Raw genomic sequence first — 57,671 nt, 5'->3', positions numbered from 1 at the left:
AAGTATAGGATTTGCTAAGGCATAAAAATAAAGAATAGGAATCAAACGATGAATAAAGCTCAACTAGTTGAAAAAATGGCGGCGGATGCAGAAATTTCTAAAGCAGCGGCTGCGCGTGCATTAGACGCATTCACAGGTGCTGTTACTAAATCTCTTCAAGATGGGAATGCAGTAGCACTGGTTGGTTTTGGTACATTCTCTGTTAAAGAGCGTGCAGCTCGTACAGGTCGTAACCCACAAACTGGCGCGGAAATTCAAATTTCTGCAGCAAACATTCCTTCATTCAAGCCTGGTAAAGGTTTGAAAGATAGCGTAAACCCATAATAGTTACGCTTTCAAATTAAATAAAAGGGGCTTTTAGCCCCTTTTATTTTGTCTAACTTCTCAGTGCTTTATCACCGCGGCCTATGCCAACGGTTCCACTTCGAACTACCTCGATAAGGTCGGTTTCGTGTCTTAACATATCGAGGAAAGACTCAATTTTGTCTTTTCCAGAGACCATCTGTAGTGTGTAGCTCTGTTTACCCATGTCGATGATCGAACCCTGAAACACATCGCAAACACGCGTTACTGCAGCTCTGCTTTGCTCATCCCTTGCATACACTTTTACTAACAGTAATTCGCGTTCAATGTGTTGCATTTCAGTTAGATCGAGCACTTTTAATACATCGACTAACTTATTTACTTGTTTGGTTATCTGTTCAACCACTCGGTCGTCACCATGAGTAGTAATAGTGATACGAGAAAGCGTTTGGTCATCGGTTGTTCCAACAGTCAATGAATCGATGTTATAGGCCCGTTGTGAAAACAGACCAACAATTCTCGACAATGCACCCGGCTCATTTTCAAGTAAGATAGCTAAGATACGTTTCATTATGCTTTTACTCCCTTTTTAAGCCACATTTCATCAACGCTGCCTAGCTTTATTTGCATAGGGTATACGTGTTCAGATTCATCGACACAAATATCTAAGAAAACCAATCTGTCATTGATGCTGAATGCTCTCTCAAGGGCTTCATCGAGTTGGTCTCGTGTATCGACTTTAATACCAACGTGGCCGTAGGCTTCTGCTAGTTTGACGAAGTCAGGTAATGACTCCATGTAGGAACTAGCATGACGGCCACCGTACAGCATATCTTGCCACTGTCTAACCATTCCCAACGAACGATTGTTGAGTGATACAATCTTCACATTTAAGCCATATTGCAAACAGGTGCTGAGTTCCTGAATGTTCATTTGAATAGAGCCATCGCCTGTTACGCAGATTACTTCGCTTGACGGGAAGGCAACTTTTACGCCCATCGCTGCAGGTAGACCAAAGCCCATGGTGCCAAGACCACCAGAATTAATCCATTGGCGTGGATTTTTAAAAGGGTAGTGCTGTGCGGCGAACATTTGGTGTTGACCTACATCAGAACAAACGTACGCCTCGCCGTTAGTAATATCATAAACCTTGCGGATAACTTCCTGTGGCTTGATTTTTTCGCCTGAGGCGTCAAAGCTTAGGCAATTTTGTTCACGCCATTTGGTGATTTGATACCACCAATCTTCTTGTGCACTTCGGTCGATACGGTCTTTCGACGCGTCAATAGCGCTTTGCAGTTGCTCTAGTACTGTAGCAAGACAACCAACAACAGGAATGTGTGCTTTTACCGTTTTTGAGATTGATGTTGGGTCTACATCAACATGCACAATTGTGGCATCTGGACAGAATTTTTGTACGTTATTGGTAACTCGATCATCAAATCGCGCGCCAAGCGCTAGAATAACATCGGCGTTCGCCATTGCTTTATTTGCTTCTAACGTACCATGCATACCAAGCATGCCGAGAAAATTAGGATGTGTACCACTTAGCCCACCCAAGCCCATTAAGGTATTTGTACATGGCGCGTTAAGCGATTCTACAAGCTGTGTTAGTTGCAAAGAAGTATTCGAAAGAACAATTCCGCCACCAGAATATACAACTAATTTCTTCGCGCCCAATATCGCACTTACGGCCTTTTTAATTTGCTTTGGATGGCCTTTCACATTTGGATTGTAGGTACGCATCTCAATATTTTCAGGCATCTTGAAATCAAAGAATTGTGCTGGGTTGAGTATATCTTTCGGTAATTCAACAACAACGGGCCCAGGACGTCCTGATTTTGCTAAGAAAAACGCCTTCGCAAGTACGGTTGGGATTTCCTCAGCGTGACGACAGTTAAAACTGTGTTTTACGATAGGGCGTGAACAGCCAACAATATCTGTTTCTTGGAACGCGTCGTCCCCAATTAGGTTTGAAGGAACTTGGCCTGAGAGCACAACCATCGGGATTGAGTCCATGTAAGCCGTTGCAATGCCAGTAACGCAATTTGTTGCGCCAGGTCCTGATGTCGCAAGAACGACTCCTACTTCGCCTGTGCTACGTGCGAAACCGTCAGCCATGTGTGTTGCTGCTTGCTCATGACGTACTAAGATATGTTCTATCTCAGATTGTTGAAAAAGTGCATCGTAAAGATCTAGCACTGAGCCACCAGGGTAGCCAAAGATGTATTTTACATCGAGTGCTTGAAGCGCTTTTACAACTAATTGAGAGCCATTATATTGCTCGTTCATCCTCATTCCTCAGTTGTGATTGAAGCCAATATATCTGCGATAAAGTGAATACTCCCACCGTCATGCGAGTTTTCATCTGACAAATTCGCTTAACGCCAATTTTTGAGTATCAGTGAGTCAATCCGAGAGAACTTCACGTCCAACAATTGACTGCTATACGCAGAAATACTGATTTTAGTTAAAAAAAAACCCCGCAAATTTGCGGGGTTGTTTAGCCAAATGCTATCTAATACGACCCCGCTGGACTTAAGACTAAGACCAGTACTAGGACGTTGACGATAGCGAATACGTTTTTCATTTTGGCGACAATGTAATCTGTTTCAGTAATGAACTATTTGTATGCTTTTTAGATTTCTATGTCAACCCTGTTATAGATAAGTTGCATATATTTTTTTTGAAAGCAGGCTATTGGGAGGAATAATGCAAAGAACTTGGAGAAGAATTGCTTAAAGGAAAAATTATTCAAAAAATAAAAAGCCAACGCATTGCGTTGGCTTTTTTCAACTAAAACGGTAAATTAAAGGCGTTCAATTACCGCTTGAGTGAAATCGGTTGTACCATGCGTACCACCAAGGTCACGTGTTGTGCGGTCGCCTGATTTAATTACATCTGCAACGGCTGCACGAATCTTCTCTGCAGTTTCTGGCATGCCAAGGTAATCAAGCATTTGGATAGAAGCAAGGATTACTGACGTAGGGTTTGCAAGATTTTTTCCTGCAATGTCAGGTGCACTACCGTGTACAGCTTCAAAAATCGCAGCGCCCTCACCAATGTTAGCGCCAGGAGCCATACCTAAACCACCTACAAGACCTGCACAAAGGTCAGATAGAATGTCGCCGAATAGGTTAGTTGTTACGATGACGTCGAATTCTTCAGGCGTCATGACTAGTTTCATGCAGGTTGCATCAACAATCATTTCAGCTGATTCGATGTCTGGGTAACGTTCTGCGACTTCGCGTGCAACTTTCAAAAATAAACCAGATGTTGACTTAAGAATATTTGCTTTATGCACCGCTGTAACTTTCTTACGACCTTCGCGACGTGCTAGTTCATAAGCAAAAGTAACGATCTTCTCAGCGCCGTCACGAGTGATCTTTGACATAGCTTCAGCTTCAGAACCATCAGCAGAGACCACTTGGCCAAGTCCTGAGTACATACCTTGCGTGTTTTCGCGAACGGTAATGATGTCGATGTCGTTGTAGCGCGCTTTTGTGCCTTCAAAGGATTTCACTGGGCGCACGTTTGCGTATAGGTTGAATTGTTTACGCAGTGTTACGTTGATTGACGTAAAACCTTCGCCAACAGGTGTTGTAAGTGGACCTTTTAACGTGATCTTGTTACGCTCAATTGCTTCTAAAGTTTCCTTTGGAAGAAGCTCGCCCGTTTTTTCTAGCGCTGCTAAGCCAGCATCAACGAATTCATATTCAAAGTCACAACCTGCTGCGTTTAAGATTTCAATCGCTGAGTCAATGATGCTTGGGCCGATACCGTCGCCACGGATCACCGTAATGGTTTGCTTTGCCATATCTAGTTCCTATATCAATAATGCGCCTACGACTACTGCTGACGATAAAAGTATCAGTGTAGCATCTGGTTTGTAGGCTTGGGATTCGCTTGAAAAATTAAGCGCGTTTTATAGCAATTTATTCATGCTTATTCCAGTTTGGAATGCTTAATAGACATAAATGCTATTTATGTTAGTTATTAGTACAATCTATTGAAGAAATGATGAGCAATTAGATTGGGTTATACGGCGCTTGTTCAATGATTTTTTCAACAAAATGTTTAAAATCCGTCACCGAAAGATCAACTAGCTGTTCTTGGATCAATGCTTTTTGCCAAGCAGAGAAAGGGACCTCGGGTTTTAAAAGTCGGTATACGGCGAGCTTAATGAATACCATCGCTTTGGATAAACCGATTAGCTGTTCTTTTGATGAAAGTTCTGACGAAATAAAGGCTTTATGCGCGCCGCTAAAAGAAAAATGTGCTTGTATTGACTCGCACACGGTTTTGTTATCCACCGAGCTAATGCCAAAAATATAGGCATAACTGAGCGGTGTGGTTTTTTGATCGAATTCTACATCTGGTATTTGCCACTTAATATCCTGATAGGTGCATAACAAGTAGTAAACATATGCGGTAAACGGGCCGGCAATTGCTTCAAAATGATAGGTAGTTTGTAACGCAGTGTAGGCTTGAACTGCTTTTAAGGTGATGGCATAGCGACTTAACACTTCAGCCATCAATGGATGTGCGTAGTCTTCTAGGCTTTGTTCGAGCAGTACGCGTTGACACATAAGTGCGGCATTATCGAGCCCCACCATTGTTAAACTGTGCCTTAGCCCACCAGCTTTTTGTTGTTGTTTGTTGTATTGACGTGCGGCTGTCAAAAGCCGTTCGACAAGATTAGGATGGTACGAAAGTGCTTTTTCTATTTGTTGATAACTCACAAAATCATGATGGCCTAGTTCTACAGCAGTCTCAATAACGCTTGGTTTTTCTGCTTCTTCGGAACGGATTTCTTCTACTTGCTTTCGTGCGAACCAAATACCAAAGATAATCGTAGGATCTGCAAGCGGAATACTAGATTGTCTAAAGTTTAAATGCTGCTCTGTGGTTATAGTTTGGAGCTGCTTCTTGTCGTTCACGACGCAAAGTTCGGTATGCGTTTTTGCATGCTTTAAACAAAACGCATTGTAACCCTTAAAGCGAGTGAGTTGGCCTGGAAAAGGGTATTCAAGCTCTGCAACCAGAGCTTTTAATACTGTACGCACTTTCTCACTTGCGGCGCTTAAGTAAAGATCCTTTAATGTGTCTCTTAGGGGAGTGGTTTTTTCGTTCGAACTTTTTGGCGTAATGCGCCTTGCAATCAAATCAGCAACCGCAACGATGAGTGTTTTAAAATCATACAGGTTAATTAGGTCAGGGTAGTTAAGGGCTTTTTGATATTTCGTTAGGCGCATTAAGATATGCGTGATTTCATTCGTAGCGCTGCCGTTTCGTTCAAATAACTTTACGACGAGATGATGCCTAAATTGCCATTGTTTTTTTGTTTGAGATGAAACGGGCTCACTTCTTGCCATTGCGTTGTTTTCATTGGTAACGCATAAATAGTTTGCTAAACAGGCTGAAACTAATTCCGCAGTCACTTTCTCTGAATAACCGAAGTGTGTACACACAGCGAGGACAAGAACTACCTCGTTTACGACCATGTTGGTCGTATAACCATGAGATTTGATGTAAATCTGGAGTTGAGCTTGAAGTGCGACAGGATTTTGTGAGTAGAGCTGTATATAAGCGTCACTTAATTGGGCCAGTAGGGGCGTTATGTGGTGCCATTGATTTTTATTATAGTATAGGCGTAGAAGTTGGTGCGTTCGCTCGATGAGCTTTTGTAAGAAAATAGCGTTTGGATAGGCGCCCATTAATGATCAAAGCCTTTTTGATAGGCAATCATTGCGCTTGGGCCCCATAACGTGAGCTTGCCATTCTCAAACAGTAATCCTGTGCATTCGTCTTGTGTTGTAATACCGTCAGGTTTCACTAACTGCGTTCGATAAAAAACGATCTGCATGACATTATCTTCGCTTTTTTTAACGTAAGTTAAATCAGGGCTACCAAGTGTTTCTAATACTTCATCAAGTACGATGTCACTGTCGACAGACAGTTTTTCAATAAAACGTTTATTGAATGCTTCACGGTCTTGCCAAATCATCGCGCTCGGGTCGTCTTTATAAAAATTGATCACTAACATGACGATGCCCGCATACACAGCTAGTCCAAGAAAAACGTATTGGAGTATCTTTTTAATCATAATTAGTACAAGCCAAAAATTCTTGCATTTACTATACCAAACAAATCATTTTTCATCAGGACTCTGCGACTAACGAAGTCGAAATTCGCAAATCCCTCAAGCTTATACCAAGATCTATATCTGTTCTTAGTGTTAAAAGTGCTTTACTCAGAATAAACTCATCAATTCCCTTTTGTAGTTTTTGCGCTACTTTGCTGTCTAGTGTCTCATCGTTGACAGCACTGTCGACAGAACCATGCTGAGCTAACAAGGCTAAAGCGGTTTGTTTTCCAATACCTTTTACACCTGGAATGTCGTTTGTTTTGTCTCCAACGAGGGCAAAAAAATCAATCAGTTGCTGAGTATTCAGTGAAAATTTCTTTTCTACGTACGCTTCTTCTATAAAACATTGCTGAAAATAGTCATAAATAGACACTGTTTGCGTAAGTAATGGGAGAAAACCTTTATCGGTAGACACAATCGTACTTTCAAGATTTACCCGTGTAACTTTATTTGAAAGCGTTGCAATCACGTCATCCGCTTCGTCGTTTTCTGGGTAATAAACAGCGATCCCGGCAAGCTCAAAACCTGAAGCCACGTCTTGTAAATTTGCCTTTAGTATCTCAGGCATGGGCGCTCTACTGAATTTATACTTTGGATAGTACTGATAGCGCCAGCTATTTCTACCGTCAAATATGGCGATTGCATATTGAAAGCGTTTTAACTTTAAGAGCCTTGCACACGCATTGTGAACGCGAGCTTTGCACGCAATGATAAGCGCTTTGGGATCTTGAGTGTGTTTTTCTTCTACAGCGTAGATGCGCCTAATTAAATTAAGCGCATCGATGATCAGGATATTTGGTTTATGCATTGATTTTATAACAAGGAATATATTTGCTGCCAGGTAACTTCATTCGTCCTTGTTCAACAAATGCTTGAAGTAACTTGTCCATTTCGACCATTAAGGTTTTATCGCCATGCAATTCGTAAGGACCAAATTGCTTGATTGCTCTAAGTCCCTCATCCTTCACATTGCCGGCTACAATGCCAGAAAAAGCGCGTCGAAGATTGGCCGCTAACTGTTGTTTCTCTTGCTCTAAATGGAGATCGAGATTGGCCATATTTTCATGGGTTGGAGCGAATGGCATTTGGAATTCGTGCTCAATTTTAAGCGTCCAGTTGAAGTAATATGCATCACCTTCGTTCTTGCGATATTCTCTTACTTTTGGCATGGCTTCTTTCAGTTTTTGAGCCACTTGAACAGGGTCATCGACAATGATCTCAAATTTGCTTAAAGCTTCTTTGCCAAGCGTCTTTTCAATAAACTTAGCGAGTTCTTCGAAGTACGCTTTTGATTCTTTAGGCCCCGTAAGAATAACGGGAAGCTTTTGTTTCGCATTTTCAGGGTGCAACATAATGCCAAGCAAATAAAGCAATTCTTCTGCCGTACCTGCACCACCTGGGAAAATAATAATGCCATGCGCAACTCGTATAAAAGCCTCGAGCCGTTTTTCAATATCAGGAAGTATCACAAGCTCATTAACAATAGGGTTCGGTGGCTCAGCCGCAATAATACTGGGTTCAGTTAAACCTAGATAGCGATTGTCCGTGATACGTTGCTTAGCGTGGCCAATGGTTGCACCTTTCATCGGACCTTTCATTGCACCAGGCCCACACCCTGTACAAATATTTAGACCGCGTAATCCAAGCTGATAGCCAACTTCTTTCGTGTATTTGTATTCAATCTCGTTGATGGAATGACCGCCCCAACATACGATCATGTTCGGGTCTGTGTTGACACGCAGCGCATTGGCATTTCGCAACATGTCAAAGACCATGTGTGTAATCTCTTTTGCTTCGTTAATGTCTTGCGCGTATTTTTGGCAAATGAAAAGCATATCTCGAATCACAGAGAAAATATGCTCGTGGATACCTGTAATAATACTTCCATCCACGAAGGCTGTTTCTGGTGGGTTTGTTAATTCGATTTTTAGGCCGCGCTCGCGGGTGATGAGTTTAATATCAAAATCTTGATATTTATTATAAATTTCAGAACTCGAGTCGGTATGGCTCCCGACATTTAACACGGCGAGAGCACAATTTCTGAATAGTCTATAACGCTCACTGGTTGAAGATTGCTGTAATAAATCCACTTCCAACTGAGAAAGTAAATTCAATACTCCGGTTGGATTTAGCTGAACATGCATAGACACTCTCCTTTTTATTGGCGGAGACAAACCCTATCACGACCACTGTTTTTCGCTTCATAAAGCGCATCATCGGCTCTATCGAACGCAGTCAAAGGGGTATCTCCTTCTTTCAACTGAGTCGCACCCAGTGAAATGGTAATTTCTACTTCTTTGTCCTTAAACTTAAACGGGATACTCTTTATGGTCTTACGAATCTTTTCTAACGGGCCATTTGCCTCTTCCAACGGCATACCTGGCATTAATAGTACAAACTCCTCACCACCATATCGAGCAATAAAATCCGACTTCCTTATAGACATTTTTAGTGCTCTTGCAATGACTTGTAAAGTTTTATCGCCCGCGCTGTGGCCATATTTGTCATTTATCGACTTAAAATGGTCGACATCTATAACGACCAAAGTGACATCAGATTTAGTCGTTGAGTAGTTATGAAATTCTTGATTGTACTTGTCGTCAAATGCTGCGCGGTTAGGCAATTTGGTCAATCCGTCTAACAGGCTTCTAAATCGTTGTTCAGTCAATCTTTTCTTGTAATTATTGACTTTAGATTCCAGCTGATTAACGCGTTCGTTGATAAATTCGAAACTTGCGATCAGAGCCGACTTCTCTAGTTGCTCCAATCGTTCGCGTTCAACCAAATCTTTGCTTAGCGATTTGAGTTCACCATCAACTAACGCCTTTAACTCGACGATTGAGGTTGCTGACTGAGTGGCGTTAGAGAGATTTTTAATTTTTGATTCTATTTGAGAATTCAGTGTTTGTAGCGCTGAATTGACACTTTTAGATTGCTCACTTGTTTGAACAATCGACTGATTTAATTCTTCAAGTGTTTGATTTAACGAAATCAAAAAGCCTTGTGCCGTTTGTCGTTCACGCGCAATGCTCTTAACGACAATGCGAATAATTGCAACAGATGCGTCGAGTAATTTATCCGCAGAGTCAGTCAGCGCAATGCCATTTTTTACGGCTTTGACTTCGTCGGAAACGTCTTCATCAAACATCAGTTCATTTGACAAAGCCAATAAATCACGTGCGAGCTCAGCATACTGCTCAGTATCACTCGATGAACCATCTGAGCCGGCAGCCTTCAATTTGGCTTGTAGAGCTTGATGATATAGGTCGACCAATTTTTCCATTAATGGGATGAAGTCGCGTAGCGCTTTTACGTTACCGATTTCGTGGTCCAACAGGTGGCGTAAATTTCGGCGCGAATCGTCAGGAAGGCCTTTGGTTTTTTGCAGTTGTTTGCCCGCACTAAGGATACTATTGACGAGATCTCGTTCTGAGGTGACGAAGGACGCTTCTTGTTGTTTCAACAAACCAGAAATTTGATCAATCATTGGCATTAGATGTTCAAAGTCGACACCTTTTGTTAAGGCGCTTCGGAATTTAGCCAATTGGTTATCTAAAGAAACGTCTAGTCCTTTACAACCGACCGACAGACGCATAGCGAATTGGGTTAATGTTTCAACTTGTGCTTTTCGTGCTTCTTCTAAGGATTTTCGCGCTTGAATTGCTTGAGTTAACTTTTTTTCTAAGTTTGCTTGCGTGTTCGACACCAACATTAACCACTACATGTTTCTCTGGACTACGGTCAAGTTTACAACAAATTGCGCATCGAGGTAGCAAAAATTAAAGGCGCTTTGATAGGAAACAAAGTTTTTAGCCAGCGAATAGTCCTAAAAATGCCGTGGTTGGGCGAAAAAATACAAAAGCGTATAGAATTTTTGGTATGTTAGAAAAAAACAATCTAAGCAAAAACCATGAAATCGATTAAATATTCAGCACTTGCAATAGCTACGGCTTTTAGCTCGCTCTCTTTCGCGGATGTGAACTACTCGCTTTCAATTACTAATCCAACTCATCATTTAGCCGATGTTATCGTTGCACTACCAAAAGCCAACATGGCGCATGTTGACGTTCACTTACCTGATTGGCGCACAGGTCGTTATGAAGTTTTAGACCTTGCAAATGGCGTACGTTTCTTTAGTGCGAAGAACAAAAAAGGTGCAGAGCTTTCTTGGTCCAAAATTGACAAAAATACATGGCGCGTTTATTTGGATGAGCCAACGGAGATTAAACTGTCCTACCAAGTCTATGGCAATGAATTAGGCTTCCGAGCACGTCACATCGACGACAGTCATGCATTTATCGATGCTTCGGGCTTTTTCATGTTTAGTGAGTCTTTTAGGCAGGAACCCGTCTCTGTTCAGTTAAACGTACCCAAAACATGGCGTTCGGTGTCAGGCATGGAATCCCCGAACAATCATAAGTTTGTTGCCGATAATTACGACATCTTAATCGACTCACCAATTGAAACAGGCATTAATAAGTTACACAAATTCGATGTTGATGGTAAAAAGTATGAACTAGTGATTTGGGGCGAAGGTAATTATGACGAATCGCTCATGCTGGACGACCTTAAAAAGCTCGTAAAAACAGGCAATTTGATTTGGGATGAATACCCGTTTGAACGTTATGTTTTCATGGTGCACGCAACAAGTGGGGCAGGTGGTGCGACTGAGCATTTAAATTCCACAATCATCCAACGTCCCCGATACAAATTTGCTAAGCGTGAAGATTATTTAGGCTTTATTTCAACTGCAGCACATGAATTCATTCATACATGGAACGTTAAAAATTACCGTCCAGATGGATTGGTACCTTACGATTACGTAAATCCTAATTATTCTGACTTACTCTGGATTTCGGAAGGTTCAACCAGTTATTTTGAAGACTATTTACTTCTAAATGCCGGAATTTCAACAAGTAAAGAATTTTTGAAAGGTCTGACTAAATCCGTTAATCGTCATCTTAAAACGCCGGGTAGGGAAGTGCAGTCTGTTGCGGCAACCAGTCTTGATAAATGGATCAATCAAGGTGGCGATCACGGCAAAAACTTTACGACAAATATTTATTCTGAAGGTTCGCTTGTTTCGATGGCGCTCGATATTAAATTGCTAGACGATAGTGATGGTAAAGTGAGCTATCGAGATGTCCATAAAGCGCTCTACAATCAATTTAAATTGCCGAAAAGTTTTAATTCGGGCAATGTTAAAGACATTTTGAAACAAGTCAGTGGCAACGATTACTCGCTTTGGTGGCAACAAAATGTGGATAAGCCCGCTATATTAGATTTTGATGGATTGTTTAATAAAGTCGGCTTGGTTTACGACTACCCAGAGGATGCCAAGTCGATAGCTGGATTGGATGGTAGTGCAAAATTAGAGGGCCAACTATTAACGCTGACTCACGTTGCAAGAAATAGTTTAGCGTGGCAAGCGGGGCTGACCAGCGAGGACAAAATTGTCGCATTTAATAAAAAACACGTGCGTGAAAGCTTAAAAGCGTCGTTGGAAGTGTTTAAACCAGGCGATAAAGTGGTAGTCGACTTTATCCGTCGTGATGAATTAATGACGACCACACTGACGCTTTCAGAAGATTTCGACAAAGAAAAAGTAATTACAGCGGTTGAACATCCAACAGAACGCCAAGCGATGCTATTCAAAGCGTGGATGGGTATCAATCATCCGAGCGTAAAGTAATAAATGACAGAGTGCCATCAGCCTTTTTGTTTTTTACATCGAACAAGAAGGCTGAATAGGTTTCTGCAGTTTAAGTCCCATCTTTTTGAAACTCGTTTTAATAAGCCTACTTAATTCTAGTTCAGATGACGCAATGCCATTGCAAGGTATCAAAAACCTAGGATGTTGCTATGAAAATACTTATCACAGGTTCAGCAGGCAGAGTTGGACGTGCGATCTACATTAATCTAATGAATTCGCACAATGTCATTGGTATCGATCGAGTGCCATGTTCTACGACGGACATTGTTGGGGATGTTCAAAATATAGAACTTATAGGGGGGCATTAGAAGGCATTGACGTTATCGTTCATACAGCAGCACTACACGCGCCCCATGTTGGTTTAGTGTGTGACGACGAATTTAATCGAATTAATGTTGAGGCAACAGAGCAATTGGCTCTTCAAGGGGTCAAATACCGTGTTAAGCATTTTGTTTTTACAAGTACAACGGCCTTGTATGGATACGCATCTACCCCACTGAGTCACGCGGGTTGGATTAACGAACAGGTTACGCCGCAACCAAAAACAATTTATCACAGAAGTAAGATTTTGGCGGAGACGAAACTCCAAAAGATATCAGATGTTTTTAATCTACCGGTAACGGTATTGCAAATGTCGCGCTGTTTCCCTGAACCTGCAGACGAAATGGCAGTATATCGCATGACACGGGGTATAGATGTTAGGGATGTTGCTAGTGCACATAGACAGGCAATAGACAAACGTTTGGCCGGCTTTCGGCGGTATATAATCTCGGGTAAAACGCCATTTGTTCAGGCAGACAGCTGTAATTTACTAAACCACGCCGCGACGACAATTGAAGATAAGGCACCTAAACTTGCTAATGTATTCCAGCAACGAGGGTGGCCACTACCGACAAGTCTTGACCGAGTGTACGATTCAACATTAGCGCAACGAGAATTAGGCTGGATCCCTAGGCATGGTTTCGAAAGTGTCATAGAAATGTGGGACAACGAAATACCAGAAGTTCTGCCGCCTTCTATCAATCATATCGACTAGATAGTAGGCAACCAAAACAGGCTAACTTGATGACTGACTAGATAGACCTTTCCACCGATTTACAAATTCGAATTAGCTTTCTTCTTTCTTAACCTGTTCAATACCGACAGCACCAAGAAGGTATTTTCATAGATGGGCTCATTCGTCCCGTGCTTTACTTTATAAAAGAAGTAGTTTTCAAACGCTTTTTAGCCACATGTACCCATTTACCCATCGGTGTCCAGTTGGTATTCCTTGGAGGATTTTGTGGCAGGACTACAAAGGCGGCCACTTTATCCCTCATATCAGCTAAGCAAATTACATTGAACGTAGGGCGTGTATGCATTTCGTCTTGGCGTTCAAGACTTAAAATATTCTCAACGATAGCGGTCGTCATCGACTCAATCTTAAATCCCGTTTTTGGCGCTCCAACTGCAACGGGCGTTTGTTCTAGCGGAGGAATAGCTACGCAAACACCCGTGGCGAATATAGTGCTGAAAACGTCTGCTCAGAAAAACATTAGAATACTGGAAAGTTCTATGGTTTGGAGCGACGGGGATGCGTTAAAAGGCAAAGAATTTGAACACAAAGTTCGATGATGTAAATCCATTCCCAAACATCTTTGAAATTGGTTTTGTCGCGTGCGCGTCCATTGGAACAAATTAAATGATTAACTACGTAGGTAAAGATGTTGTTTTCAAAAGTGGGGAGGATAAAAAAGACTCAAAAGTCACGTTTTTTGAAGGAAGATCCTGGTGTAGTAGCTAAAAGACAAATTTACACAAGTCAGGGAAATTAGGCCGATGATTCTAGCCTAATTTAAACGTAGCGCTACTGCCACTATATAACCATTCGCTTATGCGAGGTGTTTATAAGAGTCAGCAACGCTAATCGTAACAGCGTATAATCTCGCAGGATTAAAGTACGCGCTTACGGAACTCGTTTGTACGAGTGTCGATTTCGATTGAATCACCGATTTCAACGAATGCAGGTACATGCATCTCGTAGCCTGTGTTAAGACGAGCTGGTTTAGTAACTTTACCTGACGTGTCACCACGTGCTGCTGGTTCTGCGTACTCAACTTTACGAACAACAATTGTAGGCAGCTCAACAGAGATTGCTTTTTCGTTGTAGAAAGTTACTTCACATTTATCTTCCATACCGTCAACGATGTACATAACTGCATCGCCTAGGTTCTCTTTTTCTACGTCGTATTGGTTGTATTCTTCATCCATAAATACGTACATAGGATCAGCAAAATAAGAGTATGTACATTCTTTACGATCAAGAATGATAGTGTCTACTTTCTCATCCGCTTTAAGAACTGTCTCAGTACCACTGTTATTTAATAGACCTTTCAACTTCATTTTAACAACCGCAGCGTTACGGCCAGATTTGTTAAATTCAGTTTTCAATACGATCATTGGCTCGTTATTAAAGCTAATAACGTTACCTGCACGAAGTTCTTGTGCTGTTTTCATCTAAGTATTCCTCAACGTTGAATGTCGCGAATTATACTTTGCTATTTAAAAATTTCACTAGTTGTGTGACTAAATCTTCACAATTAATTCTTTTTTCTTGCCAATCTTGGCTCCATTGAAGCCAATTCGGGATTTGTTCGAACAGACAAGATGCGGTATCAAGCTGAAGATCATCTCGATTAAACGCCACATGAAATGACTTTACGCATGATGGAACCTGAGCTAAGTCCAAAAATGCAGTTAATTTGTCGAGATGTGCATCTTCATCCTGTTTGTAGATGTGCCATACGAAAGGCTTACCAGCAAGTTGAGCGCGCACAAATGAATCTTCACCACGTACAAAGTTTATATCACAGCTCCATAGAAGCTCGTCATAGTGTTCTTGAGTCGAGAAAGGTACGGTGTACAAACGTATATTTTTGTATTTATAACAAGAAGTTTCTTTTGTAAAAAGAGGCAGCAAACTGTTTAAGGAACGACCCGTTGGGACAATTAAACTAACGGGACGCGAAACCTTAGATAGAGCCTCAAGCGTCGCATGCCAACTTTGTGTTTCATAGGTAAACACGCTCAAGCGCAATTCATTAGAACTCGGTGTTGGAATCCCCTGACGTTGCCAATAAGTTGATGGCTCAAACGCGCTCAATCTGGACTGGTAGTTTTTCTCAACGATTACACCACCGGTTTTCGGTGTAAAGCCGGGAAAGAAAAAGTATTTTGGGACTGTATTGGCGCCAGAACTCATACCATGACAGGATTCGACCCACGATTCAGCGCTTAAGTATTCAAGGTTTAGCCAAATTTTAGTTTCTCGTGGCATACTTTCAACGTAAGAGCTTGGCAAGTCACACGCGAATGCTTCTATGACGTACGTTGCAGGGACAACATTAGGAGGAAATTTGTTTGGCCAATACTCAATTGAAACGCCTTGTGTTTGGTAACTGGTGACGTTATCCAATTCTGGAAGCATTGCGCCGAAACTACTAAAGTCATTTACCCAAAGGCGAACAGCCCCTAGTTCGCGAGCCGCTATTTCCTTAGCCAAACGCCAAGTTACGCCAATGTCGCCAAAATTATCGATGACATCACAGAATATATCCCAAGTGTACTTCATAAATCGGTCCAACAAGATTAATCAACGAATTGTATCAAGGAAAGGAGGTGGCTCCAATCTACGAGCATTGAAGATAACTTATGGGTTCGATTTGCCGGGAGATGAAGGCAAGTAATCCAAGCTCACCTTCACTTTAAGTTCGTATTATTTGTGGCGCTCTTTCAATACGAGCGCAACTTCTTCTAGTGAACATCCTGAGCGGATTAAAAGCACACTTAGGTGATAGAGTAAGTCCGCCGATTCATTTAGCAATTCATCTTTGTCATTTTTCATCGCAGCTAAGGCTACTTCGACGCCTTCCTCTCCGACTTTTTGACAGGAACGGCTTATATCTTTAGAAAAAAGAGACGCTGTGTAGCTGCTCGTTGGATCGCTTTCTTTGCGTTCATTTATGATCGTTTGCAATTGACCGATAAACGAAAGCAATGGCGCAGCCTCGCCAAAGCAACTTTGTGTGCCTAAATGACAGGTTGGCCCCTTTGGTTTTGCAAGGACCAGTATCGAATCTTTGTCACAATCCGTATGTACGGAAACTACTTCTACAAAGTTGTCTGATGTTTCTCCTTTCGTCCATAATCGGTTTTTGCTCCGAGAAAAAAAGGTCACTAAGCCTTTTTGAAGTGTCATCTCCAGAGCCGCTCTGTCCATAAATCCTTGCATTAATATAACGCCGTTCACATTGTTTTGGACGATAGCCGGGATCAACTCACTTTTTTGAAAATTGACTTCATTAATTGTTTGTTGTGTTATCTGCATAATCTTGCTGCCACATCATTTGCATCTAGAGCCGCCTTTAACTCTTGAATGTCTATTATATTTTTGTGAAAAACGCTCGCGGCTAATGCACCATCAACATTAGCTTGTTTAAATACGTCAATAAAATCGGTTATTTTGCCGGCTCCACCAGATGCAATAAGGGGAATATGGCATTGTTGTCTAATTATAGAAAGTTGTTCTATATCGTAACCATTACGTACACCATCTTGATTCATGCAATTAAGCACAATCTCGCCGGCGCCTAAGTCCTGAACACGTTTTACCCAGTCTTGTGTCAGGTAGCGAGTACGACTTGACGCGTTCGGATCGCCAGTTAATTGATAAACTTGATAGGTTCCTGATTGCACGTCAAAAAAACTGTCGATACCCACAACCACACACTGTTTACCAAACTCATCGTGTAATTCTTTAATCAGTTCTGGTCGTGCGATAGCTGGGCTATTGATTGATATTTTATCAGCACCTTGTTCTAGCACTTTTGCAGCGTCTGCAACTGACTTGATACCTCCAGCGACACAAAATGGAATATCGATGTGTTTGGCAATTTCAGTAACCCAATTGACGTCTAGCAATCGTTTTTCGACACTGGCGCTAATTTCATAAAACACGAGTTCGTCTGCACCTGCATCTGAATAGGCCTTGGCTAAAGTGAGAATGTCACCGACGATTTCGTGACCTTTAAACTTAACCCCTTTAACAACTTGACCGTCTTTTACATCCAAACATGGAATTATGCGTTTTGATAGCATGCAACGGCCTCCCTAACTGTAAAAGCCCCATCTAACAGCGATTTACCTAAGATAATACCACCAACGCCAATTTTGATTAGCTTTTGAATGTCTTCAATTGAACTAACGCCGCCAGAAGCTTGCACTTTTAGACCTGGATTGTGACTGACAAGCGCCTGATAGAGTTCGAATGAAGGTCCGCTCATCGTTCCGTCTTTACTGATGTCGGTGCACAGAAAATCAACGACGCCAAGACTGACGTAAAAATCGACGAGTTCAAATAAGTCGTGCTCCGAGTCCGCAAGCCAGCCATGCGTCGCGGGAACCCATTTATCATTAGAAAGATTGACATCTAGTGCGATAACAAAACGTTCTGCGCCGAATTGTTCAATCCAACTTGCCACTTCATCTCTTTTATCAACAGCCATGGACCCAATCACAACCTGACTTGCGCCTGCTTTTAGCCACTCTTTTACATCTTCATAGCGACGAATACCGCCACCGACTTGAAAAGGTACATCAAGCGCTTGCGTTGCATTTTGAATATGCTGCCATTGTTTTTGTTCAGGGTCTCTAGCGCCTTCGAGGTCGACTAAATGTAATTTTTTTGCTCCTTCTTGCTGATACTGCAAAAGCCTCGCTGACAATTCAAAAGGATAAAACTGGGCGGTGTCGTATTTACCTTGATATAGGCGTACGATTTTATTTTGTAATACATCTAAAGCAGGGATAATCATCGTTTTATTGTCCGTTCCAAGATAAAAAGTTATTGAGTAGCTGTGTTCCAACTTTTGCACTTCGCTCAGGGTGAAATTGCATTCCCGCAAAATTATCTTTCGCCACAATTGCAGAAAAGGCACTGCCATATTCACCTTGAGCAATAGTCGCTGCATTGCATTCGTGAGCAAAGCTATGTACGAAGTAAACTTGGTTTTGCGGTTCAACATTTTTCATCAGCGCATGGTTTTGTATTTGCGCTAAATTATTCCAGCCCATGTGGGGGGTAGTAAGACCTTTTGTATCCAATAGCTTGATTTGACCTGGAATGATCCCTAAACAAGTTACATTGCCTTCTTCAGTAGACTCACAAAGTAATTGCATGCCAAGACAAATGCCGAGTAAGGGTTTTTGGTACTCTTTTATTGCTTCATTCCAACCTGTTTCTATTAAACGTTTCATTGCAACTTGGGCGTGTCCAACGCCAGGAAGTATGGCGCGGTCATAGAGGTCTAATTCTTCAGGACTTGAAATTACATCAGGATTTACTCCAAGACGGTTAAAAGCAAATCGTACAGAATTTATGTTGGCACAGCCCGTGTTGATTATGGCTATCATAAACACCCCTTGGAGCTTGCTGTCTGCTGAGATTTATCCGCCGCTATCGCCATTCTCAAGGCGCGTGAAAATGCCTTGAACAAACCTTCTACTTGGTGGTGGCAGTTGCCTTCGGACACTGACAATATCAACGATATTTCGGCATTGTCTGCTAATGATTTAAAGAAATGTTCGACCATTTGCACGTCTAAATCTCCCGCTTTTTCTCGTGAGAAATTAGCATTCAAAACAAAGGAAGCCCGACCAGACAAATCCAATTGGCACTCGGCTTTGCATTCATCCATTGGCAGAGAAAAGCCATAGCGTGCAATTTGCGCTTTCGTACCTAATGCTTCTTTGAGTGCTTTACCAAGTGCGATACCAACATCTTCCACAAGGTGGTGTTCGTCAATGTGCAAGTCACCGGATGCCTTTACGTCCAATAAAATGTTCGCGTGTGTTCTTATCTGATCAAGCATATGATCGAAAAAGCCAAGACCTGTTTCAACGGAGCCTGATTTCGTGCGGTCGAGGTTTACTTTGACAGCGATTTGAGTTTCTTTAGTGTTACGTGTGATTAAACTTTCTCTGTTTAATGTCGTCAACTGAGTAACTATTGCGGGCCAACTATTTTCAGTATAGAGAATTCCCTCAATACATAAGTTTTCAGCCAATTGAATGTCCGTTTGTCTGTCACCGATAACATAAGAACGAGCTAGGTCGACTTTACCAGACCGCATTAGGTCAGTGAGCAATGCGGTTTTCGGTTTTCTACAGTTACAATTATCTTCGCTAAAGTGGGGACATATTAATACTTCATCAAACTGGATACCTTGACTCTCAAAAATTTGCATCATCATATTGTGAGGGGCGTCAAACGTGTCTTTTGGAAAACTGGCTGTTCCAAGCCCATCTTGATTTGATACCATGACCAAACGGTAACCTGCTGTTTGTAAAGCTAGCAGGGCAGGGATGACATTTGGTAATAATGCCAGTTTTTCAAGTTTGTCGACTTGTTTATCTACAATTGGCTCTTCAATTAAGGTGCCGTCACGGTCGATAAAAAGATAAGGTGAGCCCATTACTTTGTTCCTTTTGCTGCGATGCTATCAAGCCACAATTTGACGTTATCTAATTCACTTTCACTGCCGATTGAAATGCGCAACCAATCGGATTCACCATAGAGTGTGAAAGGCCTCATGATCAATCCTGCCGTCTTTGCAGCTTCATATGCCGTGACATCAGCGAGTTTTAGCGTGACAAAATTTCCATGACCTTCAAGTACAGTTAAAATCGCGTTTGAGTTGTTTAACCATCCAACTAGTTTAGCTTTGGCACTGTTTAGGATGGTCACTTGTCGTTTCATTTGCGTGATTGAATCTGGCGATAAGACTCTCGCTGCTAGTGAGGCGACAACCGTCGACACTGGATAAGGCGCAATTACTTTTCGAATCGGTGCTAAGGTTTTTGCTTGAGCAAGTGTAAACCCAGTACGAAGCCCTGCCATCGCAAAGGCTTTAGAGAGTGTCCGCAATATAACTAGGTTACTGAAATCATTGATGAGTTGGCACGAAGTTAACGCATCCGAAAATTCAATATATGCTTCATCGACAACAACAATTGCCGTATCGGCGAGTGCGGTGGCTATTTCAGCAATTTTGGCTGGTAGAATCGTTCCGCCGGTTGGATTGTTAGGGTTGCAGATAAAAACAAGCTTGCTTTGTGCAGATCGAGCAGCGATTTCAGGAGCAGATAACGATTGTAAATCGGATTGAGACAATTCATTGATAGCAATGTTGTGCGTATCTGCAGTCACTTTATACATGCCGTAGGTCGGCGTAAAAATCGTGATGCTGTCTCGTTTGGGCTCGCAAAAAGTACGAACCAACAACTCAATCCCTTCATCGGCGCCACGCGTCATGAGTACTTGGTCGCATGCGAGTCCTGCGTAAGCTGCATAGGCGTTAATAACCGCTAAAGGCTGCGGATCTGGGTAGCGATTTAAATCATCAAAAGTCAATGTAAAAGACTGCGCATAAGGGCTTTCATTGGCATTCAACCATGTAGAACCAACTATCTTCTCGCTTTTGGCTGAGCTATACGCTTTTAAATTTTCAATGTTTTCTGGTAACGAAATAGCAGTCATGACTGTTGTACTCCAAGGCGAATAGTGACGGCGTTTGCATGAGCATCCAGCCCTTCAGCCTCAGCTAGAGGCAAAATTGCACGGCTTAATTTTTGCAACCCATTTTGAGTAATTTGTTGAACCGTGTAAGTGCGATAAAAGTCTAATAAGTTGAGGCTCGAATACACTTTACTGTAGCCATAGGTTGGTAATACGTGATTTGTACCAGAGGCATAATCACCAGCTGATTCAGGTGTAAAGTCTCCAACGAACACCGAACCTGCATTCTTAACTTGGTCTAGATACTCGTCCGCGCACCGTATTTGCAGTATTACGTGTTCTGGACCATATTCTGCGCTTATTGAAAACGCTTGCTCGAGTGATTCGGTTAAGATAAAACAGCTGTTCTCAAGCGCGGCTCTCGCGATGTTAGCCCTAGAGAGCGTTTTAAGTTGTTGTTCAATTTCTACTTTTGTCTCTTGGATCACCGATTTTGAGGTGCAAAGCAAAATGACCTGAGAATCTTCTCCATGCTCTGCTTGTGACAACAAATCTGCGGCAATAAAGGCTGGATTCGCACCATCATCCGCTATCACCAACACCTCTGAAGGACCCGCTGGCATATCAATCGCAAAACCTGGCAATTGTTGTGAAAGTAACTGTTTTGCCATTGTTACGTAGCTATTGCCTGGGCCAAAAACTTTATTAACCTTTGGGATAGTCTTTGTACCAAGCGCCATTGCCGCGATTGCACCGGCTCCACCAGCTTCAACAATGGTACTAATGCCGCAGAGTTTCGCCGCATAAAGAATTGCTGGATGAATTGAGTCATCGCCTTTTACTGGAGTGGCCAAGACTATTGTTTTTACGCCCGCTAGTTGCGCGCACACACCTTGCATTAATACGGAGCTTGGCAAAGGTGCGCTGCCGCCTGGGACATAAAGACCAACAGATTCAATCGCTTGAAATTTCAACATGCAGTCAACACCTGGCTGCGTCTGTACGTTGATATCTTTCGGTTTCTGACATTCGTGAAATGTCCTGATATTTTGATAAGCTCGCTCGATAGCCTCTTTTAACTCTGTACTCAGCGTTGACGCACTTTGCTCGATTTCAGATTGTGAAACCAATAGTCTTGGCGATTTACGATTATCAAAGTTCTTCGCCATTTCCAGGAGAGCCTCGTCGCCTTGATCTTTTACAGACTCTATAATCGATGTAGTAATGGCCATCACTTTCTCGCTTACTGCAATCGCAGGACGGCAAAGGGCTGATTTTTGCATCGATTCGCTAACCTCATTCCAAACGATCATGCATTTACTCCATCATTTTTTCGATTGGCATAACCAAGATCGAGCTCGCACCCAACGCTTTTAACTCTTCCATGGTTTCCCAAAAGAGCGTTTCACTGCTGACCATGTGAAGCGCAACAAGCTCATCGCTGCCGGCAAGTGCCAGTAATGTTGGTTGTCCAGTTCCAGGTAACAAAGCGCAGATTTCGTCCAACTTTGCTTTTGGTGCGTGTAACATAATGTATTTGCTTTCTTTAGCTTGGCGAACGCCTTTCAAACGCGGCAATAGTTTATTGATAAGTGCCGCTTTATCGGGGCAACTCATCGTCGGATTCTTAATAAGACAAGCGTTTGATTCGAGGATGGTATCACCTTGCATCAGGCCATTTGCCTCAAGCGTTGCACCAGTTGAAACCAAATCGCAAATTGCATCCGCGAGGCCTGCACGTGGAGCAACTTCTACCGAACCCGTCAGTACAACTACTTGTGCGTTGATGTTTTCCGCTTTTAGGTAGTTTTTTAAGATTTGAGGGTAGGTTGTTGCAATACGCTTATTCTGAAACCAAGACTTTGACTGAGGACCTAATTCTTGTGGCCATGCGAGTGCTAATCGACAATAACCGAAATCGAGTGAGCTTAGTTTCTCAACGTCTGCAGGTTGCCCACCTTTCAAACGCTCCGCTTGCGCTTCAACGAGTACGTTTTCGCCAACAATACCAAGATCACAAACACCATCCATAACAAGACCGGGTATATCGTCGTCCCGTACACGAAGAACGTCGATAGGCATGTTTGTTGAGTGTGCAATTAAACGTTCTTCGCGAAGATTCAGCTTTACGCCCAATTGCTTAAGGAGTGATTGGCAATCCTTTGAAAGACGGCCTGATTTTTGAATTGCTATTCTAAGTCGATTTGTAGAGCTCATTTTACTTTCCTATAGTCTAAAACTAAAAACCCCAAGGTGGACCTCGGGGCGAAAGTAATTCAGAGTGCTTGTGTCGCCGGAGGTCCCTTTTTAGGAATAACCTACCAGCGAAATACCTGACGGGTTATTCCGATGTGTGATGGCGATGATGGAAAACAGTTGTCAGGATATTTAACATTTTTTCGAACCTTGTTTTGTTTTGGTTGTTCGTTGAATACCTTTATAGATAAACATACCAAGTTTAACTTTGGCAAGTGAAATTTTTAGTAATTTAAGAATAAATTATAACTGCCGATAATATACTAAATAGGTATTAGTTTTTAATGTGCCTACCTCATGTTACTGTTTAATGCCTATGTTTGGAAATGAGCGGCATTTTTGGAGGAAAGTATGGATGCATTTATTCCCTATATGGGAAAAATAGTTCGATTAGATGTTCATCACCAACAAGCATTTAGTATTGCGGGTGTCGTTGGGAATCGGGTCGAAGCTATAAAAAAAGACGCGAAAAGATGCTATCTGAGTTAAAAAAGCAAGAAAAAGAATCAGAACTTCATCGTGAGAATGCGAAAGAAGAAGATGAAAATGATCATCTTGATGTATGGGTTTAGTGCGTTTTTTAAGGTCAATAATTACAGGATGTTACTTTAAAGAGAACGCACTTTCACCTTGAATGTGTATTTCGCACTCTATACAATTTGTGCAATTCACGTAATTCTAGGTTTGCCCCCATCAAGCAGTTATTCTCGGACAACGGGCCTATTGCTCGTCATTTTCAAGGTTACCAACCACGACAACCTCAAATTGATATGGCCGTTCATGTTGAGAGTGCCATTGCTGAACGTGCAACGTGTGTCGTGGAAGCAGAGACAGGCACGGGGAAAACCTTCGCTTACTTGGCTCCTGCGCTCAAAAGCAACAAAAAAATCATTATTTCAACAGGTTCTAAAGCATTACAAGAACAGTTGTTCCATCGTGATTTACCAGAGCTTGTTAAAGCGCTCAATGTAGGACGAAAAGTTGCATTGCTCAAAGGTCGAGCCAACTATTTGTGTTTATATCGCCTCAGTCAACATGTAAGTCACGTACCAACTGATGACCCAGATGTTATGCACCAACTTGCCATGGTGGCAAAATTTGCAACCGAGACCAACAACGGGGATTTAGCAGACTGTGTCGGCATTGAGGAAGACGCGAAAGTTTTGCCATACGTTAATTCCACCGCAGATAACTGTTTAGGTAAAGAGTGTCCGGATTTCCAAGAATGCTATATTCGAAAAGCTCGTTTACGTGCGATGGACGCAGACCTTGTCGTCATTAACCACCATCTCTTTTTTGCGGATATGGCCGTGAAAGACAGTGGTTTTGCAGAGCTTATGCCAACAGCGGATAGTTATATTTTTGATGAAGCTCACCAGCTACCTGAAATTGCGTGTGACTATTTCGGCGAATCGTTTAGTACTAAGCAATTACAAGAACTTATTACTGATATTCGCGTCGTTTATCGAGCTGATATTCCTGACATGCTTCAACTGGGAAAAACACTCAATAAATTAGAAACGGCGGTAGCAGATTTTCGTCTTGTGTTCCCACTTGAAGGTGCGAAAGGAGACTGGCGCAATGTACTGAAAGAAAAGTACATTTGTGATGCGATTCACCGTGTAATTTCTGATTTAGCCTTCTTGTATCAAGTGCTTAAAACCTGTTTAGACCGTAGTGATAAAATCGAACCGTTGTTTGAACGTACACTTTCCTTAAAAGGTAAGCTAGAGCGTGTATTTGATATTAACGAAACGGGCTACAGCTATTGGTATGAAGTTGGGCGTAGAGCGGTTCAAATTCATATTACGCCCCTGAATGTCGCGACTAAGTTTGCTGAATTAGTCGAAAAAACCCAAGCGGGATTTATATTCACGTCAGCAACGTTATCTGTGAATGGCGAATTGAACCATTTTTCGGATAGTTTAGGCCTCAAACCGAAATATCAACTTTTGCTTGAAAGCCCGTTTGATTACAAAACACAAGCGCTTCTCTGTCTACCGCGCTATTTGCCTGAAATTAATGATGATCTTATGCCCCATGCTATTGTAAAAATGGCAAAGGAAGTCATAGCTGCATCGAAAGGGCGTTGCTTTATGTTGTTCACGAGCTATCGAATGATGCATTTGGTATATGAAGGCTTAAGCGAGCGCATTCCTTACCCCGTTTTCATGCAAGGTCAATCATCAAAGCGTATTATTCTCGAACAATTTGTTCGTCATGGAAACGCGGTGTTACTCGGTACAGCCTCTTTTTGGGAGGGCGTAGACGTTCGTGGTGATGCGCTGAGTTGTGTCATTATCGATAAAATTCCTTTTACTTCGCCAGATGACCCGTTACTTCAAGCTAGAATGCAAGATTGTGAAAAGCAGGGTAAAGATCCATTTGCTTCTATCCAAATACCACAGGCAGTGATTGCTCTAAAGCAGGGGGTTGGTCGACTTATCCGAGACAGAAATGATACAGGCGTCCTTATCTTGTGCGATAATAGGTTGGTAACAAGACCTTACGGTCAAGTATTCTTAAAAAGTCTGCCAAACATGACTCGAACACGGGACATTACGGCTGCAATTAAATTTCTAGAGAACATCAATTAATATGAGTATGAACCTACTTGCACTCGATGCATCGACAGAGGCGCTTTCGGTCGCTTTACAGTTCAACGGCAATGTCTTTTCATTTTTTGAAATTTGCCCTCAACAACATAGCCAGAAAATTCTACCGACTGTAGATAGCCTTCTAAAAGAAGCAGGTTGCTCACTTAAGGACCTCGACGGTATTGTTTTTGGTCGAGGCCCAGGGAGTTTTACTGGTGTTCGAATTGGTGTTTCGATTGCGCAAGGTTTAGCGTTTGCGTCGAACTTAACGTTAGTGGGCGTGTCGACGTTACAAGCTATGGCTCAGCAAGCTATCGAGCAAAACAAGGTAACAGAGGTTATTGCTGGTATTGATGCCAGAATGGATGAAATTTATTTTTGTGAATATCGTAAGGACAAAAATGGAATCGCCATCGAAGCGTATGACGAAAGTGTGATACGTCCTGAGCTGATGAACACCCTGCAACAAAATTCGCTAGCAGTCGGTACTGCTTGGCAGACTTATCCAAATGTCTTAGATGACAAAAATGTCTCTATTTCTAAAACGATATTGTATCCAGACGCGCGCTTTATGTTGCCAATCGGGATAGCCGCATTTGAGCAAGGTCTAGCGGTAGCCCCGGCTGACGCACAACCGCATTATGTGCGTGACACGGTTACTTGGAAAAAGTTGCCAGGTCGAGAATAATATTTATACTAATATAAGGCGCTTAAGCGTTTTATTTTCATGAGAATTTAGATGCAACTTTCAGTCGTTTCTGGTCAACACACCTATCAGTTGAAACCACTGCCTAAAGTGGACAGGAAAGTTGCGTCACCTGATTCTCAGACTTCTCAATTAGATAGTTATGTCCGTTCAAATGAAAAAGCCATTGCGATGCTCGATAAAGGTGGTTTTGATGGTGAAAAGCAGGCTATCTATGACCAACCCAGTTTCAAAAATGGTGTCGCTATCTCTGCATATAAATCTATCGCCAATGAAGATAGAAGAAACGAGATTAAACAGCTAATAGGCGTCAGCGTTTACGCGTGATATGTAAAGCGCCGAAACAAAGAAAAGAAGAGTAACAAGAATGTGGCGACGCAATTGCGCCGCCCAACGTTTTTTACTGTTTAATATACCCGATCAACTTATCTGCGATAGCTGTGTTGTTTTGCGAACCAACAAAGTCCATCGCTGAATTGCCGTGAGCAAACACTTGAACGTCAACAGCGGTATGACCGCCTGTAGTCCAGCCAGTAAAACTAGCGGTATTAATGACATTCTTGATAGCTTTGTTTAGCGCTTTGTCGCTTTCTTTTTTAGCGGCTTCAAGAGCTGATAAGTCTTCTTTGCTCAGTGAAATGTCTGAATACGTCGTCCAAGTTTTCGCAATATCATCTGTTTTTAATAACGCTTCAGTGATAGTTACCGCTGAGCCTTTTACGCCACGTACAACATCCGTAAGCCATTTATATTCACCGTTTGCGCCGAGTGTTAAGCCCCCAGTCGAATGATCGGCTGTAATAACGAGTAGCGTATCTGGGTTATTATCTACATAGCGCTTAGCAACGGTGATGGCGTTAGCAAAATCATGCATCTCATGCATCGCACAAGCAACGTCGTTAGCGTGTCCACACCAATCAATCTGTGAGCCTTCAATCATAATGAAAAAGCCTTTCTCGTTTTGTTTGTCGAGTAGAGAAAGCGCTTTACTCGTCATTTTTTCAAGACGATTTGGATTGGCATCTATCGCTGAAGGAAACGCTACTTCCGCAAATAAACCTAATGCAGGTAATGAGTTAATGTCGTTTAGCTTATTAAAATCATCTGCATAGACGTAACCCGCTTCTTTGAACTCATTAACAATGTTGCGGTCTTGGCGGATAAAATACTTAGTACCACCGCCCAACATCAAGTCAACGGCCAACTTTCCATCAATTTTGATGTCGATGTAGTCATTCGCGATTTCATCATAATTACGACGACTTTCGTTATGTGCTGCAAAACTGGCAGGTGTTGCATGGTTGATTTGTGATGTTGCTACTAATGCTGTTGTTTTGCCCAAGTGTTTCGCAATTTCCAACATTGTTGTTAAATCATGTTTTTGCGTATCAACTGCAATTGCACCGTTGTAGCTTTTCGTGCCTGTTGCAAGCGCAGTAGCACCTGCTGCACTGTCCGTTACGTAAGTATGATCATCTGGATAGGTGTGCGCCATACCCTTTAGCATAGAATCAAAAACAGTAGGATCAACCACTTTCGTTTCAGGGTTGTCCATGTAATAACGGTACGCGGTCGTGTAAGCAGGGCCCATACCGTCACCGATCATGTAGATGATGTTTTTCGGTGCCGCGATTGTTACAAATGGCAGCAAAAGCGCTGTACATAAGGTTGTTTTAATTTTCATGATTAAATCCCAAAGAGTATCCCGTGTAGATGAAACTGTGCGATGATAAATAAAGAGCTCTTAGTTTACACTTATAATTATGAAAATAGAGACAAAGCGACAAATTTTTCCGTTTAAACAAGATGGTATTGCAGGCATCGAGTGGGGCAATCTTGAAGCAGGTGCTGAAACGATTTTGTTCCTTCACGGTTGGTTAGACAATCTAAATAGTTATTTCCCCTTATTAAGTTGTGAGCAATTTGACTCCAAGCTACGCTGTATCGCGATAGATTTCCCTGGGCACGGCCTTTCCGATTGGCGTTCGCACGATGCACAATATTACTTCGTGGACTATGTCGCGGATATCGTCAATTTTCTGGATAACAGAAATATTGAGCGTTGCCATTTTGTCGGACACTCGATGGGCGCATTAGTCGCAAACGTAGTTGCGAGTTGTTTTCCTCAGAAAGTCATTTCATTAAGTTTAATCGATGGCATGGGGATCCTTTTTTCAAATGAAAATACCGCTAAATCACAACTAACCCGTTCAATCGAACAGCGCCAAACGATAAAAAGAAGAAAGCCGAAACGGTTTAAGTCAAAAGAAGACATCATACAAGCACGTAAATTAGTGAGCGATTTGAGTGAATCACAAATCCGAATTTTAATGGAACGATCTATTACTGAGACGGATGGTGGATGGACGCTAACTTCTGATCCGAAGTTAAAAATTGCCTCGCCATTTCGCTATTCTAAGCAACAAGCCCTATCTTTATTAAGTGGTATAGTAGCCCCAACACTTGTTGTGTTTGGTTCTAAGGGGCTTAAAGACATGAAACAACAAGAAGAAGTGTTTAGGGCGTGCTACAAAACAATTAACACTGTGTTTATAGAAGGTGGACATCATTGCCATATGGAATCACCTAGCCTAACTTTTAAGCACATTTCGGCGCATATTAATGCAAATAACCGAAGTGAATTGTAACTTAGCCGTAAATGTGGGAATATCTCGCGATTAGAGTAAATGCTCGATTGTGTAACTGCCTTAGATAGATTAAGGTTTATTCAACATAAAAATAACGAGAACAGGAGCTAAGAGTGGAAAAAATCTGGCTAAAGCGCTACCCAGAAGGTATGCCTGAGACTATCGATCCAGAGCATTACAACTCGCTGCTTGAATTATTCGAAAAGAGTTTTGCAGAATTTGCTGATTTACCAGCTTATACCAACATGGATAAAACGCTTACATACCGTGAGCTAGACAAAGAAACTAAAGCGGTTGCAAGCTACGTTCAAAATGAATTAAAACTTGGCAAAGGCGATAAAGTCGCTGTGATGATGCCTAATTTGCTACAGACACCAGTCACTATTTTAGGTGTGTTACGTGCAGGATGTACGGTGGTAAACGTGAACCCGCTTTACACGGTTCGCGAACTAGAACATCAACTTAATGACTCAGAGTCTAAAGCCATTTTTATTCTCGCGAATTTTGCTGATACATTACAAAAGGCGCTACCTAAAACCGCGGTAAAGCATATCATTGTGACTCAAATTGGCGATATGTTGGGCGGAATTAAAAAGCACCTTGTTAACTTCGTCGTAAAACGAATCAAAAAAATGGTGCCGGACTATTCGCTTCCTACTGCCATTCCATTTGCTAGAGTAGTGAACTTCGATGGTTCGAAGTACAAAAAGCCTGAAGTAACATTAAAAGATTTAGCGTTTTTGCAGTACACAGGTGGTACAACGGGTGTCTCTAAGGGCGCGATGTTAACACACGGCAACATGGTCGCGAATTTAGAACAAGTATCAGGTTGTTTAGACAAAGTGCTTGATAACGGAAAGGAAATCGTCATTACAGCACTTCCGCTCTATCATATTTTCGCACTTACGGCGAACTGCTTAACCTTCATGAAGTATGGTGGTCACAACATTTTGATCACTAACCCACGTGATATGCCTGGTTTCGTGAAGGAACTACGGAAATATCCTTTCACGGCGATCACTGGGGTAAACACACTGTTCAATGGACTTTTAAACACCCCAGGATTTGCAGAGCTTGATTTCTCAACGTTGAAGATGTCGTTAGGCGGTGGTATGGCCGTACAGCGACCAGTTGCAGAAAAATGGCAGAACACAACTAAGACAAAATTGATGGAAGGTTACGGTCTGACAGAATGCGCGCCACTAGTAACAATCTGTCCTTACGACTTAGATGGTTACAACGGGTCAATTGGTCTACCCGCCCCAAGTACCGAACTTAAAATCGTGCTTGATAACGGTGAAGAAGCGCCAAAAGGCGAGTCGGGCGAACTTTGGGTTAAAGGGCCACAAGTGATGGCGGGATATTACAACCGTCCAGATGCTACGGCAGATTGTCTTCGTGATGGTTGGTTTGCAACAGGGGATATCGCGACTTACGACGATGAAGGGTTTTTCTACATCGTTGACCGTAAAAAAGACATGATCATTGTGTCTGGATTTAACGTGTTCCCAAATGAAATTGAAGAAGTCGTCGCGATGCATGATGGTGTGCTTGAAGTCGCTGCTGTTGGTGTGCCTCACGAAGTGAGCGGCGAGCAGGTTAAAGTATTTATAGTAAAAAAAGACCCATCGCTTACAGAAAAAGATATAATAAACCATTGTCGAGCGAACTTAACAAATTATAAGGTACCAAAATTTGTTGAGTTTAAGGATGAATTGCCAAAAACAAACGTTGGTAAAATTCTTCGAAGAGCTTTAAAAGAAAAAGCATAAAAGAGACCGGCGAAAGCCGGTTTCTTTTTGGTTTAATGAGGGACACCCAGTGCAGTATCAATTTATCAACTCTCAAACTGAGCTAGATAGTTTCGTCAGTCAAATTCGTTCTTCCGCTATTATTGCGATAGATACAGAATTTATGCGCCGTAAAACGCTATACCCAGAAATTGCGTTAATCCAAGTGTATGATGGAAACAGTTTGGGCGTAATTGATCCCCTTGCACCGTTAGAGTTCGATGGTTTATTTAGCATATTACAAGATACTTCGGTGATGAAAGTGATTCATTCACCATCTGAGGATATCGAAGTATTTCAAAAGTTTGCCGGTTTTGTCCCCGCACCGTTGTTTGATACACAATTCGCGCTGCTATTACTCGGTCACGGTAACTGTGTAGGCTTTGCAAATATGGTGAAATCGCTTCTAGACTTAGAAATTGATAAAAGTGAAAGCCGTACAAATTGGTTACAACGACCGCTGACTCAAGAACAGTTAGATTATGCAGCAAGCGATGTTTATTACTTGCTTCCTTGTTTTGAACTTCTCAAACCTCAAATTGATGCGCGAAATTGGAATGAAATTGTCGTTGAAGAGAGTGCGTTAGTAGCAAGAAAGCGCTCAGAACGTTTGCCTGATGACGAACTGTTTACTGATATAAAAAACGCTTGGCAACTGAAACCACGAGATTTAGCCGTTTTAAAAGTACTTTCTAAATGGCGTCAAAATAAGGCAGAGTTAAAAAATTTAGCGTTGAGTCATGTGCTTAAAGAACACAATATGGTTGAAATCGCCAAACGTCGACCGACAAGCACAACGTCGCTTCGTAATATTCCAGGCGTCGAACCGATGGAAGTAAATCGTTATGGTAAAGAAATCCTTGCATGTATAGAGCAGGGGAAACAAATCCCTGAATCTGAATGCCCAGAGCGTCTGAAGCGGTTGGTCGATTTTCCAGAATATAAAAAAGCGTTCAAACAAATTAAACACGTATTAGTCGAAGTCGCCCAGAAGCACGACATACCATTTGAAGTCCTTGCTTCTAAAAAGCAAATTAACCAAATCATCAGTTGGAAGTGGAAAAAAACAGATGAGTTGAAAGAGAGGTTGTTGCAGCCAGACCTTTTTCAAGCATGGAGAAAGGATTACATTGGCAGTAAATTAGACGAATGGAAAAGCTAATCTGTTTTATGTGAGAGAGGCTCTCATAGACTAAAATAAACTTCCAAGAACGAGGCCAAAGTGCCTCGTTTTACTACCAATAGTAATCGATAGTTAAATACCAAGCGGCAAAATTCCCTTCATTGATTTTCATATCACGGTCAAACCAAGCGTTTTGATTTAGATATTCTAAGTAAATCCAACCGTCACCATATTTGTATCGAACCCCGGGCGCATAGGCGATGGCCATCTTATCTACGCCTCCTACCGTATCTGATTTAGCTAAAGTTAAATCGATTAGAAACGTCCAGTTATCGTAATGATAGGTTAGTTCAGTGTTATAGCGTTGGTTTTTTATGGACTCGGGTAGGCCTGCGACAGAAGAATAAGCATCCGGAAGGTGGCGGACACCATTGATGTAACTTACTTTAAAATTAAACTTATCAAATGTGTAGTCGTAATAGAGCGTGTACGCGTAATGCTGGCCATCTTTTTCATCGCGCCCAGAGAGGGATTCTTGTAGTTTTCCCTTCTGCACTGAAAAACCAATTTTCTGAGACGACTGAAGAGGCCATTTTACGTCGCCAACCCACGTGTCCAGTTTATGGTAAGTTTTTCTACTGCCCCAATGACGATTGTCATCCGTACTATCAGTCGAGTCTTTTCGCCAATCGTCTCGTGGGTAAAAGGCTGCTGAAACATTGATGCTGTTATACTGACCGACATATTTTATACCGACATCCATTTGGTCGCCAAAAGCCGCTAGAAACATATCACCGGGCCAAAAGTTTCCTGTTTTCCAGCCAAACGGCAACTGACTTTTACCTAATATGAAAGTGTGCTGCTCATTTTTACTGTAACTTATCCAAGCCTTATGAAGAACATAATTGGAACCAGTTGTGTTGTTTTCAGTATCGCTGAATCCACCAGGGCCAATTCTAAATTCAGCTGAGTAGTTCCAAGGAGAGTGCGCTTCATGTTGTTTGTCTAGATAGATAACGAGTGCTTCGTCACCAAAATGAGTGTCGTGTGTTTGTTGGTTGACACTGTAGTTAAACCAAAAGCCGCCGGAAAAGGTTGTTTCACTATGACATGTAAATGACGCAAACGTGCAAAGTAGTAGACAGGAAAAGGACCATCGTAGGGTTAAGTACATGCCATTCATCAGCAATTCAATATTGTTCTGTTAATAACAATAGAATAGATTTCCATTTTTTGAAGGCTTGAATTTGTAAACAATGGGCAGAACAAAAGAAAAAGGCGCTGAATGCGCCTTTGATTATTTGTGTTTATCGTCGTCTGGCAACGTAATGTTTAGTTCTAAAACGGCTAAATCATCTTCTGTTTGCTCAAACTGAACGTTAATAGCATCGCTATCAACGTGGACGTACTTTCTGATGACCTCAAGAATGTCCATTTTTAGTTGAGGTAAGTAATCTGGTGTGCCTCTTTTCGAACGCTCGTGTGCAACGATAATTTGCAAACGTTCTTTTGCTAAAGAAGCCGTGTTTTTCTTTTGTGATCGAAAGTAATCTAATAACGACACATTACCCTCCAAAAATCCGTTTCAATAGGCCTTTTTTCTCAACTGACAAAAATCTAAAATCGATTTGTTCGCCAACTAAGCGACTCACTGTGTCTAGGTATGCTTGGCCAGCATCCGATTCGCTATCGAGAATCACCGGCTGCCCTGAGTTCGAGGCATTCAAAACGGCTTTTGATTCTGGAATAACACCAAGCAGGTCGATTGCCAAAATTTCTTGAACGTCATCTACCGAAAGCATCTCGCCACGTTCTACGCGCTCAGGGTTGTAACGTGTTAAAAGTAAATGTTCTTTTACAGGCTCTAACCCTTCTTCCGCACGTTTTGACTTACTTTGCAAAATACCAAGAATTCGGTCTGAGTCGCGTACAGAAGAAACTTCAGGGTTCGTGGTTACCACTGCTTCGTCCGCAAAGTACAGTGCCATAAGTGCACCAGCCTCAATACCCGCAGGTGAATCACATACAATGAAATCAAATTCTTGTTTTAGTTCATTCAGTACGCGCTCTACACCTTCTTTTGTTAAGGCATCTTTGTCACGCGTTTGTGAAGCTGGCAAAATAAAAAGTTTGTCTACGCGTTTATCTTTAATAAGCGCTTGTTTTAGATTTGCTTCACCGTTAATCACATTAACGAAGTCATAGACAACGCGGCGTTCGCAGCCCATGATTAAGTCAAGATTACGAAGGCCAATATCAAAATCAACGATTGCTGTTTTGTATCCTTTTAACGCAAGACCTGTACCAATGGCCGCGCTTGATGTTGTTTTACCAACACCACCTTTACCTGAAGTAACGACAATTATTTTTGCCATATGATTTATCCTTTGACCAAAGCTTGAATTTCTAAAGATTCATTTTTCTGTTGTATTTGTGCAGGCTTGCCCCAAAACTCACCCTGTAACGAGTCACTTATCCAGTAACTGCCATTGATTGAGACTAATTCTGCCTCAAGTTTTTGACAGAAAATACTGGCTTGTTCGTTACCTTTTGCGCCAGCAATCGCTCTACCACGTAGTGCGCCATAAATGTGTACGTTGCCATCTGCAATGACTTCTGCTCCATGACTTACCGCTCCAAGGACGATTAAATCACGGTCTTTAGCATACACTTGCTGACCTGAACGAACGGTTCCATTTATGATTTGGGCAGGGAGGTAAACGGTTTTTTCTACTACTTCTTGAGCCTGAGTTGTTTGTACAACAGGTTTAGAATCTTGTGAATAATTTAACACTGATAACCCAATTTCTTTAGCGTGGGCGTGTTGGATATCGCTTCCATTGCATACACCAACTGGGTTTAACTTTAAGTTGATGAGTGTTTGGCGGAGCGCCTTAAGATCAATGTCGATTTCTTGTAGATGCGAAAGATTTACAACAATTGGCGCACCTTGAAAAAATTTAGGTGCCTGAGAAATTTTGTTGTCTAATTCATTAGCGAGCTGTTCTGGGTCAAACTTATAAAGATGTAACACAGACAGCGTGAAAAGGTTTCCTTTTAACTCAAAAATTTGTTCTGACATAAGCGCTCAATTACCTTTGCGACTCTTATTCTTGTGTAGTTAAATCTGTATTAGGTACATCTAGCTGAGCCGCAAAACTTTCCAAATACAAGTTGAGTCATGGTATAGTGATGCGCATCGTTAAGCAAGAATTTATGGGCGTTAGAATGCTTTCAGCAGTATACAAGAGCAGTAAAAAGGCAGATACCTATCTGTTTGTCGAAAAACGTGACGATTTTACAAAAGTACCAGAGCCACTTATGGTCACTTTTGGACGTCCTATCTTTGTGATGTTGATTAATCTTGCAACAAAAGAGAAATTGGGTGTCGCAGACATTAATTCTGTGAAGGCCTCTTTAGAAGAAAAAGGTTTTTATCTTCAGATCCCACCACCAGAGCAGAATTTACTTGATGAACACAAAAAACAAAACGGAGTAGTTAGTGATTAAAAAAATTAGTGCGTTACTTGTTTCCATAGCACTGTCCGGCAATGTTTTTGCAAAAACGGAAGAAGAGTTTTCTCAATATGTTGAGCAGCTTAAAGTTGAAGCGACAGAAAAAGGCTATTCACAATCGTTAATTGATACCGCGTTTGCGACCGTAAAATTTAAGAAAAAGGTTATCGCTCAAGACAAGAGCCAACCCGAAGTCGTTGAAACGTTGGAAACGTACTTGCCAAAGCGCGTACCTCAGTGGAAAGTTGACAAAGCTCGCGAACTTTACAAAGAAAACAAGACTCTGCTTGAGAAAATAGCGAAAGAATATGGCGTTCAAGCGCGCTTTATCGTGGCACTTTGGGGGCTTGAAAGTAATTTTGGTCGAGTTCAAGGCAGCTACCCTGTTATCAGTGCATTGGTCACATTGGCATTTGATGGGCGCCGTGAAGAAATGTACAAACGGCAATTGTGGGCGGCGTTGGATATCTTGAAAGATGGACATATCGACATTGAACATTTCAAGGGGTCGTGGGCTGGAGCAATGGGCCAAACCCAATTTATGCCAACGTCGTTTAACTCCTTTGCTGTGGATTACAATAAAGACGGCCGCAAAGACATCTGGACAACAAGAGAGGACGCATTTGCCTCAATTGCAAACTACCTAAGTCAAGTGGGTTGGAATAAAGATTTGACGTGGGGCCGTCAGGTTAAACTGCCTGATAGTTACCAAAAGGAGTGGATTGTTCGTCGAGGTACGAAATCGCGTAAAGAGTGGTTAGAAGCATGGAGCAGTTCTGAGCGCTCTCTTCAGGAGTGGCAGCAGCTAGGCGTTAAACGTGCAGATGGGAGCGATTTGCCTAAGGTTGATTTAAAAGCTGCTTTGGTCATGCCCGACGATGAAAAAGGGCGTATGTACCTCGCTTATGATAACTACAAAGCGCTCATGCATTGGAATCGATCCTATTACTTTGCAACGAGTGTCGGTTATTTGTCGGACCGAATTGGCTACCCGAAGATCTAATTTAAATATAAAAAAGGCAGCGTCCAACTCGCTGCCTTTTTTGGTTGGGCTAATGCAAATGTGAAAATGGAAGATTCGCTACGATTTTCTTAGCAGCTTGTCTTTTAAATCGATGACTTTGCTAACGGAAGCACCGAGCTTCATCAACGATTGAAGTTGTTCAGGAGAAAGTCTTTGTAACTCGGCCGACCATTTAGTTACGGTTTCGAGCAAATCGTGGATAGTTTGCATTTGTCGTTGTGCATAACGCTCTTCCTCCGATTTTGCTTCGTCTAAAATTTGATCGCGTAGCAAACTAAGCGTGGGGTCAATTTCTCGTTTTCTACGCTCTTCAAAAACTTTATTAGCTAAATCCCAGATACTGCCGTTTGGTGCGTAATATTCTTTTCTGTCTCCGGGTATATGATGTACTCGAACCAATTGCCACGACTGCAGTTCTTTGATCCCCATACTGACGTTACCACGAGAAATTTTTAGTGCGTCTGCTATTTCATTCGCTGTTAATGGTTTCTCGTTTATGACCAGCAATCCGACCATTTGTCCAATGGTACGATTGAAGCCCCAACGGCTACCCATTTCCCCGCAGTGGAGGACAAAATTCTCTATTTTAGGTGTCAACATCATTTTGGGTTTTAAAGTTTCAATAAAAACTGAAATTAATATATGGGTTGGGGGGGGAACTTCAACCTTTATTTCTGTCCTTTCTTTGATGTAGATAAAGTTTTTGCTCGATTTCGCATTGAGATAAATGCAATAGTCCTTGTTCACTGCTTTACCAGAGCAAATTGACCTGTCAGAATGCGCTTCTTTTTTGACGGCAAAAAACGAAATAGGGAATCCGATGTTTAAACCTCTCCTCGTTGCAGCAACCATCGCTAGTGTACTTGCGGGTTGTAAGAGTACGACGCAGACAACTCAACCTGTTGTAGAACAAAAAGTAGAAAAAATAACGACAGTATCGTCTCAAGAAACAAAGAAGTTTAATGACCTTCTTGACCGTTTTTTTGTTGAATCAATCGCTCTAACTCCGATCAGTGGTACGTATTTGGGTGAAAGAAGTTATAACGATAAGTTCGATTTACCACTGCCTTTGAGCAAAGAGAAGTTCGATGCACTCTATGATAAGTACGACGCGTTACTTAAAGGTATAGACCGCACTACGCTCGATCTACAAGCGCAAATAAGTTATGACATTATTTTTCGTGACTTTGAATTAAGAAAACAAGGCAAGCAATTTGGTGATGAGTACCTGCCTATCAATCAAATGGATGGCTTACACAATGAATTCGCTGCTTTCGGTTCGGGAGAAAGTGCACAACCATTCGAAACGGTCGAAGACTATGAGGCATTTTTAGCTCGCGCAAAAGGATTCCAACCTTGGTTAGATAGCGTAAAAACAGCGATGACTACGGGGTTGTCGCAAGGTGTTACGTTACCTAAAGTTATCGCAGAAAAACTGGTACCTCAATTTGCAGCACACGTTGTGTACAACGCGGAGGATTCCTTATTTTGGGGTCCTATCAAGCATATGCCAGAATCATTTAGTAAAGAGGACAAGAAGCGCCTAGTAGAAGCTTATCAAACGTTGATTATGGAAAATATAGTTCCTGCCTATCGAGATATGGCGGAATTTTTAGAGGAAGTTTATATACCTCATTGCCGTACAAGTGTTGGATACAGCAGTTTACCAAATGGCCAAAAATGGTATCAGTACGAGATTGAACATCACACGACATTGAGCTTAACGGCAGAAGAAATTCATGAAATTGGATTGAAAGAAGTAAGCCGTATTTTGAGCGAAATGAAAAAAGTAAAAGAAACAGTGAAGTTTAACGGTGATTTGCCCGCATTCTTTAATCATTTACGTGAGAGTGACGAGTTCTATTTTAGTTCACCAGAAGAACTTATTACGGCTTACGATGACGTGAAGAAAAAAATAGATTCTCGCATTTCATTGCTGTTCAACATCGCACCCAAAGCGGATTACGAGGTTAAGCCAGTTGAAGCGTTCAGAGCTGAATCTGCGCCAGGCGCTTCATATCAAGGTCCGTCAGCTGATGGTACTAAACCTGGTGTATTTTACATCAACACGTTTAATCTAAAAGCGCAGCCAAAGTTTATCGTCGAAACCTTGTCTATTCATGAAGCAGCGCCAGGACATCATTTCCAAATTGCGTTGCAACAGGAAATCGACAATTTACCGATGTTTAGAAAGTTTAGTGGTTATACCGCGTTTGCAGAAGGTTGGGCGCTTTATGCTGAAAGTCTTGGCAAAGAACTTGGATTGTTTACGGATCCATATCAGTGGTATGGCCGTTTAGTCGACGAACAGCTCCGTGCGATGCGCTTAGTGGTTGATACCGGTTTACACGCGAAAGGATGGACACGTGAGCAAGCAATCGAGTTTATGTTAACAAATTCCTCAATGGCGAAAACCGATGTTGTCGCAGAAGTTGAACGTTATATCGCTTGGCCTGGACAAGCCCTATCCTATAAGCTAGGTCAGTTTAAAATTCGTGAGTTACGTGATTATGCGGCAAACGAATTGGGCGATAAGTTTGACGTTAAGGAATTTCACACTCAAATTTTAATTGACGGTTCAATGCCAATGAACATCTTAGAAGCTAAGATAAAGCGTTGGGTTGCAGCACAAAAATCGTGATAAAAGCGGGGCATTGCCCCGTTTTTCTTTGAACAAACGCATGTCTATAAATCAAAGTGGCTTAGCCATTTTGCCTACATCGATGGTCAGTCACTAATAGTTTTATAAATGTAATGAATCATCCGTACTTTTTTTAGTAAAATGTTCGATGTATTTACGTTTGAAGGTCACATAATGAATTTCTGGGAATCAAAATCACTTAACGAAATGTCAGATACGGAATGGGAGTCATTATGTGACGGTTGTGGTAAGTGTTGCCTACATTCCTTTATAGACTCAGATTATGAAGACGATGCTGATGGTTTTACGGCCCTTCGCCCCGGTGAAACGTTGGTATTTACCAACATTGCTTGTGAGTACCTTGACGATCAAACCTGTGGTTGTAAAGACTATATAAATCGACTAACCAATGTGCCAACTTGTGTAAAGCTGCATAAAGATAACATCGAACAAGCGTATTTTATGCCTCAGAGTTGTGCATACAGACGAATGCTAGAAGGGAGAGGATTACCGAGTTGGCATCCTCTTAGACATAATGGAAGTCGAGACAAAATGGAACAGTTAGGCATGACGGTCAAAGGAAGAGTGGTTAATGAAACAAAAGCTAACTTTGATCAATTTGAAGACTACGTTGTCGATTGGGCAGAACAAGATTTAGATTAGCTACTTCAACGTCAAATAAAACAATAGACAGTATCGGGTCTTTCACAAAATTAATATAAAAGACCCAAACCCAATATAGTAGGACGCAATTTAATTAAAAAATAGATCTCTTAACCCATCGCAATCTTATCTGAATTAGCACTGCTAAAAATAGGAGTGTATAAAAATCATTTGAACCACCAGAACTTTTGTCTGATTCGACATTCGATTTAGAGAGGCTATGTTTTGATGGATCTAATGGAAAAGCATCATTGCTATCTAGATATCCATCGTTGTCGTCGTCCGTATCTAAATTGTTTCCAATACCATCATTGTCAGTGTCCAACCATTCAGTTTTATCCAACGGGAACTTGTCTTCACTATCAATTACACTGTCGTTGTCATCATCTGTGTCTGTATTGTTACCTATTCCATCATTATCAGTATCGAGCCATTCAGAACTATCAAGTGGAAATAGGTCTAACTTGTCTTCGACACCGTCATTATCGTCGTCGTTGTCAGCATTGTTGCCTAATCCATCATTATCAGTATCGAGCCATTCATTTATATCTAAAGGAAATGCGTCTTCAATATCAGGGTATCCATCATTATCGTCGTCGTTGTCAGCATTGTTGCCTAATCCATCCATGTCAGTATCGAGCCACTCATTTATATCTAAAGGAAATGCGTCTTCACTATCAGGATATCCATCATTGTCATCATCTAAATCTACGTCATTTGGAATACCATCGCCGTCGGTATCTAAATAAGGCGTAATAGTATTACTTCTGAAAGTACGTGCGAATCCATCTGTATCGGTAAAGTCTATTTTTACAGACAAATTTTTTCCAACATCACTATCTTGAATAAGATAACTTGATTGGTTTGCATTAGGGATACTTAATTCACCTAAATACCACTGGTAACGGAGAGTGCCAACAAAATCCGAGTTTAATAAATTCGTAACTGCACTAACCAATAGGTTTGGAGATGCCTGACCTTTTATTTCGACAACAACTTTTGGAGGGGTTGTACCATCGCGAAAGTAATAAAGCTCATTTCCATAAGTTTCATGTTCTCCAGAGAACAGTACCACATCATCCAACACCGCTAATTTGTTGAAAATCGAGCCTGTAAATCCATCTTCCAGAGGTAATTGAAATTGCTTACCTTTTAGCAAATAGGTTAATTGTTTCTTGTATCCTAACTGAGTGGTAATGAAGAGCCTAGATTTAAAAAGATCCAGAGAAGTAGGTGATTTATTTTCTATAGTAGAGAATTTATTGATTTTAAAATCATAAGAGTAAAGGTGCTCTTGGTCGCCAATGTACGCAATGTCTTCAAGTCGCGAATACGATGCAACAATAGAGATAACTTGACTATCAGCAAGAGAATTTATTTTGTTACCGTTGTAATCATAAATATATAGCTTGCAAAAATCTTCGCTATTTGAATGAGATATCAAAAGTAAATTTTTTTCAACTATTGGGTAGGCAGCGCAAAGTCGATAACTTGAGGGAAGACTTAAGAGCTCTCTTAGACTTTGAAGTTTCGCGTTTTCTGCTAGATAAATGTGAAATTCTTGCCCTGATTCGTAGGTGTCGATGAGTATAAATTGATCGTTATAAGCCAGGGCGTTATTGAGGTGATTTGGATATGTAAGTGATAGCAATTCTTGCAAACTGCCTTGTTTGTCTAGAGTAATTAATTTGTTTTCAGAAAAGAAAAATAGTTTTTCAGCAGAAGATGCAGCTTTCCAGATTTTTTTATAATCTTGTGATATTTTTTTAGTCCATTCTGATAAAGGTAGATGCCTTCTTTTGAAATATAATATAGCTTATTCAAGTGTTTTAAAATTTCATCATTTGAATTTGGCTCTAAGAAGTTATCTAGTTGAATTTTAGAAAACTTGAAGTCCTTCAAACTAAAGCTTGCCAAACTTACCGCGTATGAATCTGGAGTTGTCTTATAAAAAAAGTACGCATTGTCATCGATGTATACTGGGCAACCGGAAATGATTCCTCTGAAAATCTCTTTATTTAGGTCGAAAACCAAGCTTGCATTTTCTCCGGAATACTTGTAAATGGCAGAAGAGCTATCTTCTTTGAATAGGTTGTTGTTGCTTGCTATAAAATACGTAACATCGCCATGTAACGAATAACATTTAGGTGCTGTTGCTTCATATGCAATATTAAAATCTTTTACACTAACCAGTTTTTTATGATTATTATCAAACTTAAACCATTCTTTACCTAACTTTCCGTCTGAAACTAGAGCATATAAAGAGTTATCAGCCGAATAAATTTTACTTACGTCATTGGTTCCTGAATTTGAGTATGGCTCAATCTCATAAATTGAGTTATCAAGAAGATTTAAATTGTATACTTTTCTAAAACCATAATTATGCAGCTTGAATCCATATGTGAAGTAAAGAGAGTTGTTGACGAGCTTTATTTCCACATCACTCCATGGAAATAATTTGTTTTCACTTTCTGTTACGCCAAAGCTTGTTAATTTGGAGGAACGTTTTTTAGCAAAGTCATATGCAAAAAGTTCTGGTGCACTTTCCTCATGTTTTGAAAAGTAATAGAAAAAATCATTAGTCAACAATACAGAGGATGGTTGGTAAATTCCATTTGAATAAAATATCAATTCTGAAATTTCAGTATCGTTATTGTATCTATAGATCTTTTTGTCTAATCCATCCAAATTTTGTGTTTCAAATACGATTGAATTTTCATTCGAAGCTAGAATGTTGGCGCTATTTTGAAATGATTTGAGTTCAATTGCTTTTGGCGAATTTAAGGTGTAGCTGTAAATCTTTGAACTGTTGTTAATTGCTGAGCGTGCAGTAAAATATAACGTATCTTGTACTACGAAAAGGCCCGACTGTTTGAAGTAGCCACTTTCTAAAGGCAGTATTTTGCTTGAACCATTTTGCAAATCTACTTCGTGAATAAAATAATAAACTGAATTTTCACCATCGTCTAACCAGGTTGAAATAAAAAGTTTATTACCAATGAATTTAACATCCTCAATTTCTAAGGTTTCAATCCAAGTATTTTCAAAGGTTAGAGAAGTAATTATAACCGCTGATTTTTCAGCTTCATTAAATGCTCTAACAACTATTTTATCATCAGCAATGTTTAAAAAATATAAATTTGAATCATGGGCGTAGAATCGTGAAGGTGTTGTTATAGAAACGTGGGTCTGTGCATCTTTTATAACTTCTATCCGATCGGTACTTTCATTGTAAAGTGAAAGTCCTTGCTCGACATTAACAAAAAGTTCTCCATTGAACTTTATGATATCTGCGTTTGTGCTAGATGCAGTAGCTTTGTTGATTTTATCGACTAGGCTTACAGTATCGGCTAAAGACGATTGCGAGTGAACGAAAAAGAATAATAAAACTTGAGCGATTATAAGATTTAGAGTTTTCAATGTGTATGTCCTTGTACAATTGTTGTACCTATATTAAATCTTAAATCATAGAAAGACAAACAACGAACTGATTTTTTTTGCTCTATTTCATTTTTCAACTTGGTTACAAAATTAGGGCATAACGCGCTGATTTTATATCTAATCTAAATCATCAATTGATGTCATTTTCAACCTTGTCAAAACCACTAGTTTGTCGCGTTTAATTGGATTTGAATTGAGGAAGAGTAAAATGCATTAAGCTGTATAGAGGAGGGCGATGGCCCTACCTCAGATCTAAGTTGAAATGTCCTGCTGTGTAGGTAAGGCGGAGAAAGCGCCTTTTTTTGTAACAGCAAAAGCTCCGCAGCGAACCGCAAACTCAAGCATTTTATTTATCTCGCTTATATTATTAGCCACAAATCCAATGTCAGTTAGCGAAAGTTGCTTATCCAAATAGGTGAGCATACCACCAACAAAAGCATCACCGGCAGCGGTTGTGTCAATGGCGGTAACCTTGGGCGTTAAAACCTCTCCTGAAAGTCCTTTACTTGTATAAAAGCGAACAGGGTTAACGCCGTCAGTAATGATGAGTAATTTTACACCCTTGGAGAGGAGTTGAGATATTGTGTGTTCTGTCCCGAGGTTAATGTGGCTTTTTTCATTCAAGTACTCGAGTTCTTCTTTCGATAACTTCAGGATATCGCTCAGCGTTATCACATGCCATATACGTTCAGTAAGATACCGTGTCGAAACCCATAAATTCTCGCGTAGGTTCAGATCAAAACTGACGACCGCACCATGTTCCTTCGCCTGCGTGAGAGCATGAATGGTTGTTTTATATATGCGTTGTTCCGTTAGACTGTTACTACAAACGTGGAGAATGTCAGCTTCTTTGAACATACGACTTTCGAAATCGGAAGAGTTGAAAAGTAGGTCAGCTGCGGGTGGGCGATAAAAACTGAAGCTCCTCTCGCCTTGTGGGTCAAGTGAAACAAACGCTAACGCCGTTTTTGCATCTTTAGTTATTTTACAATACTGCGTATCTACACCGAAACGCTCAAGCTCATCGAGCAGAAAGCGCCCGAACATATCATCGCCAACCATACCACAAAAAGCACTTTTTACACCTAAGTTCGATGCAGCAACGGCAACATTGGCAGGCGCACCCCCTGCGTATTTCGTAAATGATTCGGGCGTTTTTCCGTCGGACAGAAAATCGATCAATACTTCGCCAAAGCAAACTAAACTCATGAAGTTGATCCTTTTAGTTGATATGCTCTTAAAACTTCGTAACACGCCCCCATGGTATGATAATCTGTTTTACCGGCAGGACTTTTCTCGTCGCTATAAGCGCTATTCTGTTGAGATAAAACACGATACCAAGCACCATGTGTGTGGTCTATCATGAATGCCCAACTATATTCCCAGATTTTATCATACCAATCCCAGTATTTCGGATCGTTAGTTTCTAATGCGAGCAATGCTGCTGCTGCAAAACTTTCTGCTTGGACCCAAAAGTATTTGTCACCATCGCACACTTGATATGTAGGGTCAAAACCATAGACGATACCTTTGTGTTCGTCATCCCAGGCATATTTAAGTGCAGTATCAAACAAGGTTCTAGCCTGGTCGACTAACCATGGCATAGGTTTATGTCTATTTAAGATAAGTAATAGTTTAGACCACTCTGTTTGATGTCCAGGCTGAAAACCCCAGGGACGAAACAGGTGTTTAGGATCTGATTTATTGTAATCCCAGTCTATTTCCCAATCGCGATTATAATGTTCCCAAACCAGTCCGTTCTTAGGCGACGCTTGCTTATTTATCATTCTGTCGGCCAATGAATAGGCTCGCTCTAGGTACTTTTGGTCACTAGTTGCTTCAAACACCATAAGAAGCGCTTCACACATGTGCATGTTGGCATTCTGCCCTCGATAGCTGCCCGCGATACTAAAGTCATCATTGTATTCGTCTAAATAAAGTTGGTACTTAGGTTCGAAGTATTTGTCCTCCAATAGCGTCCAAACCCGCTCGATTGTACATTTTGCAGATGTAACACCAGCTTTCAAAGCTATTGCATTTGCAAGCAGTACAAATGCAAGACCATAACAGTGATTTGTGCCATCGAGTACGGTATTGCCTTCTATTAACCATGCGTAGCCACCCGACGGTTGCTTGTGAACATTTTCCAAAAAAGCGAGGCCATGTATCACAAGTTCTAAGTCTTTTTGCTCGGCTGTATGGAGATAGCGCATTGCGTAATTAAAAACAAAACGCGTACTTGAGACAAGGTGACGTGTATTTTTTTCATATACAGAGCCATCGTCTTTAAAATAGTGAAAAAAACCACCATTTTCATCAACTGCTCGATGACGATAAAACGCATAAATCGAATCGATATGTTGGTTTAAAAATTCTGAACTTCTAAAATTTGGTGACATATAAAAATCCTAGTTTTTATTTAGTAGTACTATAGAACGTTTGAGTGTCATTTGGAACGGTCCAATAAAACATTTGTGATTTTCTTGTAACAATGTGTAGAATCGAAAAATCCCTTGATCTGGAGACAACAAGTGAGTGAGATAAACACCAATCAAACTTATGTTGCGGCGAGTAATGACGAGAATAAAAATTACGCATTACCGTTAGCAGCAATGACAACTCTATTTTTCTTGTGGGGTTTCATAACGGTGCTTAATGACGTTTTGATCCCGCGTTTAAAAGGCGTTTTTGACCTAAGTTATACTGAAGCAATGATGATTCAATTCTGCTTTTTCAGTGCATACTTTGTTATTTCTTTGCCAGCTGGCGCACTCGTTAAAAAATTTGGCTATAAAAATGGTGTGTTAAGCGGTTTGCTCATCGCATCAGCAGGCTGTTTACTCTTTTACCCTGCCGTTGTTGTTCACGAGTTTTGGCTATTTTTGGGCGCGTTATTTGTACTAGCTTCGGGTATTACCATTTTGCAAGTGTCCGCAAATCCATACGTTGCGGCGTTAGGTCCGGCTAAAACAGCGTCTAGTCGACTTAACCTTGCCCAAGCACTTAACTCTTTGGGCACGACTATTGGTCCTTACGTTGGAGCGATGTTGCTGTTTGGTGCAGCAGGCACTCTAGCTGCAGATGCAGGCACGGCTGACAACGTAAAAGTACCCTATTTGATGCTCGCTGCCGCGTTGCTCACTATTGCGGTCGTATTTGCTTTTTTAAAATTACCCACAATTGCCGCACATTCTGAAGAACAGGATTGCGTTGCTAAAGGACATACATTAACGGAAGCGCCGCATTTGATGTTCGGTGTAGCAGCAATCTTTTGCTACGTTGGCGGGGAAGTGGCAATAGGTAGTTTCTTAGTCAATTACTTTGGTCAAGCAAACATCGCCGGGCTAGAAGAGCATGCAGCAGCCAAACTCATTGCCTATTACTGGGGCGGTGCAATGGTTGGTCGTTTTATTGGATCAGCCGCTTTACAAAAAGTGCTTCCATCTAATGCTTTGTTGTTTAACGCTATTTGCATTATTGCACTCCTTATTATCACAATGAATACGAGTGGGAATATTGCGATGTACAGTGTTCTTGCAATCGGTCTATTCAACTCAATTATGTTCCCAACTATATTCTCAATTGCGATTGATGGCTTGGGCTCACTCACCAGTAAAGGCTCTGGTTGGTTATGTTTAGCTATTGTAGGTGGAGCACTTGTGCCGTTACTTCAAGGTGTTATAGCGGATTCGGCCGGTATTCAGCTATCATTTGTTATTCCACTTATTTGTTATGTTTATATAGCTTGGTACGCAAAGAGTTACGTCAAACTGCATTCTGTCTGGCATGAAAAAGTAGGACTTAAATAACTCTCGGCAAATAACGCGTGATTTAAGTTTGAACAGCCAATAACGCTGGATGTTTGAAGACCCTTACAGAATGTAATCATCTCTGCTCAAAAGGTATGGCTCCCCATACCTTTTTTCATTTGTATTCTTTGAATGCACATCTTTGAATGCACATTGTTACTAATTTATTAACTGCAATTCGTCGAATAGGTATTGAATACGTATTCATCCTAGGTATATGATAAATTAAACTGGAACGATCCAACAATAATTAAAGGAACGAGAATGAAACGTTCAGCTGTGCTTTTAACCCTAATTTGTGGGCTAACGAGTGTCTTATTTAGCGTAGCGGTAAAAAGCGCCAATTTGAGCAAAACTAACCTCGACTATGTAGATCCGTTTATTGGAACGGGTGGGGATGGGCATTTGTTTCCTGGCGCCGTTGTACCCTTTGGAATGGTTCAGTTGAGTCCAGACACGGACAATCCGATGCGTGGACAAAGTCCACAACCTGAGATTTACAAACGGTGCGCTGGCTATCATTACGACGATAATACTATTACTGGATTTTCACATACTCATTTTTCAGGAACCGGCCATTCAGATCTTGGGGACCTGTTGATGATCCCAATTACCGGGGAAGTTAAAACGTCAGCTGGAACAAAAGAAGATCCGGACTCCGGTTATCGTTCTCGATTCTCACATGAAAAAGAATCCGCTTCACCTGGCTACTATCAAGTTGAGCTGTTGGATTACAACGTTAATGTTGAACTTACGTCATCCCCTCGTGTAGGAATGCATCGTTACGATTTCAAAGGGCAAAAAGAAGGGCACGTATTGTTCGACTTAACGGCGGCGATCTACAATTTTAAAAATAAAGTATTGTGGAGTGATATTCGCCAGATAGACGCAAATACGTTAGTTGCTTATCGTTCCACAAATGGATGGGCTGAGAATCGTCCAATGTACTTTGCAATTACCTTTTCAAAACCAATTCAAAGTTTAGAATTTATCAATGAAGATAACATGCGTTACCGCTGTATGGGATGTCTCGGCACGAGTAAACATAGCACTATCGAAAACAAGGCTGTGAAAAAAGCATCGGGCAAAGCATTAAAAGCCGTTGCGTCATTTAACGAGTTAGATAAAGAACCTTTACTTGTGAAAGTTGCGCTCTCTGCAGTGAGTCGCAAAAATGCGCTTGAAAATTTGACTGCTGAAATACCACATTGGGACTTTGATAAAGTTCGCGCGGCTGCAGAAACACAGTGGCTGAGTTATTTAAATAAAGTAAATGTAGAGGGATCAAACGTCCAAAAACGTCAGTTTTACACCGCTCTCTATCATGCACTTCAAGCACCAAGTTTATATCAAGATGTTAACGGTCAATATCTCGGAGTTGATGGTGAAATTCACGATGGCAAACACTTTGAGCACTATACTCTGTTCTCTCTTTGGGACACGTATCGAGCACTTCACCCTCTTTTGACGTATGTAGACCCAGATCGCGTGTCTGGCATGATCCAATCTATGCTCGTTCACTACCAGCAAAGTTACGAAAAAATGTTACCTGTGTGGTCATTTCACGGTCATGAAACATGGACAATGATAGGCTACCATGCGGTATCAGTTATTGCAGATGCCTATTTAAAAGGTATTCGTAATTACGATGTGGATTTAGCTGTCGAAGCCATTTTGAATACATCGAACAACCCAGTTTACGACGCCATTCCCGAGTACTTAAATTACGGCTACGTGCCTCGAGACGTATTGCCAGAGTCCGTTTCGATGACGCTGGAATACGCTTATGATGATTTTGCAATTGCAAGAATGTTCGAGGTGATGGGCAAGCAAAAAGAAGCAGAAACTTACTATTCAAGAGCATTCAATTATAGAAACGTTTATGACAAACAAACCGGCTATATGCGTGGGCGAGATAGTAAAGGTGAATGGGAACCAGATTTTAATCCAATGGAAGCAAAATACATGGGGTCGTATACAGAAGGAAACGCCAAACAGTATAGCTTTTACGTTCCTCATGACGTTGCAGGACTCATCGATTTGATTGGAGGCGATACGAAATTTGAAGCGCGTCTAGATGCGCTCTTTGACACCCACCTTTCAGCGGAAATGATCAAGGAACACGAAGATATTGCAGGTTTGATAGGGAACTATGCACACGGTAATGAACCAAGCCATCATATTGCCTATCTCTATAACTACGCAGGGAAACCTTGGCGTACGCAAGAACGTATTCGTCAAATAATGGATACTCTCAATTCAGATAAACCAGATGGTCTCGCAGGGAATGACGACGTTGGACAAATGTCAGCATGGTATATCTTTTCAGCACTCGGATTTTACCCTGTTGCACCGGGTGATTTGAGCTACGCGATCGGCGCGCCACAGATTAACCGCGCAGAACTCAAACTGCCTAACGGTAAAACGTTCAACATGATTGCTCAAGGCCTGAATGACGAGAATAAATACATCCAACAAGTGTCTCTAAATGGGAAGGCGTTGTCTCGTAGCTACATTACACATCAAGACATTATGTCAGGCGGTACATTGCACTTCGTGATGGGTAATACAGCGAACAAAACATGGGGCAGTGAGCAAAAAAGCCGCCCAGTTAGTCTTTCGGAGTATAAGAAATGAAAAATATTATAACGACACTCGGTTTGTTTTTTTCGATTGTTTCGCCTGCTGCTTATTCACAGATTGATACGACCGTTAAAGCTATTTCATTTGCACCAGACGAAGCGTGGCAATCATTCCGTTTGCCGAAAATTACGTTAGTGAACGAGGTAAATGACCACACTACGGTTTGGAGTTTACTCACGCCTGGCACTGTCAGTATCGTTTCGGAAAGAGTGGCAAGATTGCTCTATCTAGATGTAAATGCAGCCCCTTCTTTACCCGTTCTAACTATTGCCTTGAAGGAAATGAAAGGGGTTGCATACAAAGATGGCGATTTTAATTCGGCCAGTATTTTTGTCAGTCGTGAATACCTAGAAAATTTTCAGAATAAAAATGGACAACAAAAAGCATATGATGAACTTATCGGTATTTTATTTCACGAAATTGCGCATGCATATCAATATGATGATAGGAATTACGAAGAAATTGGGCCTATCATTGAAGGCATTGCTGACCTTGTTCGTTTGAAAGCAGGTTACATTTCTCAAAGTGTGCAAAAGGTGGGTGGACACTATGACAGTGGCTATAAGACAACGGCGTTTTATCTGCATTGGTTGGAATCAAACAATAAAGAAGACTATTTAGTAAAGATTAACGAAAGTTTATCACCATACGATGATGTGAAATGGTCATGGCCTTATTTCGCGAAGCGATTTGGAGTTTCGTTGGAAGCCTCATGGAGCGAATATCAAAAACAACTAGCCGAAAAATAACCTATGAGGAGCCTGGCTCCTCTATCGGCTTTAAACGCGAATAAGTTTGCGAAACGTCTACTCAAAACGGGAAGGCCTAACATTTAGGGGGAAGGTCATACCTAAAAAACTTGAAAATGAAAGTTTACCTGTAACGATTAAAGAACACGTTAATTTGGTCGATATCGAAGACACGCTACTGTTTTTTTGATAAAACAAAACTGTCTCCATAAAAAATAAAGGCTTAGGATGTTCAACAGTCTAAAATTTACAACAAAAGTGACGTTAGCCGCATCTCTCTTACTTGTCGTTGTGCTCGGGCTCTTTACGCTCAATAACTTTTTCGCGATGCGCGCACAAACTCAAGAACAGCTCAATTCCGTTCTCAACGAAATTTCCCAATCGGTTTCTCGAAATATTGCCAACTGGCTTAATGCAAAACTTGATATTGTTAAGTCAGTTGCACAAGGGCATGAAGACAGTGATTCGAAACAAGCGGTATTGCGTCGTTTAAAGTCCGCCGACATCGCGGGCAACTTTAAAAACGTTTATATCGGTAAACGTGACGGGACGTTTATCCTCGATGATCAATCTATCGTCTTGCCTCCTGATTACGATGCAACACAACGTCCTTGGTTTAAATTGGCTAAAGATAAACGAGATGTGGCGTTTACCTCACCGTATATTGATGTGACAACGAACGAATTAACGATTACTGCGGTTGTACCGATGCTGGATGGTAGTCAATTTAATGGTGTTGCTGGTGGAGACATCGACATGGCCGTGATTGCCAAGATCGTGAATGAAATCGATTTTCTCGGGTACGGCTACGCCTTTTTGACTGACAAAGATGGTCGAATCCTGAGTCATCCAAACAATAAATTTAATGATAAGCCGGTCTCAGATTTGTTTGGCGAAACGATTGAGCTAAATTCAAATTTCATGGAACACCAAGTTGAAGGTCAAACTAAACTAGTGTCTTTTATCAAGATTAACGGAATTAAAAACGTCGATTGGTACCTAGGCGTCGTGATAAACAAAGAAATCGCCTATGCGTCTGTCGCGTCAACGCGAAATATGGCAGCGATTTATATGTTAATCGGTGTTATCGCGGTTATTGTGATGATGCAGTTATTGCTCAAATACCTCATGGCACCAATGCACCAATTAAATGATACGATAAAAGATATCGCCCAAGGTGAGGGGGACTTAACTAAGCGACTGGAAGTTATGAATGACGATGAATTCGGTGAATTATCGCGTTATTTCAACTTATTTGTTGAGAAAATTCAGCAGTCTATCATCCAAGTAAAAGCATCAACGATAGAACTTGAGCGTTCAGTATCAAGTTTGGTCTCGAAAACGCGGTCTACCCTAGATATTTATGATGACCAAGTCAAACGCACCGACAGTGTCGCGACGGCAATTAATGAACTTTCATCGAGTGCAGTTGAAATCTCCAACAACGCACATCACGCGTCGTCGCTCGCAAGCGATGCTAATAAACTGTCTGTGTTGAGCCAAGAAACCTTGGCTGCAAACATTAGTTCTATTGAGCAACTTTCGCAAAAAATGCAAGAGGCCCAAAAAACGGTAGACAGTTTAGACAAACATACGGCAAGCATCGGACAGGTTCTGGAAGTTATCCGAGGAGTCTCTGAGCAGACGAATCTATTAGCGCTTAATGCTGCTATTGAAGCGGCACGAGCGGGAGAAGCTGGACGTGGTTTTGCGGTTGTTGCTGACGAAGTGCGACAACTTGCTCAGCGTACGCAAGAGTCAACACAGGAAATCCAAAATACCATAGCGCAATTGCAACAGGGGTCGACCGTGACAGTGTCCGTCATGAAGGCGAGCATAGAGGACTCGGCGCGAACCGTATCTCAGGCGAGTGATGCTGGAGAGCGAATGCAGGAAGTCAGTAATTCAATTGACGCGATTGACGGGGTTAACCATGCCGTAGCGAGTGCTACGCAGCAACAAAATAGCGTTATCCAATCATTGGACAGTGACATACATTCAATCAGCGACATGTCTATCCATGGAAAGGAAAATCTACAAAACACGTTAAACGAATGTACGAACATTAAGCGCCAATTTGAGGAGCTTGAAAAAATGGTTCTAAAATTCAAGGTATAAGTATTTCGAGTAAAAAGTGTTCTGAATAAAGAACACTTTTCAAAACTCGATTTTTAATGAAAAAAATTCGTGTTTTCTCGTACTAAGTTTCTTGTAAAAAATAAAAATTATTGATTAAACTCAGCGAAACCAAAGTGGCTCAATTTTTTTAGTTTTTATTCTTGTTAGGAACTAATACATGAAGAGATTTTATAAGCATCCGGTTAAGCCTGAATGGGGCTTCACTTGTGTTGATCTTGATGAGTGTAACGATGAGTTCGAAAGCTTCTTGTTTTCTGACGTCGGTGAAAAGAAATTAAAGGTATCTATTGCTAAAGCTAACTTAGTCGAGCTTGACCAAGGCGAGCTCAACGCCATAGATCCCGCATTGCTTGATAAACTAAAAGGTTTTTCTCGCAAAGAACTGTTTAGTGCAAAAGCACAGGCAGCGAAGAAAGAAGAAAAAGACAACGATGATGACATCGAGTTTGATGACATTGACCTCGGTGACGAAGCAGATTGGCTCGACGAGGAAGAAGAAGTCGAAGATTAATCGTTAAAGGCGGCCTGTGTGCCGCCTTTTTTAATAGCTATTCCTTTCATACAACACCACGCCGATGACTAAAACATTACACCTGTAATAAATCTGTATTAATTACGAAACATGCTTGTCATTTTCCACCAGTAAACTTTGCGCCAATTCAAATAAGCAACTTGCAATAATTAAGGTGTGTGCGATGAAGTGCGTGAAACCCCTGTTATTGGCGACAGCAATAGCAACGACGTTTGCTGCAGGCGCTAATGAACTTAATACTGTTATTGATAAAAGCAGTGCAATTAATGAGTCGGCTTCTAAATCTCAAACAAAGATCGATTCAATTACTGATTCAATGCAGTCTCGTTTAAACAAGTTTAAAACGTTAAACAAAGAAATTGATGGTTTAACAGTCTACAACGCTCAGCTTACCAAGCAAATTAACAACCAAATCGAAGAAATGGCCGCTATCAATGCATCGATGGACCAAGTTTCTGTGATTGAGCGTCAAATTACACCTTTAATGCTTCGAATGATCACAGGTCTTGAGCAATTTGTGGCACTTGATGTGCCTTTCTTACCTAAAGAGCGTGCAGAGCGTTTAGACAGCCTTAAAAAGCTCATGGAACGCGCTGACGTAACGAGCAGTGAAAAATTCCGCCGTGTACTTGAAGCTTACCAAGTCGAAATGGATTACGGTCGTACAATCGAAGCTTACACGTCTTTATTGCCAGTGAATGGTCAAGAGCGTGAAGTTGATTTCTTACGCATCGGTCGTTTAGAACTTCTTTATGTGACGAAAGATGGTTCACATGCAGGAAGCTGGGATGCAGACAAAAAGCAATTCGTTGAGCTTCCTGAGTCTAACATTTCACAAATCAACAAAGGTCTTCGTATCGCACGTAAACAACTTGCACCAGATATGTTGACACTACCAGTTCATGCTGCGGAGTAAGAGGTCACTATGAAACTGATTAAACAATTTTCAAAAGTAGCGATTATCGCAGCATCTGTCGCGATGAGCTCAGCGGCAATGGCTGATGAGCCGATGAACCTAGATGCGTTATTAAAAACGCTTGAACAAGGTCAGGTTGCACAGACAAAAGAAAACAAAGCACGTGAAGCCGAATTCAAAGCAAAAGAATCTGAGCAGCTTAGTATGCTCAAATCACTTGAGCAGAATCGCAATGCGAAACTTCAAGACTCTGAGCGTCTAGAGACTCAATTTGAAGAAAATGAAATCAAATTATCCAACCTTTCAGATACGCTTTCTAAGCGCATGGGTTCTTTGAAAGAACTGTTTGGTGTTCTTCAACAAGTATCTGGTGATAGCAGCAACAAATTCATGACGTCAGTAGTTTCTGCTGAAATTCATGGTCGTAGTGATGAGATGAGCGAGCTTGCGCAGAAGATGGGGTCAACAACGCGTTTAGCGTCAATTGAAGACATCGAAAAAGTATGGTTCGAATTACAACGTGAAATGACAGAGCAAGGTAAAGTTAAGCGCTTTACAGCGGATGTGATTGTTAACGGTGGCGAAAAGCAAGCAAAAGAAGTGGTTCGCGTTGGCGCGTTTAACTTAATCGCAGATGGTAAATACCTTAACTACAACTCAGCGACTGGCACATTATCAGAACTTACCCGTCAACCAGTATCTCGTTATACGGCGACTGCGGGTGAATTGCAAAACGCAACTTCTGGCTTAACGGATTTCGCACTTGATCCAACAGGTGGCTCAATCCTAGGTCTACTAGTTCAAGCGCCTACAACGGAAGAACAAATTCACCAAGGTGATACTGTAGGCTATGTAATCATTGGTGTTGGTCTTGTTGCTCTTCTAATCGCATTAGAACGTTTCTTCGCATTGATGCTAATGGGCATGAAAATCAATCGTCAGCTTAAAGATTCTACAGCACGTGATGACAACCCACTTGGTCGCGTTATGAAAGTTAAAGACCAATACCCAAATGTTGCTTACGACACGTTAGAACTAAAGTTGAGCGAAGCAATTCTTCGTGAAATGCCAAAGATTACGCGTAATCTAACGCTTATTAAGATTATCTCTGTCGTTGCTCCACTACTAGGTCTTCTAGGTACAGTAACCGGTATGATCAATACGTTCCAAGCAATCACATTGTTTGGTACAGGTGACCCGAAACTAATGGCTGGTGGTATTTCACAAGCACTTATTACAACGGTACTTGGTCTTGTAGTCGCAATTCCAACGGTATTCTTGTACACAATTTTGAATACTCGCTCGAAAAACCTATTGCTTATTCTTCAAGAGCAATCGGCGGGCATTATCGCTGAGCGAAGTGAAAAAGGAGCGTAATCGTGGTTTTAGTGATTGAGGCAATCAATGCACTACGCGAGTTCCTAGATACAGGTGGTCAGGTTCTCCTGGCCATCGGTCTGCTTATCTTCGTCATGTGGTTGTTAATTCTAGAACGCTTTATGTATGTGTTTGGTGGTTACCGTACATACAAAAAGCAATTAACGGCTGATTGGTTTAACCGTGCAGAACGCAATAGCTGGAATGCTGAGCAAATACGAGAAGCGATTATCTCGAGAGCCGGTATGCAGTTAAACCAAAATATTTCATATATCAACGTGATGGTTGCTTTGTGTCCACTCCTGGGACTACTTGGCACCGTAACGGGCATGATTGAAGTATTCGACGTTATGGCAATCACAGGTAGTGGTAGTGCACGTTCAATGGCATCAGGTGTGTCAAAGGCAACTATCCCGACAATGGCGGGTATGGTTGGAGCTCTTTCAGGTGTATTCGCGGCTACGTTCTTACAACGTAAAGCGAAACGTGAAGTTGAGCTACTTGAAGATAAATTAGTACTAGATCACTAATCTAGTCAAAGCGAGGATTAAATCATGAGATCACCTCTAGCAAAAGTAATGCAAGAAGAAGAAGCAGAAGAAATTAACATGACGCCAATGTTGGACGTTGTATTCATCATGCTTATTTTCTTCATCGTAACGGCTTCATTTGTTAAAGAAGCGGGTATCGATGTAAACCGCCCAGAAGCCGCAACGGCAGTTAAAAAAGACCGTGCTAACATCTTGGTTGCGATTTCGGACAAAGGCGAAGTATGGATCAACAAACGTCAAATCGACATCCGCGCAGTTCAAGCGAACATTGAACGTTTGAAAGCTGAAAACCCACAGGGTAGCGTTGTTATCCAAGCGGATAAGAAGGCAACGACGGATATTTTGATTAAAGTCATGGATGCGGCTCGTGCGGCTGGCGCTTATGACGTCTCAATCGCCGCTCAAGAGGCATAGAGAGGGAAGACATGCGATACGTTGTTGCGTTAGTTATTGCAGGTCTAGTCACATTCTTCTTGTTTTTGGGAATGCAGGCACTTATCACCGGTGGTGAAGGTGCCATGACAGAACCTGCTAAAGGTAAAGTTTTGGATTTCGTCCGTTTAAAAAGAGAAGAAACGGTTCAAAAGAAAGAACGTAAACCACAGAAGCCACCAGCGCCTAAAGAGCCTCCACCACCAATGGATGCGCCAGCACCACAAAGTGATAACTTGGCGGCGACGGGTAATAATTTCGATTTTTCTGCAAGTGTTGATGCGGATGTAAGTCTAAACGGTGGACTAGCACTTGAATCTAGTGACGGTGAGTACCTTCCAATTGTGAAAGTAGCACCCGTTTACCCAAGACGTGCACTATCACGCGGTATCGAAGGTTACGTTATTGTTGAGTTCATCGTAACCAAACAAGGCACGGTTCGTGACCCTGTTGTAGTAGAAGCAGAACCTGCGGATCTATTTAACCAAGCCGCCATGGATGCAGCATTAAAGTTTAAATACAAGCCACGCGTTGTGAATGGCGAAGCAGTAGAAGTTGCGGGTGTTCAAAACAAAATCTCTTTCCAAATTAATGGTTAGGTGAGTAGTGATGAAAAAGATTGTTAAAGTAAGTATTTATGCAGCAGCCTTTTCGGCCATGCTTGCGGTGCCACCAATGGTGTCACTTATTCCTGGAGTCGATGTAGCGACGGCTCACGCAGAAACAAAGACCAAACGCGTACCTGCCCTTCGCGAAAAGGTATATAGCCAGCTGGCGCGTGCGCAAAAACTTGCGGACGATGGTGATGTGAAAGGTGGGCTGGAAGCGCTTGATTCTGTCAAAGAGCGTATGGGCAGTATGAACGCGTATGAAATTGCCATGATGTACAATTTCTACGGGTTTATCTACTACAACCAAAACCAGCTACCAAAAGCAATTGAAGCGTTTGAACAGGTTATTGCCCAAGAGGCTATTCCTGAAACGTTGGCACTGTCGACTACATTTAGCTTAGCCCAGCTTGCGATGGCGAATGAACAGTACGATAAAGTTATCGATTATCTTAACGATTGGGACAAAATCAACACAAAGCCTAAAGCAGATAATTATTATGTGTTGAAGTCTCAAGCTTATTATCAGATGAAAGATTATAAAAGCGCGCTTGAAAATATCGAGATCGCAATTAATCTGACTGAAGCTAAAAATGAAGTTCCAAATGAGAACTGGTTAGTTTTACAGCGTGCACTTTATTATTCAATGAATCAGCCGGCCAAAGTCGTAACTGTTTTAGAGAAAATGGTAAAGCTGTACAATAAACCAGTATATTGGGTTCAGCTTGGTGGAATGTACGGGGAAGTTGGCGAAGAGAAAAAGCAGCTTGCGATTTTAGAATCGGCAAAGCA

At 41.4% G+C, this 57,671-nt stretch carries 51 protein-coding genes and 1 pseudogene (1 of these 52 cut by a window edge); 24 read left to right on the top strand and 28 right to left on the bottom strand.

Going from position 1 to position 57,671, the window contains the following annotated elements:
• The first annotated feature begins 48 nt into the window (after positions 1–48).
• Positions 49–324 (top strand): HU family DNA-binding protein, encoded by a 276-nt coding sequence (locus NI389_RS20325; RefSeq protein WP_208844752.1) that lies wholly within the window; start codon positions 49–51, stop codon positions 322–324.
• Between the two features lie 52 nt (positions 325–376).
• On the opposite strand, the gene ilvN is transcribed toward NI389_RS20325, so the two are convergent.
• From ilvN to NI389_RS20285, 8 genes are all read right to left on the bottom strand, one after another.
• The gene (gene ilvN / locus NI389_RS20320) at positions 377–874 is read right to left on the bottom strand and encodes an acetolactate synthase small subunit (RefSeq protein ID WP_208844753.1); all 498 of its coding nucleotides are present in this window, start codon (positions 872–874) and stop codon (positions 377–379) included.
• A complete protein-coding gene (locus NI389_RS20315; RefSeq protein WP_308363340.1) occupies positions 874–2,595 on the bottom strand; it encodes an acetolactate synthase 3 large subunit in 1,722 nt (573 codons plus the stop codon). Before NI389_RS20315 ends, ilvN begins: the two co-directional genes overlap by 1 nt.
• A gap of 517 nt (positions 2,596–3,112) precedes the next feature.
• Entirely contained in the window at positions 3,113–4,120 is a 1,008-nt protein-coding gene (locus NI389_RS20310) for an isocitrate dehydrogenase (RefSeq protein ID WP_308363339.1), read from the bottom strand.
• Positions 4,121–4,331: 211 nt separating this feature from the next.
• Positions 4,332–6,020, bottom strand: a complete 1,689-nt coding sequence (locus NI389_RS20305; RefSeq protein WP_308363338.1) for a hypothetical protein — start codon at positions 6,018–6,020, stop codon at positions 4,332–4,334.
• On the bottom strand, positions 6,020–6,409 hold the full coding sequence (locus NI389_RS20300) for a DUF3192 domain-containing protein (protein ID WP_308363337.1): 390 nt from the start codon (positions 6,407–6,409) through the stop codon (positions 6,020–6,022). Before NI389_RS20300 ends, NI389_RS20305 begins: the two co-directional genes overlap by 1 nt.
• A gap of 55 nt (positions 6,410–6,464) precedes the next feature.
• The gene (xni, locus tag NI389_RS20295; protein ID WP_308363336.1) at positions 6,465–7,259 is read right to left on the bottom strand and encodes a flap endonuclease Xni; all 795 of its coding nucleotides are present in this window, start codon (positions 7,257–7,259) and stop codon (positions 6,465–6,467) included.
• A complete protein-coding gene (gene ppnN, locus NI389_RS20290; protein WP_308363335.1) occupies positions 7,252–8,595 on the bottom strand; it encodes a nucleotide 5'-monophosphate nucleosidase PpnN in 1,344 nt (447 codons plus the stop codon). Before ppnN ends, xni begins: the two co-directional genes overlap by 8 nt.
• 14 nt (positions 8,596–8,609) lie before the next feature.
• Positions 8,610–10,157, bottom strand: a complete 1,548-nt coding sequence (locus NI389_RS20285; RefSeq protein ID WP_372588648.1) for a GGDEF domain-containing protein — start codon at positions 10,155–10,157, stop codon at positions 8,610–8,612.
• Between the two features lie 204 nt (positions 10,158–10,361).
• Here NI389_RS20285 and NI389_RS20280 point away from each other — a divergent pair, with 204 nt between their 5' ends.
• Both NI389_RS20280 and NI389_RS20275 read left to right on the top strand, forming a co-directional pair.
• The gene (locus tag NI389_RS20280; RefSeq protein WP_308363333.1) at positions 10,362–12,143 is read left to right on the top strand and encodes a M61 family metallopeptidase; all 1,782 of its coding nucleotides are present in this window, start codon (positions 10,362–10,364) and stop codon (positions 12,141–12,143) included.
• Between the two features lie 170 nt (positions 12,144–12,313).
• Positions 12,314–13,200 (top strand): annotated as a pseudogene (locus NI389_RS20275) (NAD-dependent epimerase/dehydratase family protein).
• Between the two features lie 896 nt (positions 13,201–14,096).
• Here NI389_RS20275 and efp read toward each other — a convergent pair.
• From efp to hisG, 10 genes are all read right to left on the bottom strand, one after another.
• Positions 14,097–14,660 carry an elongation factor P gene (gene efp / locus NI389_RS20270; protein WP_208844762.1) on the bottom strand — a complete coding sequence of 188 codons (564 nt, stop codon included), beginning with the start codon at positions 14,658–14,660 and terminating at the stop codon, positions 14,097–14,099.
• A 31-nt stretch (positions 14,661–14,691) separates the two neighbouring features.
• Positions 14,692–15,774 (bottom strand): elongation factor P maturation arginine rhamnosyltransferase EarP, encoded by a 1,083-nt coding sequence (gene earP, locus NI389_RS20265; protein WP_308363332.1) that lies wholly within the window; start codon positions 15,772–15,774, stop codon positions 14,692–14,694.
• 144 nt (positions 15,775–15,918) lie between these two features.
• Positions 15,919–16,530, bottom strand: coding sequence for a bifunctional phosphoribosyl-AMP cyclohydrolase/phosphoribosyl-ATP diphosphatase HisIE (gene hisIE / locus NI389_RS20260; RefSeq protein WP_308363331.1), 612 nt, complete (start codon positions 16,528–16,530; stop codon positions 15,919–15,921).
• Positions 16,521–17,300, bottom strand: coding sequence for an imidazole glycerol phosphate synthase subunit HisF (gene hisF, locus NI389_RS20255; protein WP_308363330.1), 780 nt, complete (start codon positions 17,298–17,300; stop codon positions 16,521–16,523). The genes hisIE and hisF overlap by 10 nt, the downstream gene beginning before the upstream one ends.
• Positions 17,282–18,016: a 1-(5-phosphoribosyl)-5-[(5-phosphoribosylamino)methylideneamino] imidazole-4-carboxamide isomerase gene (locus NI389_RS20250; protein WP_308363328.1), complete on the bottom strand. Its 735-nt coding sequence runs from the start codon at positions 18,014–18,016 to the stop codon at positions 17,282–17,284. Before NI389_RS20250 ends, hisF begins: the two co-directional genes overlap by 19 nt.
• A gap of 4 nt (positions 18,017–18,020) precedes the next feature.
• Positions 18,021–18,614, bottom strand: a complete 594-nt coding sequence (hisH, locus tag NI389_RS20245) for an imidazole glycerol phosphate synthase subunit HisH (protein WP_308363326.1) — start codon at positions 18,612–18,614, stop codon at positions 18,021–18,023.
• Positions 18,611–19,675 carry a bifunctional histidinol-phosphatase/imidazoleglycerol-phosphate dehydratase HisB gene (gene hisB, locus NI389_RS20240; RefSeq protein WP_308363323.1) on the bottom strand — a complete coding sequence of 355 codons (1,065 nt, stop codon included), beginning with the start codon at positions 19,673–19,675 and terminating at the stop codon, positions 18,611–18,613. The genes hisH and hisB overlap by 4 nt, the downstream gene beginning before the upstream one ends.
• Positions 19,675–20,739 (bottom strand): histidinol-phosphate transaminase, encoded by a 1,065-nt coding sequence (gene hisC, locus NI389_RS20235; RefSeq protein WP_308363321.1) that lies wholly within the window; start codon positions 20,737–20,739, stop codon positions 19,675–19,677. Before hisC ends, hisB begins: the two co-directional genes overlap by 1 nt.
• Positions 20,736–22,031: a histidinol dehydrogenase gene (gene hisD / locus NI389_RS20230; RefSeq protein WP_308363319.1), complete on the bottom strand. Its 1,296-nt coding sequence runs from the start codon at positions 22,029–22,031 to the stop codon at positions 20,736–20,738. The genes hisC and hisD overlap by 4 nt, the downstream gene beginning before the upstream one ends.
• A gap of 4 nt (positions 22,032–22,035) precedes the next feature.
• Positions 22,036–22,935: an ATP phosphoribosyltransferase gene (gene hisG / locus NI389_RS20225; protein WP_308363318.1), complete on the bottom strand. Its 900-nt coding sequence runs from the start codon at positions 22,933–22,935 to the stop codon at positions 22,036–22,038.
• An 809-nt stretch (positions 22,936–23,744) separates the two neighbouring features.
• Here hisG and NI389_RS20220 point away from each other — a divergent pair.
• From NI389_RS20220 to NI389_RS20210, 3 genes are read left to right on the top strand one after another with little or no spacing between them, the layout of a single operon-like run.
• The gene (locus NI389_RS20220; protein ID WP_308363317.1) at positions 23,745–25,571 is read left to right on the top strand and encodes an ATP-dependent DNA helicase; all 1,827 of its coding nucleotides are present in this window, start codon (positions 23,745–23,747) and stop codon (positions 25,569–25,571) included.
• A gap of 1 nt (position 25,572) precedes the next feature.
• Entirely contained in the window at positions 25,573–26,259 is a 687-nt protein-coding gene (tsaB, locus tag NI389_RS20215) for a tRNA (adenosine(37)-N6)-threonylcarbamoyltransferase complex dimerization subunit type 1 TsaB (protein WP_308363316.1), read from the top strand.
• Positions 26,260–26,310: 51 nt separating this feature from the next.
• Positions 26,311–26,604: a hypothetical protein gene (locus tag NI389_RS20210; protein WP_308363315.1), complete on the top strand. Its 294-nt coding sequence runs from the start codon at positions 26,311–26,313 to the stop codon at positions 26,602–26,604.
• A gap of 73 nt (positions 26,605–26,677) precedes the next feature.
• On the opposite strand, the gene NI389_RS20205 is transcribed toward NI389_RS20210, so the two are convergent.
• Positions 26,678–27,961 carry an alkaline phosphatase gene (locus NI389_RS20205; protein ID WP_308363313.1) on the bottom strand — a complete coding sequence of 428 codons (1,284 nt, stop codon included), beginning with the start codon at positions 27,959–27,961 and terminating at the stop codon, positions 26,678–26,680.
• Positions 27,962–28,040: 79 nt separating this feature from the next.
• Between NI389_RS20205 and NI389_RS20200 the strand changes: the two genes are divergently transcribed.
• From NI389_RS20200 to rnd, 3 genes are all read left to right on the top strand, one after another.
• The gene (locus NI389_RS20200) at positions 28,041–28,925 is read left to right on the top strand and encodes an alpha/beta fold hydrolase (protein WP_308363312.1); all 885 of its coding nucleotides are present in this window, start codon (positions 28,041–28,043) and stop codon (positions 28,923–28,925) included.
• A gap of 113 nt (positions 28,926–29,038) precedes the next feature.
• Positions 29,039–30,697, top strand: coding sequence for a long-chain-fatty-acid--CoA ligase FadD (fadD, locus tag NI389_RS20195; RefSeq protein ID WP_308363310.1), 1,659 nt, complete (start codon positions 29,039–29,041; stop codon positions 30,695–30,697).
• A 49-nt stretch (positions 30,698–30,746) separates the two neighbouring features.
• Positions 30,747–31,877 (top strand): ribonuclease D, encoded by a 1,131-nt coding sequence (gene rnd, locus NI389_RS20190; protein ID WP_308363309.1) that lies wholly within the window; start codon positions 30,747–30,749, stop codon positions 31,875–31,877.
• 73 nt (positions 31,878–31,950) lie between these two features.
• On the opposite strand, the gene NI389_RS20185 is transcribed toward rnd, so the two are convergent.
• From NI389_RS20185 to minC, 4 genes are all read right to left on the bottom strand, one after another.
• Positions 31,951–33,021 (bottom strand): hypothetical protein, encoded by a 1,071-nt coding sequence (locus NI389_RS20185; protein WP_308363308.1) that lies wholly within the window; start codon positions 33,019–33,021, stop codon positions 31,951–31,953.
• Positions 33,022–33,135: 114 nt separating this feature from the next.
• Positions 33,136–33,402: a cell division topological specificity factor MinE gene (gene minE / locus NI389_RS20180; protein ID WP_208844776.1), complete on the bottom strand. Its 267-nt coding sequence runs from the start codon at positions 33,400–33,402 to the stop codon at positions 33,136–33,138.
• A gap of 1 nt (position 33,403) precedes the next feature.
• On the bottom strand, positions 33,404–34,213 hold the full coding sequence (gene minD, locus NI389_RS20175) for a septum site-determining protein MinD (protein ID WP_208844777.1): 810 nt from the start codon (positions 34,211–34,213) through the stop codon (positions 33,404–33,406).
• A 5-nt stretch (positions 34,214–34,218) separates the two neighbouring features.
• Positions 34,219–34,920 carry a septum site-determining protein MinC gene (gene minC / locus NI389_RS20170; protein ID WP_308363306.1) on the bottom strand — a complete coding sequence of 234 codons (702 nt, stop codon included), beginning with the start codon at positions 34,918–34,920 and terminating at the stop codon, positions 34,219–34,221.
• 146 nt (positions 34,921–35,066) lie between these two features.
• Here minC and NI389_RS20165 point away from each other — a divergent pair, with 146 nt between their 5' ends.
• Entirely contained in the window at positions 35,067–35,348 is a 282-nt protein-coding gene (locus NI389_RS20165) for a YcgL domain-containing protein (protein WP_208845410.1), read from the top strand.
• A complete protein-coding gene (locus NI389_RS20160) occupies positions 35,341–36,357 on the top strand; it encodes a lytic murein transglycosylase (protein ID WP_308363305.1) in 1,017 nt (338 codons plus the stop codon). The genes NI389_RS20165 and NI389_RS20160 overlap by 8 nt, the downstream gene beginning before the upstream one ends.
• Before the next feature lie 78 nt (positions 36,358–36,435).
• Here the strand turns inward: NI389_RS20160 and NI389_RS20155 are convergent, their stop codons facing one another.
• Entirely contained in the window at positions 36,436–36,981 is a 546-nt protein-coding gene (locus NI389_RS20155; protein ID WP_208844780.1) for a GbsR/MarR family transcriptional regulator, read from the bottom strand.
• Between the two features lie 217 nt (positions 36,982–37,198).
• Here NI389_RS20155 and NI389_RS20150 point away from each other — a divergent pair, with 217 nt between their 5' ends.
• Positions 37,199–39,019 (top strand): DUF885 domain-containing protein, encoded by a 1,821-nt coding sequence (locus NI389_RS20150; protein ID WP_308363304.1) that lies wholly within the window; start codon positions 37,199–37,201, stop codon positions 39,017–39,019.
• Between the two features lie 174 nt (positions 39,020–39,193).
• Positions 39,194–39,682 (top strand): YcgN family cysteine cluster protein, encoded by a 489-nt coding sequence (locus tag NI389_RS20145; protein WP_308363303.1) that lies wholly within the window; start codon positions 39,194–39,196, stop codon positions 39,680–39,682.
• A 94-nt stretch (positions 39,683–39,776) separates the two neighbouring features.
• Here NI389_RS20145 and NI389_RS20140 read toward each other — a convergent pair whose 3' ends face one another.
• The 4 genes from NI389_RS20140 to NI389_RS20125 form a co-directional block, all read right to left on the bottom strand.
• The gene (locus tag NI389_RS20140; RefSeq protein WP_308363302.1) at positions 39,777–41,342 is read right to left on the bottom strand and encodes a thrombospondin type 3 repeat-containing protein; all 1,566 of its coding nucleotides are present in this window, start codon (positions 41,340–41,342) and stop codon (positions 39,777–39,779) included.
• A gap of 23 nt (positions 41,343–41,365) precedes the next feature.
• Positions 41,366–43,102, bottom strand: coding sequence for a hypothetical protein (locus tag NI389_RS20135; protein ID WP_308363301.1), 1,737 nt, complete (start codon positions 43,100–43,102; stop codon positions 41,366–41,368).
• A 273-nt stretch (positions 43,103–43,375) separates the two neighbouring features.
• Positions 43,376–44,332, bottom strand: coding sequence for a carbohydrate kinase family protein (locus NI389_RS20130; protein WP_308363299.1), 957 nt, complete (start codon positions 44,330–44,332; stop codon positions 43,376–43,378).
• Positions 44,329–45,522 carry an AGE family epimerase/isomerase gene (locus NI389_RS20125; protein WP_308363297.1) on the bottom strand — a complete coding sequence of 398 codons (1,194 nt, stop codon included), beginning with the start codon at positions 45,520–45,522 and terminating at the stop codon, positions 44,329–44,331. The genes NI389_RS20130 and NI389_RS20125 overlap by 4 nt, the downstream gene beginning before the upstream one ends.
• 132 nt (positions 45,523–45,654) lie before the next feature.
• On the opposite strand from NI389_RS20125, the gene NI389_RS20120 reads away from it, so the two are divergent.
• From NI389_RS20120 to NI389_RS20070, 11 genes are all read left to right on the top strand, one after another.
• Positions 45,655–46,932: a sugar MFS transporter gene (locus tag NI389_RS20120; protein ID WP_308363296.1), complete on the top strand. Its 1,278-nt coding sequence runs from the start codon at positions 45,655–45,657 to the stop codon at positions 46,930–46,932.
• A gap of 264 nt (positions 46,933–47,196) precedes the next feature.
• Positions 47,197–49,569: a GH92 family glycosyl hydrolase gene (locus tag NI389_RS20115; protein WP_308363295.1), complete on the top strand. Its 2,373-nt coding sequence runs from the start codon at positions 47,197–47,199 to the stop codon at positions 49,567–49,569.
• The gene (locus NI389_RS20110) at positions 49,566–50,324 is read left to right on the top strand and encodes a basic secretory protein-like protein (protein WP_308363294.1); all 759 of its coding nucleotides are present in this window, start codon (positions 49,566–49,568) and stop codon (positions 50,322–50,324) included. Before NI389_RS20115 ends, NI389_RS20110 begins: the two co-directional genes overlap by 4 nt.
• A gap of 228 nt (positions 50,325–50,552) precedes the next feature.
• Entirely contained in the window at positions 50,553–52,442 is a 1,890-nt protein-coding gene (locus NI389_RS20105; RefSeq protein WP_308363293.1) for a methyl-accepting chemotaxis protein, read from the top strand.
• 178 nt (positions 52,443–52,620) lie between these two features.
• Positions 52,621–52,974: a hypothetical protein gene (locus NI389_RS20100; protein ID WP_308363292.1), complete on the top strand. Its 354-nt coding sequence runs from the start codon at positions 52,621–52,623 to the stop codon at positions 52,972–52,974.
• Positions 52,975–53,158: 184 nt separating this feature from the next.
• Positions 53,159–53,911, top strand: coding sequence for a DUF3450 domain-containing protein (locus NI389_RS20095; RefSeq protein ID WP_308363291.1), 753 nt, complete (start codon positions 53,159–53,161; stop codon positions 53,909–53,911).
• Between the two features lie 9 nt (positions 53,912–53,920).
• Positions 53,921–55,288, top strand: a complete 1,368-nt coding sequence (locus NI389_RS20090; RefSeq protein WP_308363290.1) for a MotA/TolQ/ExbB proton channel family protein — start codon at positions 53,921–53,923, stop codon at positions 55,286–55,288.
• 2 nt (positions 55,289–55,290) lie between these two features.
• Entirely contained in the window at positions 55,291–55,818 is a 528-nt protein-coding gene (locus tag NI389_RS20085) for a MotA/TolQ/ExbB proton channel family protein (RefSeq protein ID WP_208844789.1), read from the top strand.
• Between the two features lie 24 nt (positions 55,819–55,842).
• Positions 55,843–56,253, top strand: coding sequence for an ExbD/TolR family protein (locus NI389_RS20080; RefSeq protein ID WP_208844790.1), 411 nt, complete (start codon positions 55,843–55,845; stop codon positions 56,251–56,253).
• Between the two features lie 11 nt (positions 56,254–56,264).
• On the top strand, positions 56,265–56,870 hold the full coding sequence (locus NI389_RS20075; protein WP_208844791.1) for an energy transducer TonB: 606 nt from the start codon (positions 56,265–56,267) through the stop codon (positions 56,868–56,870).
• A gap of 10 nt (positions 56,871–56,880) precedes the next feature.
• On the top strand, positions 56,881–57,671 hold the 5' portion of the coding sequence (locus tag NI389_RS20070) for a tetratricopeptide repeat protein (protein WP_308363289.1). It continues 514 nt past the right edge of the window; 791 of the gene's 1,305 nt are visible here — the first part of the coding sequence; the start codon lies at positions 56,881–56,883; its stop codon lies off the right edge, out of view.

It is taken from the genome of Pseudoalteromonas xiamenensis (genome assembly GCF_030994125.1).
In the GTDB taxonomy this organism is placed as follows: domain Bacteria; phylum Pseudomonadota; class Gammaproteobacteria; order Enterobacterales; family Alteromonadaceae; genus Pseudoalteromonas; species Pseudoalteromonas xiamenensis_B.
This window is presented reverse-complemented; position numbering and strand designations above follow the sequence as displayed.

Coding starts and splice junctions, on each gene's coding strand:
- hisG (WP_308363318.1), bottom strand. CDS start 22,935: ATGAGCTCTACAAATCGACTTAGAATAGCAATTCAAAAATCAGGCCGT.
- hisIE (WP_308363331.1), bottom strand. CDS start 16,530: ATGCAGATAACACAACAAACAATTAATGAAGTCAATTTTCAAAAAAGT.
- efp (WP_208844762.1), bottom strand. CDS start 14,660: ATGAAAACAGCACAAGAACTTCGTGCAGGTAACGTTATTAGCTTTAAT.
- tsaB (WP_308363316.1), top strand. CDS start 25,573: ATGAGTATGAACCTACTTGCACTCGATGCATCGACAGAGGCGCTTTCG.
- NI389_RS20185 (WP_308363308.1), bottom strand. CDS start 33,021: ATGAATGGCATGTACTTAACCCTACGATGGTCCTTTTCCTGTCTACTA.
- ppnN (WP_308363335.1), bottom strand. CDS start 8,595: ATGCATGTTCAGCTAAATCCAACCGGAGTATTGAATTTACTTTCTCAG.
- NI389_RS20155 (WP_208844780.1), bottom strand. CDS start 36,981: ATGATGTTGACACCTAAAATAGAGAATTTTGTCCTCCACTGCGGGGAA.
- NI389_RS20125 (WP_308363297.1), bottom strand. CDS start 45,522: ATGTCACCAAATTTTAGAAGTTCAGAATTTTTAAACCAACATATCGAT.
- NI389_RS20090 (WP_308363290.1), top strand. CDS start 53,921: ATGAAACTGATTAAACAATTTTCAAAAGTAGCGATTATCGCAGCATCT.
- NI389_RS20300 (WP_308363337.1), bottom strand. CDS start 6,409: ATGATTAAAAAGATACTCCAATACGTTTTTCTTGGACTAGCTGTGTAT.
- NI389_RS20110 (WP_308363294.1), top strand. CDS start 49,566: ATGAAAAATATTATAACGACACTCGGTTTGTTTTTTTCGATTGTTTCG.
- NI389_RS20165 (WP_208845410.1), top strand. CDS start 35,067: ATGCTTTCAGCAGTATACAAGAGCAGTAAAAAGGCAGATACCTATCTG.
- NI389_RS20315 (WP_308363340.1), bottom strand. CDS start 2,595: ATGAACGAGCAATATAATGGCTCTCAATTAGTTGTAAAAGCGCTTCAA.
- NI389_RS20205 (WP_308363313.1), bottom strand. CDS start 27,961: ATGAAAATTAAAACAACCTTATGTACAGCGCTTTTGCTGCCATTTGTA.
- minC (WP_308363306.1), bottom strand. CDS start 34,920: ATGTCAGAACAAATTTTTGAGTTAAAAGGAAACCTTTTCACGCTGTCT.
- hisD (WP_308363319.1), bottom strand. CDS start 22,031: ATGATCGTTTGGAATGAGGTTAGCGAATCGATGCAAAAATCAGCCCTT.
- NI389_RS20115 (WP_308363295.1), top strand. CDS start 47,197: ATGAAACGTTCAGCTGTGCTTTTAACCCTAATTTGTGGGCTAACGAGT.
- earP (WP_308363332.1), bottom strand. CDS start 15,774: ATGAAGTACACTTGGGATATATTCTGTGATGTCATCGATAATTTTGGC.
- minD (WP_208844777.1), bottom strand. CDS start 34,213: ATGGCAAAAATAATTGTCGTTACTTCAGGTAAAGGTGGTGTTGGTAAA.
- NI389_RS20080 (WP_208844790.1), top strand. CDS start 55,843: ATGAGATCACCTCTAGCAAAAGTAATGCAAGAAGAAGAAGCAGAAGAA.
- NI389_RS20095 (WP_308363291.1), top strand. CDS start 53,159: ATGAAGTGCGTGAAACCCCTGTTATTGGCGACAGCAATAGCAACGACG.
- xni (WP_308363336.1), bottom strand. CDS start 7,259: ATGCATAAACCAAATATCCTGATCATCGATGCGCTTAATTTAATTAGG.
- hisF (WP_308363330.1), bottom strand. CDS start 17,300: ATGCTATCAAAACGCATAATTCCATGTTTGGATGTAAAAGACGGTCAA.
- NI389_RS20280 (WP_308363333.1), top strand. CDS start 10,362: ATGAAATCGATTAAATATTCAGCACTTGCAATAGCTACGGCTTTTAGC.
- NI389_RS20210 (WP_308363315.1), top strand. CDS start 26,311: ATGCAACTTTCAGTCGTTTCTGGTCAACACACCTATCAGTTGAAACCA.
- NI389_RS20150 (WP_308363304.1), top strand. CDS start 37,199: ATGTTTAAACCTCTCCTCGTTGCAGCAACCATCGCTAGTGTACTTGCG.
- NI389_RS20250 (WP_308363328.1), bottom strand. CDS start 18,016: ATGATTATCCCTGCTTTAGATGTATTACAAAATAAAATCGTACGCCTA.
- NI389_RS20200 (WP_308363312.1), top strand. CDS start 28,041: ATGAAAATAGAGACAAAGCGACAAATTTTTCCGTTTAAACAAGATGGT.
- NI389_RS20145 (WP_308363303.1), top strand. CDS start 39,194: ATGAATTTCTGGGAATCAAAATCACTTAACGAAATGTCAGATACGGAA.
- NI389_RS20310 (WP_308363339.1), bottom strand. CDS start 4,120: ATGGCAAAGCAAACCATTACGGTGATCCGTGGCGACGGTATCGGCCCA.
- NI389_RS20220 (WP_308363317.1), top strand. CDS start 23,745: ATGGCCGTTCATGTTGAGAGTGCCATTGCTGAACGTGCAACGTGTGTC.
- NI389_RS20075 (WP_208844791.1), top strand. CDS start 56,265: ATGCGATACGTTGTTGCGTTAGTTATTGCAGGTCTAGTCACATTCTTC.
- NI389_RS20130 (WP_308363299.1), bottom strand. CDS start 44,332: ATGAGTTTAGTTTGCTTTGGCGAAGTATTGATCGATTTTCTGTCCGAC.
- NI389_RS20105 (WP_308363293.1), top strand. CDS start 50,553: ATGTTCAACAGTCTAAAATTTACAACAAAAGTGACGTTAGCCGCATCT.
- ilvN (WP_208844753.1), bottom strand. CDS start 874: ATGAAACGTATCTTAGCTATCTTACTTGAAAATGAGCCGGGTGCATTG.
- hisC (WP_308363321.1), bottom strand. CDS start 20,739: ATGACTGCTATTTCGTTACCAGAAAACATTGAAAATTTAAAAGCGTAT.
- NI389_RS20100 (WP_308363292.1), top strand. CDS start 52,621: ATGAAGAGATTTTATAAGCATCCGGTTAAGCCTGAATGGGGCTTCACT.
- NI389_RS20305 (WP_308363338.1), bottom strand. CDS start 6,020: ATGGGCGCCTATCCAAACGCTATTTTCTTACAAAAGCTCATCGAGCGA.
- hisB (WP_308363323.1), bottom strand. CDS start 19,675: ATGGGCTCACCTTATCTTTTTATCGACCGTGACGGCACCTTAATTGAA.
- NI389_RS20325 (WP_208844752.1), top strand. CDS start 49: ATGAATAAAGCTCAACTAGTTGAAAAAATGGCGGCGGATGCAGAAATT.
- hisH (WP_308363326.1), bottom strand. CDS start 18,614: ATGATAGCCATAATCAACACGGGCTGTGCCAACATAAATTCTGTACGA.